The following is a 57,671-nucleotide window of genomic DNA, read 5'->3' on the forward strand; positions in this document are numbered from 1 at the left end:
CGCTTACCGCTTACCGCTTACCGCTTACCGCTTACCGCTTAGGCCTGTGGCTGCCCGTATATTTGCTCTGCGCGGTTAAATAGCACCCACGACGTTAAAATATATTTATCATTCGATACTGGCTTATTACCGCGATGAGTATGAGTAAAGTAGCCTGGGGCAATCACCATAGTGCCTTTTTTCGGAGCTATCTTACGATTTTGATAATAAAACTCGGTTTCACCGCCTTCTTCAACATCGTTTAAATAAAACATAAATAACAATACTCGATGCAGTGCTTCGTTATGGTGTAACTGTGGGTACACTTCACTATGCCAATACGGGTAGCCGCCTTTGTTAACTTCGTATTTTTGCGCTTGGATATTACCGAGTCGAAAAATTTGCTGTACCAATAAAGGTAATTGCGGTTTACCTACCTCGTCAAAATTAGCTTGCGTTAAATCAACAGGTTGTCCTGTTTGGGGGTGGTACACTTTTAAACCAAACGCCCCAATCATTATAAAAATATGTTCTTCAATGTAGTTAAAAACATATTGTGCAGTAGTTTGTTGAATATGTTTTAATTGCTCAGCGTATTCAGGATGATTGTTTAAGTGTAAGTCGTGGCTATCTTTTTTATTAAGATCTATGCCGCCTGATGTCATCCCTTGTTTTATATGCGGGCTTTGCGAAAAGGTGGTGATAAAGTTATCGCAAAAGTCATTACTGAGCGCGTTGTCATACACGCGGATAAAGTCCGTCATGAGTTACCTGTTTAATTATTATTGGATTATTATGTTTACTGAAAAAGTGATGCCGCGCTTTAGCGAAACGGATGCACTCGGACACATCAACAATACCGTACTCCCTGTTTGGTTTGAAGCCGCACGTGCACCTATTTTTAAATTTTTTACCCCCGATTTAAATCCTCACGATTGGAAGCTTATTATTGCTAAAATTGAGGTGTCGTTTGTAGGTGAGTTGTTTTACTCGCATGAAGTAAGTATTAAAACATCGGTAGAGCATATTGGCAGCAGCTCATTTGTGCTTCGCCAAGAGGCATGGCAGCAAGATAAATGCTGCGCAATCGGTAAAACAGTGCTGGTACGTTACGACTTTGCCGCTAAAGCTAAGCAAGCTTTATCTAGTATTGAAAAAGCAGCCTTAAATGAGCATTTTATTGCAGCTTCTTAATGTGTAGTTAGTAATTTAAGGTGCGCAAGTAGTTATCTAAAGCGGTGACTTGCGCTTTACTAAAGCGTAGCCCGAGCTTTGTTCTACGCCACAATATGTCATCGCTGGTTTTTGCCCACTCGTTGTTAATTAGGTAATCGACTTCTTGAGCGTATAGACCATGGCCAAAATGACAACCTAAGTCAGCCAATGCACTGCAATTACCTAGCAGTGCATTAGTTAGCGTGCCATAGGAGCGTACCAGCCTATTTAATAATAACTCAGGCAACCAATTATATTTTACTTGTAGTTGCGTTATTAACGTCGCTTTTTCACTAAAATCTCCGCCTGGTAACGGCGCGCTTTTTGTCCACGCTTCAGTCATATGAGGATAAAATAGCGCGAGTTTGTCCACAGCATTTTCTGCCAGTTTTCGATAAGTAGTTATTTTTCCGCCAAACACACTTAACAAAGCAGCCTGATTATCATCATTATTTAATATCAGCTTATAATCGCGGGTTACAGCTTGAGCATCTGCTGAGTGGTCATCGAGTAATGGCCGTACGCCACTGAATGTATGTACTATATCAGTCGCTTCAATCGGAGTTTTAAAGTAATGATTAGTAATATTGATTAAGTAACTAATTTCTTGTTTGCTAATTTTTACATCTTTAATATTGCCGGTATATTCTTCATCAGTAGTGCCAATGAGAGAATAGTCATCTTCAAAGGGAATGACAAAAACAATACGTTGATCTTCATTTTGGAGAATATAGGCACATGGCTCGTCATGAATACGTGGCACCACGATATGGCTGCCTTTGACTAAGCGAATATGCTGTGGTGATGGCTGAATAAATACATTATCAAACAATGAAGCAACCCAAGGGCCTGCGGCATTAACAATGCATTTGGCTTTGATTTGTAGTTGCTGCTGGGTCGTTTGTTGCGCTAGAGTTACATCCCAATGTTCAATATTGCGCTGTGCCTTTATACAACGAGTACGTGTTGCTATGGTTGCTCCGTGTTGTTCGGCGGCAAGGGCGTTTAAGATCACTAAACGCGCGTCATCTACCCAGCCATCAGCATATTCAAACCCTTGTGTAATTGATGCATTTAGCACACTGTCTTTTGTGAAAATAATCGACTTGGAAGCGGGTAGCGTGTCTCGTTTTTCTAGATGGTCGTAAATAAATAATCCTAGGCGGATCATCCATGGCGGCCGCAAATGTGACTGATGAGGAAGCCTAAACGAGAGCGGCCAAATAATATGCGGTGCTTTTTTTAATAACACTTCACGCTCTAGCAATGCTTCTTTTACTAACCTAAATTGATAGTGCTCTAAATAGCGCAGCCCGCCATGAATAAGCTTACTGCTGTTTGATGAGGTGGCTGAGGCTAAATCGTCTTGCTCACACAATAATACTTTCAAGCCTCTACCACTTGCATCTGCTGCAATACCAGCACCATTAATGCCACCGCCAATGACAAGTAAATCATATTCGTTATCGAGTAACTGCACGGGTGAACCTTAAAGTTAGTTGTTAATGCCAGATTATATTAACGCGATTAGCCGTCATTCTGCGGATTATTAGCAAGCGTCACTTGCGCAATACAATGTAGCCATTTTGCATATAAATCGTTACGCTCAAAGCTACTCATAGTTGGCTCAAAGCGGCGGTCACATCGCCACATAGTTGCTAGTTGCGCTGTTGATTCATAAACACCACTTTGCATGCCTGCTAAATAGGCGACGCCAAGCGAGGTGGTTTCGGTTAAGGTGGGGCGCTCAACACTCGCACCTAAAATATTAGCTAAAAACTCCATAGCCCAATTATTATTAGCCATACCGCCGTCAACGCGCAAGATGCTGGGGCGCAAGCCATCCCCTTCCATCGCTTTTTGTAAATCTTTAGTTTGATAACCCACTGATTGCAAAGCTGCAGCGACAATCGTACTAATACCTGAATCTCGAGTAAGCCCTAAAATAGCACCTCGGGCATTGGCATCCCAATAGGGAGCGCCTAAACCTGTAAAAGAGGGCACTAAAAATACCCCATGATCTAAGGGAACACCTTTGACGAGGGCTTCACTTTCTCCCGCGCTTTCTAATAATTTCAAGCCCTCTACAATCCACTGCATGGTGGCACCTGCCATAAAAATACTGCCTTCAATGGCATACGTAGGTTTGCCGTTAAGTCTATATGCGATGGTGGTTAATAAGCGATTGTTTGACTTTAGTGCTTTATCGCCGGTGTTAAGCATTAAAAAACAGCCTGTTCCGTAGGTGCTTTTTGCCATACCTTCTTCAAAACAAGCTTGGCCAATTAAAGCGGCTTGCTGATCACCCGCTATGCCGCTAATTGGAATTTCACCACCAAATAACTCGCTGCTAGTAACACCAAAGTCAGCCGCTGAGTCCATTACTTCAGGTAGCATCGAGGCTGGAATATCAAATAAGGCGAGTAAGTCTTCATCCCAGCATTGCTGGTGAATGTTAAACAGTAATGTGCGAGAGGCATTGGTTGCATCGGTTTTGTGTACTTTACCATCGGTTAATTGCCATAGTAAGTAGGTGTCTACCGTACCAAACGCCAGCTGACCTGCTTGTGCTTGCTCTTTAGCGCCAGTGACGTTATCTAAGATCCAACGAATTTTGGTGGCAGAAAAGTACGGATCGAGTAATAAGCCGGTTTTATCATTGACGATTTTACTGTGCCCAGCATCGCGCAAACTATCACAGTACTGGCTAGTGCGTCGGTCTTGCCACACAATCGCGTTGTAAATAGGTTGCCCGGTTTTTTTACTCCACACTAAGGTGGTTTCTCGTTGATTAGCAATGCCTATGGCAATAATGTCGGCAGCCGTTACCCGTTGCTGCGCCAATACGTTTTTAACGCTCGCGAATACGGTTTGCCAAATATCTACAGGATCGTGTTCAACCCAACCATTTTGCACAAAGTGCTGCGGGAAGGTTTGTTGGGCTGTGCCAAAAACCTCGGCATCTTTGGTGTATAAGATGGCGCGAGAGCTCGTCGTTCCTTGGTCAATCGAGAGTATGTATTTGCACATAAAATATAATGTTATTTAACTTAGATAAAGATAGCTTGTCTCTAAGCTAAACGAATAGCAATGCTTTTGCACCATAATGGATGTAATTTTAGGCAAATAGGATGAGTGAAAGGGAGTTAAGGCTCAGTGCTGGCGCTTAGTTTTAAATAAGCGCCAGATATATATAATATAATTATTAGTTGGCAGCATCAGCTAATTGCTGATGGAGCCAATCTTTTAATGCCATTCTATCGTGTTTTAATTGATGCATTGCTTCATCATCAATAGGGGCATCTTGTAACTCCAGGACACGGATTTCTTTATCAATTGCATTGTATTGCTTTGCCCTTGCCGCGAACTCTTCATTATCAGTGTTGAGCTTAGTGATAGTGCTTTGGTATTCAGGGAAATCTTTAGTTAATGAATGATCTTCGCCTAACATAGGTCGCTCCTTATTAAAGCGTGTTACATATTAATCTCGATAGATAAACACGCATGGGTTTTAGTCAAATTAAATGCTCTGAGGCGTTTTGCCAATACAATAGAGCTTGGGCTGATTTAAAATAAATCAACATCAAGCTCAGTATTATCGTTATTAAAGTAATTTCCCTTTGCCTGAATACAAAACACTGACACTCGTGCGGGCTTAAGTTAGAATATGAACGCAGGCAGTTGCCTGCAAACAATTTCTATTTTGAGTGCTTTATTACATGCTTTTAATGATCGATAACTACGACTCGTTTACCTACAATTTGGTACAGTATTTTCAACGTTTAGATCAAGAGGTGCTAGTAAAGCGCAATGATGAGATCTCGGTTAGTCAAATTGCCCAGTTAAACCCTAAGCATATCGTGATATCTCCCGGCCCATGTTCACCAAATGAAGCGGGTATATCTTTGGAGCTTGTTGAGCAATTAAAAGGTCAATTTCCAATTTTAGGTATTTGTTTAGGTCATCAAACAATAGCACAAGCACTAGGTGCGAACATTGTTAGGGCAAAGCAAGTGATGCATGGTAAAACCTCGCCAATTTATCATGCTAATCAAGGTGTATTTGCCGGCTTACCAAATCCATTAACAGTTTGCCGTTATCATTCGTTGGTTGTTGAACAAGATAGCATTCCTGATGAGTTGCAGATCACCGCTTGGACCGAAACTGAAAGTGGCCAGTTAGATGAAATAATGGGCTTAGTTCATAATAGCTTAGCGTTAGAGGGGGTACAATTTCACCCAGAGGCAATTTTAACGCAGCGAGGACTTGAATTACTTGCTAACTTTTTAACTCGGTTCTAGGCTTATGCTAACAAACGTAGTAGCTTCCCTTAATTTATTTATAAAAGATAACTATTAATGACAGATGAAATACGCCAACAAAGGACAGCTAAGGCATTAGAGCAACGAGCCCATGATTTGTTGCTTGGACATAGCTTTGCGCAACGTCAAATTGGCTATATTCATACTCTAGATATAAATTATGGTGAGGCGATGAAGCAGCGCACCTTACTTGAGGTTGAAGTTGCTGCGCAAAAAATACGTAAACTCTCCAGTACTTCGCATCATAAGTACCGCGCTCAAGCCAGCCAGCAGTTACATCAAGTTATTGATACCGCCATGAACAAGCAGTTAGCCGATATTGATACGGTACTACATGAAACCATTGGTATTGAAGATAATGTCCCCGCGATTTTAGACATACTTGCGGTAAAATCAGCATCGGTAGGGCGCCTTGAGCCATTAGTTAAAGATTTAACTTGGTTAGGACGTGAGTTAGTTGCTTTTGTGAATTTGCCTTATTATCGCGCGCAGCGCAATAAACATACTTCGGTAAAAGTTGATAATCCCTCTTTAGCTCTGCGTTATATTGGTTTAGACAACTTACAGTTTGTAGTGCCAACCTTTGCGGTACGTCATTGGATGCCACACAGCACCGAACCATTTCCATTATTAAAGCGTCGCCTACGCGATAACTCAATGGCTTGCGCGATTGCGGCGCAAGAGTTGGCTAAGCTCAATGGTATTAATGAAGTACATGCATTTACTTTGGGTATGTTACTCGATGTTGGCAAGATAGCTTTGATTCGACTCTATTTACGTACATTCGAACGAGTGTGGCAGCGCAAAGTAACCCTTGCCCGAGAAGACCAACATAAAGATCTTCACACCGCATTGTTAGAGTTAAAACCTGATCCGTTATTTTTAAGTACTTTACTTAATCAGCATGCGCTAAAAGTCACGGCGACGGTGATTGATAAAATGGCGTTTCGGTATTTACCTTTTAATGCTGTGTTATCGCAGTTGATTAATGGTGTGTCCAAAGGGGATTCACTATTGCCATTAGCGATGTTAATGCAAAAGGCACGTTGTTATAGTCAATGTGTTACTTTGAGCGAACATCAGCTGGTGGAAAGTGATGAAAAATCACTCTGGTTTGATTACGTTGGGTTATCAAAACAGGAACTAGAACAGCTTGAAAAAACCAATTTGCAGCACTTTCATATTAAAATTGATTAGTTTCATAAATTTTTTGTTAATTTTTTTACGACTATTCATTCATCATTAATATCTACTCTTACCCATATTTTATCTTGCAAAGCTCTGCCTGGTGGGTGGTGGGGCAGCGATATAGAATAAACAACCCCATAATTCGTTATTCAGATAGTTATTCACTATCTCTGAAATTATATCTCAAAGCCTTTAATAACAAGGGCTACATGAAAGTTTTATAAGAGACAATAACGAAAAACTCTGAAATAATGATTATCTGAAAATTGAACCAGAGAGTATTTTTTGGCGATGTGAGCTATGCTGATTTACGCCAAAGGAGATGGTACAACAGTCTATCATCAAGCCTATTTTTTAAACTTTCTGTAGGATCACAATTAAGAGGATATAAAATGACAGTCAATCGCGAATTATTTGATCAAGTAATGGTTCCTAACTACGCACCTTCAAGCGTTATTCCTGTTCGTGGCGAAGGCTCACGTGTATGGGATCAGCAAGGTCGTGAATATATCGATTTTGCCGGTGGTATCGCTGTTAACTGTCTAGGTCATTGTCATCCAGCATTGGTTAAAGCATTAAAAGAGCAAGGCGAAAAAATCTGGCACCTATCAAATGTAATGACTAATGAGCCAGCACTTCGTTTAGCTAAAAAATTGGTAGATGCTACATTTGCTGAAAAAGTATATTTCGCCAACTCAGGCGCAGAAGCAAATGAAGGCGCACTAAAATTAGCGCGTCGTGTTGCGCTTGAAAATTTTGGTGAGCAAAAATCGCAAATCATCGCTTTCAATAAAGGTTTCCATGGCCGTACATTCTTTACTGTAACCGTGGGCGGTCAAGCTGCTTACTCTGATGGTTTTGGTCCTAAGCCGGGAGATATCGTACATTGTGACTATAACGATTTAGCCGCATTTGAAGCATTAATCTCTGATAACACATGTGCGGTAATGATGGAGCCATTACAAGGTGAAGGCGGCATTATCTCTGCTACTGACGAGTTTGCTCAAGGTGTACGCCAGTTATGTACTAAACATAACGCATTGCTTATTTTTGATGAAGTACAAACTGGTGTCGGTCGTACTGGCGATCTTTATGCATACCAAGGGTTAAATGTAGTACCTGATATTTTAACTACTGCAAAAGCACTTGGCGGCGGTTTTCCAATTGGTGCAATGATCACCACGACAGAGATTGCTAAGCACCTTAAAGTCGGTACTCATGGTTCTACTTATGGCGGCAATCCGTTGGCATGTGCTGTTGGTGAAGCAGCCTTTGATACTGTGAATACACCAGAAGTATTAGCTGGTGTAAAAGCAAAGTCAGCATTGTTTAATGAATTACTAACTGCAATTAACGATAAGTACAACGTTTTCTCGGAAATTCGTGGCCAAGGTTTATTAATTGGTGCTGTGGTTAATGAGCAGTTTAAAGGTCGTGCTAAAGAGTTTTTAGTAGCAGGAACCGCTGAGGGTGTGATGTCGTTAGTCGCGGGTGCCGATGTGGTGCGTTTTACTCCATCTTTAGTGATCCCTGAAGCGGATATCCGTGAAGGGATGGCGCGCTTTGAAAAAGCCGTAGCCAACGTTGTGAACGGTTAATCAACACCTCTAATCATAATAAGGGCAAGTAGCAAGCTTGCCCTAATATTCTTAATTTACCGTTATTTATAAGGGAGCAAGCGGACTCATGATGATCCTTCGCCCAATCCAGCAATGTGATTACCCAGCTTTATTGAAAATTGCCCACGAATCAGGACATGGTTTTACCTCTTTACCTAATAACGAAGAGTTATTACAAAAGAAGATAGCTCATTCAATAAGCTCATTCGCAAAAAGTGCATCTCATCCGGGTGATGAAGGTTACTTGTTTGTTCTTGAAGATAGCGAAACAGGTGAAGTAGTCGGTACCTCAGCAATTGAAGCTGCGGTTGGTTTAGATGATGCGTTTTATCACTATCATTTAAGTAAAGCTATTCATTCATCTCGTACATTGAATGTTTATAAAGCGGTTGATATTTTAACCTTGTGTAATGATTACACTGGAGCAACTGAGCTTTGTACGCTGTTTTTAAAAGATGGTTACCGTAAAAATAATAACGGTAAGCTGCTTTCAAAAGCACGTTTTATGTTTATCAAGCAGCACCAAGAACGCTTTGCTGAAACCGTAATTGCAGAAATGCGCGGTGTTTCTAACGAACAGGGCAGTAGTCCATTTTGGCAATGGTTAGAAGAACACTTTTTCTCGATGGATTTTCCAACAGCTGATTACTTAACCGGTATTGGCCAAAAAGTGTTTATTGCTGAACTAATGCCAAAGTACCCAATTTACGTCAACTTATTAAGTAAAGAGGCGCAAGCCGTGATCGGCAAGGTGCACAATAATACGCGCCCTGCGATTGAACTACTGAAAAAAGAAGGCTTCACCTTTAATGGCTACGTTGACATTTTTGATGCTGGCCCAACGGTAGAAGCAAAAGTAGATAATATTGCAACTATTCGTAATGCCAAAAACTTTACCGTAAAAATCGGTGAAAACAGCGGCGAGACGGCTATCATGCTAGCGAATGACAAACTCAATGATTTTAGAGCAACCGTTGCACAACTAAACCTTGATGAAACAAGCTCTGAGTTGACTTTGCCACAGGCAATGGCCGATGCACTGCACTTACAAGCTGGCGATATAGTTACCGCAACACGTATATAATTTAGGAGAAAGTACATGACTCATCCTGCACAATTTATTAATGGTCAATGGTCGCAAGGCCTAGGCGATGCATTTAATTCAGTAAACCCAGCCAATAACGAAATTATTTGGCAAGCAAACTCAGCCACCAGTGAGCAAGTAGACACCGCTGTTAACTCTGCGCGTGCAGCATTTTATAGCTGGGCTGATAAATCATTTGCAGAACGTTTAGCGATTGTAAAAACTTTTGCCGAAACCCTAAAAGAGCACAGCGAAGAGCTTGCTGTTGTAATAGCCCAAGAAACGGGTAAGCCGTTATGGGAAACTCGCACTGAAGCGGGTGCTATGGTCGGTAAAATAGCTATCTCTGAAAAAGCATTTTTAGAGCGCACTGGCGACGTAGAAAACCCAATGCCGCAAGGTCGTGCAATGATCCGCCACAAACCACATGGTGTAGTGGCGGTATTTGGCCCTTATAACTTCCCTGGTCATTTACCTAATGGCCATATTGTGCCTGCACTTTTGGCGGGCAATACCGTGGTGTTTAAACCATCGGAGCTAACTCCAGCTGTTGCTGAGCTAACGCTTAAGTTATGGGAAAAAGCAGGTTTACCAGCAGGGGTTATTAACCTAGTACAAGGCGAAGTAGCCACAGGTAAGGCTCTTGCTGCTCACAAAGGTATTGATGGCTTATTCTTTACCGGTTCATCACGCACAGGTCATATTCTGCATGAGCAGTTTGCCGGTCAACCAGGTAAAATCTTAGCATTAGAAATGGGTGGTAACAATCCACTGATTATTACTGATGTTGCTGATACCAAAGCCGTTATTCACGATATTATTCAATCAGCATTTATCTCAAGTGGCCAACGTTGTACCTGTGCACGCAAGCTGTTTTTACCAGCAGGTGAGCAAGGCGATGCAATTTTAGCCGGTTTAATTACCGCGACTAAAGCCATCAAAGTGGGCAATTACGATGATGTAGAGCAACCGTTTATGGGCTCGATGATCTCATCAGCTGCGGCTTCTGGTATGGTAAAAGCACAGCAACAACTCGTTGAGCTTGGTGCTGAAGTATTGGTTGAGCTTAAGCATACTGAAAATACAGGTTTTGTAACGCCTGGTATTATTGAGTGCACAGATGTTGCTAACTTCCCAGATGAAGAGCACTTTGGTCCACTATTAAAAGTATTCCGCTTTACAGATTTTGATAGTGCGATTGATAAAGCCAACGATACCAGCTTTGGTTTGTCTGCGGGTTTACTCAGTGATAATGCGGCAGATTACGACCATTTTTTACGTCGTATCCGTGCTGGTATTGTTAACTGGAACCGCCCAATCACCGGTGCCTCAAGTGCAGCTCCTTTTGGTGGTATTGGTGCATCAGGTAATCATCGTGCAAGTGCTTACTATGCAGCTGATTATTGCGCATACCCAGTTGCCTCTGTTGAACTTGAAAAAGTAGCAATGCCAGCAACATTAAGCCCAGGCTTAAAAATCGATTAATCGATTTTGGTCAAATAGTAATAAATAACTAAAAAAGCAGCCAAGGCTGCTTTTTTTGTATTGGTTAATGCTCAAAGGTAGCAATTAAAAGCGCTTTCTGCTTAAATCAATACAGTCGTTTTAATTAGGTGTGGATAATTATGGTTTTAGATAGGCAAGGATATGATGACCTCATCATGTATCTTACTCAAAATTTAGCATTATTTGAGAAGTCCGGCGAAATAAAACCAGGCGCTCCTACTATTATGGAGCTAATAGAAGATGATATTGCTGAAAATGTTATGTTGTTATGCCAGCAACACACAGAGCTTTCTACTGAACAACGTAGTCAAATCGTGCGTGAAGTAGATGGCATTGTATACGACTTACAAGAAGTCCTCAGCAGCGTCACCAGTAATCAAGTGACAATAGAGCAACATGCATTTATCGATGAATTTGCCGCATTGGTAAAAAACCTCTTTGATAGCGCAGTTGTCGAAAGTGCCTGATCATTCCAATTATCGTTTTTAATTTGCAACTGCGTGTGACTTCCTTACAATCAAGGAAATAACTTCTTTGAGAGTAATAAAATGCAAGCGAATGTGAAATGGGTTGAAGGCGATACTTTTTTAGGGCGTTCTAATTCTGGTCACAATGTTGTGTTTGATGCTGGTAGCGATAGCGCCGCACCAAGCCCAATGGAAATGGTATTAATGTCAGTTGGCTGCTGTTCATCGGTTGATGTAGTCAGTATTCTAAAAAAAGCTAAACAACAGTTTTCAGATGTGCAAGTGCAATTGAGTGCTGAACGCGCAGAGTCCGCTCCGCGAGTATTCACTAAGATTAACTTACACTTTGTTGTGACTGGCGATAACGTTTCAGAAAAGCACCTTGCGCGTGCCGTTCAACTATCTGCAGAGAAGTATTGTTCAGTAGCATTAATGCTTGATAAAACAGTAGAAATTACCCACACACACGAAGTTATACAAGAACAGGGAAAATAACGCTTTTTCCTGAGGTGAAATTCGTATAAAATCCGCGAACTTTTCATTCTGCTCTGGCAGATTTCACTTGTTTATAGGTTGGTTTATCATGAACAAACCCTTCGATAAAATTAAACTTCATGGCTTTAATAACTTAACCAAAAGTTTAAGCTTTAGTATTTACGATATTTGCTATGCAAAGACTGAGCAACAACGTAAAGAATATATTGAATATATCGACGAACAGTACAGTGCTGATCGACTAACCGATATTTTAGGTGAAGTAGTAGACATTATCGGTGCGAATATTTTAAATGTTTCGCGTCAAGATTACGATCCTCAAGGTGCTAGTGTAACAATTCTGATCTCAGAAGAGCCAATTGAGCAGCAGCAAACTTATGAAGTTGATGAAGCACCAGGACCATTACCTGAAACAGTTGTTGCTCATTTAGATAAAAGCCACATCTGCGTTCATACCTATCCTGAAGCTCACCCTGATGATGGTATTTGTACTTTCCGTGCCGATATCGAAGTATCAACCTGTGGCATTATTTCGCCATTAAAAGCGTTAAACTTCCTAATTCATAGCTTAGAGTCAGATGTTGTAACAATTGACTACCGAGTGCGTGGTTTTACCCGTGACGTAGATGGTGTTAAGCACTATATCGATCACGCGATCAACTCAATTCAAAACTACATGACCGAAGATACCAAAGAAGCGTACCAAATGATGGACGTGAATGTGTATCAAGAAAATTTGTTCCACACTAAGATGATGCTAAAAGAAACAGACCTAAATACTTATTTATTTGGTGTTACTACGAGTGATTTATCTGAAGACGAAGAAGAAGCAATTCGTTCAAAATTAACACGTGAAATGCAAGAAATCTTTTACGGCCGTAACCTGCCGGAAGCAGAATAAACTCACTTAATTAGTAAGTTTTAAAAAACGGCGCGCAATGTAAATTGCGCGCCGTTTTTTATTAAAGTTGCTAAATGCAGCAACAAAAGCAAACGAAAAGACCATCCTTCCTAAGTATACCTCCTAAATTAGCCTGAAAATGTTGGTGACGACATTCCTTGACGCTAGCAGCTGTGGCTAATAGTCTAAGTAAACAGCCCGTCTTCTATTATGGATCAATATGCAGAATCAAGGCCTAGCACAGCAACTATTTTTGGCAAAGCAGGTGAGGGAGCACGAAGCAAAAGCAGCGACCTTGGCAGGCGTTAGCATGTTCACTTTGATGGAGCGCGCAGGGCATGCGGTATTCTCGCAATGTATCGAGCATTTTCCGAATGCTCAGCGCTACTTTATTCTGGTCGGTTATGGTAATAATGCGGGCGATGGCTATATCGTGGCAAGCCTTGCCAAGCAAGCCGGTAAAGAAGTCATTGTACTTGCAGCCGATACCAGTAGACATCTCACCGGGGATGCGCTTACAGCTCAGCAACGTTGGCAAGCATTGGGGGGCGAAGTTGAAAGTTACACGCAAGGTCGCCTCAATAATGCCGATATTATTATTGATGGTTTGTTAGGTACCGGAATTAATAGTCAAGTTCGTCCGCCATTTTTAACGATGATTGAAGATGCCAACGCGCAACCTAGCGCAATAGTGGCAATTGATTTACCTTCAGGCATAGACGCCGACACCGGGCAGCCACTTGGCATCGCTATCCACGCTACTATTACCGTTACTTTTGTGGGGATTAAACAAGGCTTAGTAACCGGTGCCGGGCGAAGTGCTGCAGGAAAAATCATTTTTAATGATTTAGGGATCGCAGAATCATTTACCAAGTTAGTGGATGCTAGCGCAACACTTATCAATATTACTAGTTTTAAGCCACTTGCTGCACGAAGTCGCAATAGCCATAAAGGGAACCACGGCAAGTTGTTATGCGTCGGTGGGAATCAAGGTACTAGCGGGGCCATTCGTTTATCAAGTGAAGCAGCGCTTCGTACAGGCGCTGCAATGGTGCGTGTTTATACTCATCAAAGCAGTGTACAAGTAGTCAGTAGTGGTCGCCCTGAATTAATGGTCAGTTGCGACAGTTTATCCGCAGCCCTTGAATGGGCAAATTGTGTCATTATTGGCCCAGGTCTTGGTCAGGATAGTTGGGCGCAAACGACATTTGAGCAGGTTATACAATATTGCTTAGCAAATAATTTACCATTAGTTATTGATGCTGATGGCTTAAATTTGTTGGCTAAGCATGCTTTAGAGTATCGCCTTAAAAATTGCATAATAACCCCGCATGCTGGTGAAGCCTCACGGCTAATGAAAGTTTCAATTGCTGAGATTGAAGCAAATCGCTTTCAATCTGCTACGGATTTAGCTAAACGTTATACCAGTACCAGTGTGCTGAAAGGCGCGGGTAGCCTGATCGCCAACGGGCAGCAAACTTGGTTGTGCGAAAATGGTAATCCAGCGCTTGCCGTTGGTGGCAGTGGTGATGTGCTTACCGGCATCATAGGTGCGTTACTTGCTCAAGGTTTCGCTGTTGATCAAGCCGCATGTTACGGTGTGACATTGCACGCTAAAGCAGCCGATATTTTGGCAGAACGCGAAGGGGAGCGCGGTATGTTGCCAAGTGATTTATTTGCGATTGTCAGGCAGCTCATTAATGGTAAATAGCGGTTAAATATACTTTTTGGTCACTATTTTTAGGAACTCGTTTTGCTAAATACAGCACAGTCCCTATACTCTATTTTGCGCGGCTATTATTTACTACTGAGGTAAAAAGAAGATGTTGATACAAAAAAAAATGTACCTAGGGAGTTTTCTGCTGCTGTTGTTTGCTTTAATTATTCTGTCAGGAATAATGCAGCTAGTTGTTACGCCAATCATTAAAAATGACGCTATATCCAGCGCAAAATTACAAGCAAAGGTGATCGGCGAATCGTTAGCAAAAGATTTAGCTAAAAGTGCCACCTTAACGCAAAGCTTAGCCGTGGTAGCCGAGACTTTGCCATTACAGCAAGCGGCCTTTATTGAAAATATTGCTCCTTTGATTGCAAGTGGCAAAGGTATTGCGGGTGGTGGTATTTGGCCTGAGCCGAATAAAATGCTGCCTTCAGCAGCAAAGGCATCTCTTTTCTGGGCGAAAACAGGTAATGGCCAATATAAACTTTTAGATGATTATAATCAGCCCGACAGCAGCGCGTATCAACAAGAAACCTGGTATAAAAATGCCATTAACGCTAATCGGGGTGAGTGCGTTTGGTCCGAAGCTTATGTAGACACGGTATCGAATGTACCGATGGTTACCTGTTCCGTGAAAATAATCCGTGATAACCAATTTTGGGGGGTTGCCACCTTAGACGTTGAACTGGCATCTATCGAAAGCTCATTGATCGCAGAGAACAATGCTACGGGCACCTATAACTTTATTTTAGATAGCGCCGAGCAATTAGTATCGATTCCATCGATACGCAATACTAACTTAGCAATGATGAGCCTTACTCAGGTTGCCAGTAAAGACAGTAGCTTAAAGCCGTTGGTCAGCGCCTTGCAAAACAGCAATACAACTGTTGCTGAATTTGCCAGTGGTGTGGTTAATAATGACGAATCTATTTTAGTAACTTACTCATTGGCAGAGCAAAATTGGCGCTCTGGGGTTATTATTCCTGCCGCAATTGCCAAGAAAACCGTTAACACCCTCACTTATTATTTATACAGTTCATTTATCGCCCTTATTCTCGCTTTTGTATCAGTATTACTGATTTTTGGTAATCGCCTGGTGCAGCAAATTAACACCACCACAGAGCAAGTTAGAATGTTGGTGCAAGGTCGCACGAATTCAAAACTGGCCGTGCGTGGAAGTGATGAAATGAGCCACTTATGCGAAGCGATTAATGATTATGGCGATCATCTGATTAAGATTTTAGAACAGATCCAAGCAGAAGCCGCTGCGGTTAAAAACAACGCTGAAGCGATGGATAACTTAAGTAATAACAGCCAAATTCGTACGCAAGAGTTAATGGAAGAAAACAACATGTTGGCTGAGGCAATTCATGAAATGTCGATAGCAGCCTCATCAGCCTCACAAGATGTTTTGAGCGTTGCAGATATTACTACGCAATCAGCTGATTTAGTGAATTCTGGTTTTGATGTTATTGAGAAGAATGCCGAATCAATCCAGTTATTATTTGATAAATTAACGGAATCATCAGATGCCATTTCACGGATTGCACAAGACTCAAAACAAGTGGGCTCGGTGCTTGATGTGATCATGAATATTTCAGAACAAACTAATCTACTTGCGCTTAATGCCGCCATTGAAGCTGCTCGAGCAGGTGAATCAGGGCGTGGTTTCGCGGTAGTGGCTGATGAAGTTAGAACTTTGGCACATCGTACTCAGCAATCGGCTGGCGAGATTGAAACCATGATCAGCCAATTGCAAGAAGCCGCTAGTCGAGGGGTTAACGTTATTGGAGAATGCCGTGAATACTCTGAAGTAGTGAACGAGCGCTCAGCAACAACACGTGCACAGTATGAAAGTATTGTTACCGCGTTTAATGATATTAAAGAGCGTTCATCAAGCATTGCCGTAGCGACTGAAGAGCAATCACAGGTAACCGAAAATGTGAAAAACTTGGCAGAGCGAATTCGTGAGATCTCTGTGCAAAATGCCAGTGATGCTGAAGAATTTCGTAGCGTCAGCAAAGATTCAAATAGCCAAGCACAGCGTTTATATCAAATTAGTCAGCAATAATGTGATTCATTGATAGTGTTTTTCAAGCATCGTGAGCTGAGAATGTCAGCGCGATGCTTCACCTTCGTCCTCTTCTGGTGGATCGCCGGAGTCTTCTTTGCGTTTACGCTGCTCTTGTTTGGCTTTTTGTACATTCTCAAATTGCGGGGGTGGAATAGGGAATAACGAAATAAGCGGAAAGAACGACAAAAATAAAAAAGCCCCTCGTGACATGGTTTTACCCCACACAACTATTTTTACCATTGACCACAATATCACCAGTAACAATAACGTCACTACACCAAGGTGAACTAATAATGTTTCAATGCTAACTTTGTTTAATAAATCCATTTGTTTTTAATATGGTTACTAATAGTTAGTTAATGAGGGTTAATTGAACAATATCAAGTTAACCAGAGGTTCCATATTAAGCGCCAGTAGGTTGTGATTTATCGCGATTAGTGACCTCTCACAGACTGCTTTTAATTTAATTGTAGTAAGTCCCATTTATTACCATACAAATCTTCAAATACCACAACGGTGCCGTATTCTTCTACGCGGGGCTGTTCATTAAAGTTAACGCCATTTTTTTGCATTAATTCATAATCTCGCCAAAAGTCATTGGTATGTAAAAATAAAAACACTCGGCCCCCAGTTTGGTTGCCCACAGCCTCTAACTGCTGTTGAGTACTTGCTTGTGCGAGTAATAAATTAGTGCCATTAGAGTTAGGTGGTGATACTAATACCCAGCGTTTGCCATTACCCTGATCAGTATCTTCGATTAAATCAAACCCCAGTTTTTGAGTGTAAAATGCAATCGCATCATCATAATTCCCTACAACTAATGCCATGCTACCTATATGCTGTTTTATGTTTGTCATTGTCCTACCTTGAAATAATGCAGTGCTTAAAGATGCTTTTTAGCATATAAGAAAATATAACCCGAGGACAAAAGGCTGGTACGTTAAGTGCGGTGCTAGATTTATCAGTAGGTCTGACTTCAGCCAGAAAGCTTTTCCCGATAAATCTGGACTTACGTGTGGCTGGCGCTAGGTTTTAAACTTATTATCTTTAAAAACAAAACCCAGCTTTCACTGGGTTTTTAATAACATAAATATTATCGATGTAACTCACCGGCTCGTTCTGGCTGATAAGTGATTGCTTTTATTTTTACTTTTATGAGACCGCCACTTGGTTTTGGCCATTCAATTTCATCACCTTGCGATAGACCAAGTAGGGCGCTGCCAACAGGGGCTAAAATTGATATTTTATCAGCACTTGCATCAGCATTTTTCGGATACACTAAGGTCTTAGTGAATTCTTCTTTAGTTGATTCAACAATAAAGTTTACCGTTGAGTTCATAGTAACCACTGTCGAAGGCACATCTTTTGGCTCAACGATTGTTGCGCGGCCAAGTTCAGCTTCAAGTTCTTTTTCGCCAGCAAAGCTTCCTGCTGGTAATGATTCCATTAAATCATACAATCTATCAGCATCGAGTGACGAGATGATTAGTTCAGGCTTTTTATTCATCTTACTATCCTTAATTATGTCTTATAAATAAAATTAACTCTGAGTATGGTTTGCTACGCAGTTTAGACACTGCAATACGCTGGAGTCATTTTATTTGCTACTTTATCGTTGCTCTTAAAGCTAAAAACCCAGCCGAAGCTGGGTTTTTATTTTAGCTAGATGGTTAGGAGATGAATTACATCATGCCGCCCATACCACCCATGCCGCCCATGCCTCCCATGTCAGCGCCGCCAGCTTCATCCTTTGGGATTTCAGCTACCATTGCTTCAGTGGTGATCATAAGGCCAGCAATCGAGCCTGCAAATTGTAGTGCAGAGCGCGTTACTTTTGTTGGATCTAGGATACCCATTTCAATCATGTCGTTGTATTCGCCAGTTGCTGCGTTGTAACCGAAGTTACCCGTGCCGCCTTTAACTGCGTTAATAACAACAGACGCTTCGTCACCTGCGTTGGTAACGATTTGACGAAGTGGTGCTTCCATAGCACGTAGTGCTACTTTGATACCGTGGCTTTGATCTTCGTTGTCACCAACTAAATCAACAAGTTTGCTTGCTGCACGTACTAGTGCAACACCACCACCAGGCACTACGCCTTCTTCAACCGCAGCGCGAGTTGCATGAAGTGCATCTTCAACGCGGTCTTTTTTCTCTTTCATTTCTATTTCAGTAGCAGCACCTACTTTGATTACCGCAACACCGCCGGCAAGTTTAGCCATGCGCTCTTGTAGTTTCTCTTTATCGTAGTCTGATGTTGCTTCTTCGATTTGTGCTTTGATTTGCGCAACGCGACCGTTGATGCCAGCTTCTTCGCCTGCACCATCGATGATAGTTGTATCATCTTTAGTGATAACTACGCGCTTTGCAGTACCTAAATCTTCAACTGTCGCTTTTTCAAGTTCAAGGCCGATTTCTTCAGAGATAACCGTACCGCCAGTTAATACTGCGATATCTTGTAGCATTGCTTTACGACGGTCGCCAAAACCAGGTGCTTTAACTGCTGATACTTTAACGATACCGCGCATGTTGTTAACAACTAGAGTAGCTAGTGCTTCGCCTTCAAGGTCTTCAGCAATGATAAGTAATGGTTTGCTTGCTTTAGCAACGGCTTCTAATGTAGGTAGCAACTCACGAATATTAGAGATTTTTTTATCTACAAGTAGAATAAATGGGTTATCTAATTCAACAGCGCCTTTTTCTGCGTTGTTGATGAAATACGGAGATAAGTAACCACGGTCAAACTGCATGCCTTCAACAACATCTAGTTCGTTTTCAAGTGATTGACCTTCTTCAACAGTGATTACACCTGAATTACGGCCTACTTTTTCCATTGCTTCTGCAATGATGTCGCCAATTTCTTTATCAGAGTTAGCTGAAATAGTACCCACTTGAGCGATTGCTTTTGCATCTGCACATGGTACTGAAAGTTCTTTTAGCTCAGCAACAGCTGCGATGATTGCTTTATCAATACCGCGCTTAAGGTCCATTGGGTTCATGCCCGCAGCAACCGCTTTTAAGCCTTCGTTTACAATTGACTGTGCTAATACTGTTGCAGTAGTTGTACCGTCACCGGCTGCATCGTTTGCTTTAGATGCAACTTCTTTAACCATTTGTGCGCCCATATTTTCAAACTTGTCTTCAAGTTCGATTTCTTTTGCCACTGATACACCATCTTTAGTGATCACTGGAGAGCCAAATGATTTGTCTAGGATTACGTTACGGCCTTTAGGACCTAAAGTTACACGAACTGCGTTTGCTAAGATGTTTACGCCAGCTAGCATTTTAGCGCGTGCGTCACCTGCAAAAAGTACTTCTTTTGCTGCCATGATTAATTTCCTTTGAATTCTGAATGTTTGTTAAACGAAAAGTAGCTTTAGCCTACAATGCCTAAAATATTGTCTTCACGCATGATCAGGTACTCTTGACCTTCGATCTTTTCAGCTTTTTCAACATATGAGCCGAATAACACAGTGTCACCGACTTTAACTTCTAATGCTCTCACATCACCGTTATCTAGAGTACGGCCATTACCCACTGCAACAACTTTACCGCGGGTTGATTTCTCAGCCGCAGAACCAGTTAATACAATACCGCCAGCAGATTTGGTTTCTTCTTCTAGGCGCTCAACGATCACGCGATCATGTAAAGGACGAATGTTCATTTTATTTAGTTCTCCTAACAGTTTCTGAACAGGACAGAAAAAAGCTTTATATGTACCAGTTTGCATTAAACCCTGTGGTTCAAGGCAATTGATTTAGTTGTACTCAGTAATGGGGGTATTGCTTCAAAACCCAAGTGATAAAAATTAAAATTTTTAATCTTTTCTCTCGTACTCACCATCAATAGTGGTCGGCTCGCTCATTTTGCGAGGTTCTGGCTCTGAATGGGTGTGCTGATTAAATGCTGTTGGACCTTGTTGCATGCCTGCACTCATACGCACCGTTGCTTGACTAGCAAGGCCTGCAGCTAGTTTATTGCGAATGGCCGGGGTCAATAATAAAAAACCGAATACGTCGGTCATAATGCCTGGAGTTAGCAATAATATGCCAGCAATAATCACACATAAACCGGTAAATAATTCTTTGGCTGGCATTTGCCCTTGCGCCATTTGTGTTTGCACATTTTGCAGTGCGCCCATACCTTGTGTTCTAACTAATTTTGCGCCGAATATTGCGGTTACAATAACCAGTGCAATAGTGGCGAATCCACCAATTACATCAGCTACTTGAATTAACAACGCAATTTCAATAATTGGCACGAGAATAAATAATAAAAACAAAAATCTAAACATAAGGCTCTCTAAATAGTGATCACTCAGTTGAGTTGATGAAATATAAATATGGGTTATCAGGTCTTTTTTCAAGGCTAGTGGTAAAGCAGTGTTGGCTAAATCGCCTGAACTCTGATTAAGCGATTTATTATCCGCAGTTTAGGTTAACTACACTTTGCCTTAGCTATCAGCTACTATGGCATTGGGCAGAGCAATCAATCAAAGGTTCAATATGACGACTCATTTTCGACTTATTTTTACCACTTGCGCAGATGTAAGTGAGGCACGCTCCATAGCTGAGCAATTAGTTAAGCTTAAATTAGCTGCGTGTGTGAACATTCTTCCAAATGTGGAATCTGTTTATATGTGGCAAGGAGAGGTTGCTTATGCAACCGAGTGTAAATTATTAATTAAAACGAAGTCAGAAAAAATGAATGAATTGATTCAAACTATCAAGCAATTACATAGTTATGAAATTCCTGAAATACAGGTTATTGATGTGGCCACTGGCAATTTAGCCTATTTTAATTGGATGGATGAGGTGCTTAATTAATGCGTTGTTTTCTTTTATTGCTTTGTGCGCTGTCGTTAATGCCAGCACAGGCTGCAACTAATAATTTATTAAGTGATTTGCTGCAGCCCAAAGAGCAAACATTTTTACCTGTTGATCAGGCATTTTCATTTGATTTTGATCAGCAAGGCAGCACACTTTTTGTTGGTTGGGATATTGCGCCGGGTTATTACCTATATAAAAAGAAGCTAGAAATTATTGGTAAAGGTGCTGATATTGAAGTGCCCGATCTTGGTAAAGGCGTGATCATTGAAGATGAGTTCTTTGGCAAAACAGCAGTGTTTTTTGATTCACTGAGTGTGATCAGTAAGCTAAGTAATATAGCTGAAGATGGCGTAATTAAAGTTCGCTATCAGGGCTGTGCTGAAGCAGGGCTATGTTACCCGCCAGAGATCATTACTATTCCATTGAGTACGATTGCCGGTGAAACCCCTACAACAGATAACGCGACAGCAGGCAATGCATTAGCTGCGCTTAACGCTGAATCAGCGGCTGCTGCAGAGAATGTTGTAACGCAAGATGATGACTCAGAAAAAGAATTAAACTTTACTGAAAAACTGGCCTCGCAAGGTTTGTTAGCGAACTTAGCGATTTTCTTTTTGGTCGGTATTGGTCTGGCATTTACGCCATGTGTATTTCCGATGTTTCCTATTTTGTCGAGCCTAATTGCAGGACAAAAAAATCTTTCCACTAGAAAAGCTTTTGCGCTTTCTTTTGTTTATGTGCAGGGTATGGCCGTTACGTATGCGGCGCTGGGCCTTGTGGTTGCATCACTTGGTGGTCAAGTGCAAGGTTATTTGCAGCACCCATATGTATTGATTAGTTTCAGTTTATTATTCGTTTTACTCGCTATGTCGATGTTTGGTTGGTACGAAATAAAGCTCCCTAGCGGCATGATGAATAAGCTCACACAAGTAAGTAATAATCAAAAAGGCGGCAACTACATTGGCGTGTTTTTAATGGGGGTTTTATCGGGTTTAATTGCGTCACCTTGTACCACTGCACCGTTATCAGCTGCGCTATTGTTTGTTGCGCAAAGCGGCGATTATTTAGTTGGCGGCTTAACTTTGTATGTGCTGAGTTTAGGGATGGGTATTCCGCTGCTGTTATTAGGCACCTCCGGCGGTAAATTATTGCCAAAAGCAGGCGGCTGGATGGAACAAGTTAAAACCCTGTTTGGTTTTATCATGCTGGTAGTGCCATTGATCTTGCTTGAACGTATTGTCGATGCAGACATCATATTACTTATGGCGGGCTTATTAGCATTAGCAACGGCCTTGTATTTACATCATTGGCAGAGCGCTCAAACACAAGGTAAGTTAAAAACTGCATTGTGGTTTGTTGCAACGTTATTAGTTGTTAGCGGTGTGAGCTTAACTAAAAACTATATATGGCCAACAGCGCAAGTTGTTAGTGCCGCAAATGGCGAGCAACAAGAGCGCGGCTTTAAATTAGTTGCTGACTTAGCTGAGCTCAAACAAGCAATAAATGATGCAAACAGTGATGGTCGTTTAGTGATGGTCGATTTATATGCAGATTGGTGTGTTGCGTGTAAAGAGTTCGAGAAATACACTTTTCCTGACGCTAAAGTACAAGGTGAGTTTGCAAACTTTGAGTTGTTAAAAATTGATTTGACCGAAAGTGATGATAAAACAATTGCTGTAATGGAAGAGTTTTCGGTATTTGGTTTACCCAGTATTTTGTTTTTTGATACACAAGGTGAAGAGCTTGCAGCACAGCGTGTGACGGGCTTTTTAAATGCCAAGGACTTTGCTGAGCATTTAGCAAAAGTGAAAAATAGCGCTAAATAAACATTTTTCGCACCGCTATTTTAAACGCCACTTTATATGAGTGGCGTTTTTGTTTTTGTGGTGGTTACTAGTGATTAGACCAGTATTTTGCTGCTATTTACATCGAACTGGCTATAATAGGTGGTTAACGTGAGAAATACTTGCTATTTTAGTTTTCCCCCTCTACATTTTGCGGGGATTTCTAATCAAAATGGCTTAACTCATTATTTATAGGATTATCGCGTATTATGGCTGCAAAATTTAAACTTTTAGTTATAAATGGCCCTAACTTAAACATGCTGGGTAAGCGTGAACCAGAAAAATACGGTTTACAAACACTGAGTGAGATTATGAGCGAACTAACTGAGTTTGCGCATGGTCTAGATGTTGAGCTAACGCATTTTCAAAGTAATAGTGAGCAAGCTTTAATTGAGCACATACATAGTGCATGGCAGGTCATTGATTACATTATTATCAACCCAGCGGCATTTACGCATACAAGCGTGGCTTTACGTGATGCGTTACTGGCTGTTGATATCCCGTTTTTTGAAGTGCACTTAACTAATGTGCACACGCGGGAAGCGTTTCGTCATCATTCATATTTTTCTGATGTGGCGCAGGGCGTGATATGTGGATTAGGCGCAATGGGTTATCGCGCAGCACTTGAAGCTGCGGTCAATCGGTTGCAAAACTCGAATTAATTTTAAACTAACAAACTAACAGGCGGGTCGTTCATGGATATTCGCAAGATCAAAAAACTAATTGAACTAGTAGAAGAATCAGGTATTGCTGAATTAGAAATCACCGAAGGTGAAGAATCAGTACGTATCAATCGTAATAATATGAGTGCAGGTCCTGCTTACGCTCCGCATTATGCACCACAGTACGCACCAGCACCGGCTCCAGCCCCTGCAGCTGCACCTGTTGCAAGCGCAGAAGCGGCAGCACCTGCCGGTCCTACTGGCCATCAAGTATTATCGCCAATGGTTGGTTCTTTCTATACAGCAGCTTCTCCTGAAGCGCCTTCATATGTAGAAGTGGGTTCACAAGTCAAAGTAGGTGATACGCTTTGTATCATCGAAGCGATGAAAATGATGAACCAAATTGAGTCAGATAAAGCGGGCACCGTGAAAGCGATTTTAGTTGAAAATGGCGAGCCAGTAGAATTTGATCAACCTTTATTCATCATTGAATAATAGCGCAACCTAAAAGGCCAACTCTAATGTTAGATAAAGTAGTCATTGCAAACCGAGGTGAAATTGCACTTCGTATATTGCGCGCCTGCAAAGAGCTTGGGATCAAAACGGTTGCTGTGCATTCAACGGCGGATCGCGATCTTAAGCATGTATTGCTTGCAGATGAAACAATATGTATTGGTAGACCTTCTGCCACTGAAAGTTACTTAGACATTCCGCGCATTATTGCGGCAGCTGAAGTAACCGATGCAGTTGCTATCCACCCGGGTTATGGTTTCCTTGCAGAAAACGCTGATTTTGCTGATCAAGTTGAACAAAGTGGTTTTGTGTTTATTGGTCCGCGCGGCGACACGATTCGTCTAATGGGCGATAAAGTATCTGCAATCGAAGCAATGCGTAAAGCTGGCGTACCATGTGTACCAGGTTCAGATGGTCCGGTATCGGATGATAAAGACCGCAACATGCAAATCGCTAAACGTATCGGTTACCCAGTGATCATTAAAGCCGCTGGTGGCGGTGGTGGTCGTGGTATGCGGGTTGTTCGCAGTGAAGCTGAGTTAATTGACTCAATCGCTTTAACGCAACAAGAAGCAAAACAGTTCTTTGGTAATAGCATGGTTTACATGGAAAAATTCCTTGAAAACCCACGTCATATCGAAGTTCAAGTATTGGCTGACGGGCAAGGTAATGCTGTTCACTTAGGTGAACGTGATTGTTCTATGCAACGTCGTCATCAAAAAGTAGTCGAAGAAGCGCCAGCACCAGGTATTACTGCTGAAGTGCGTAAGTTTATCGGTGAGCGTTGTACGCGTGCATGTATCGAAATCGGTTATCGTGGTGCGGGTACATTTGAGTTCTTATACGAAAATGGTGAGTTCTATTTCATTGAAATGAACACTCGTATTCAGGTTGAGCATCCAGTGACAGAAATGGTTACCGGTGTTGATTTGATCAAAGAGCAGTTAAAAATTGCAGCGGGCCAACCACTATCATTCACGCAAGACGATGTCGTTATTCGTGGTCATGCAATTGAGTGTCGTATTAATGCTGAAGATCCTGAAACGTTTATCCCGTCACCGGGTAAAATTACGCGTTTCCACCCAGCAGGTGGTTTAGGTATTCGTTGGGACAGCCATATTTATGCTGACTACACAGTGCCACCACACTATGATTCAATGATCGGTAAATTAATTACTTACGGTGAAAACCGTAATGTAGCAATTGCCCGTGCACGTAACGCATTGAATGAGCTTGTGATTGACGGTATTAAAACTAATACTTCATTACATAAGCGCATCTTAGCGGATGAAAACTTCCAAAATGGTGGTACTAATATCCACTATCTTGAGAAAAAATTAGGTCTATAGTCCTAATTACAAAAAAAACCGGCAACTTTGCCGGTTTTTTTGTGTCTATAAGTGTCGATTCTCGCCTTAGTAAAATAATCTGGTATGATTAACAAGTTATCGTTTTTAATACTATCCATGAGGTTAGAATGACGCACTGTGTTGGTTTTCAACTCGCTGATGAAGCTGCAACGGTTAAAATGGGCAATCAACTTGCTATGCTAATGGAGCAAGGTGCAGTTATTTACTTACACGGTGATTTGGGAGCAGGTAAAACCACTTTAACACGTGGTGTGATCCAAGGCTTTGGTCATCAAGGTAAAGTTAAGAGTCCAACTTATACGCTGGTGGAGCCTTATGAGTTGGCAACGGCCAATGTTTATCATTTTGATTTATATCGTTTAGGCGATCCAGAAGAATTAGAATACATGGGTATTCGAGATTATTTTTCGCCAACAGCTATTTGTGTGGTGGAATGGCCTGAAAAAGGCGGCGAGTTTATCCCAACACCAGACTTAGATATTACTTTACGTTATGTCGGCGATGCACGAGCAATTGAGATCCAAAGCATTAGCCCGCGTGGTCACAGTATCGTGGATAAACTCAAAAACCATAGTGAATAACAACAAATAATAAGGGTGTGAAGATACCGATGAGTCGAGTTGTCATAAAGTGGATGGGTGCTTTTTTGCTGTTAGCAATCAGTGCTAATCTCTATGCACAAAATACTATCAATAGTGTACGGGTGTGGCCATCGCCAGATAGTACGCGGGTAGTATTCGACTTAACGGATAAGCCCGACTTCAGTTATTTTATGCTAAAAAATCCACTGCGCTTAGTGGTCGATTTAGAAAATACAGATAAAATAAAAGACCTACCAACTATTCCCAGTAAGCATCAAATCGTCAGTAAACTACGTTACTCGAAAGCGAAAAGCAGCCAGGGGGTACGATTTGTTTTTGAGCTTACAGGGGCCGTTAAACCGGTGATTTTTGCACTGGCGCCAACGGGACCTTATAAAAATCGTTTAGTGGTCGACTTATATGACAAAAATCAAGCAGAGCCAGTAGCTGCAACGAGTAATACTGCGGTTAAAAAGCGTGAGCTTAATCAACAACGCGATATTATTATTGCTATTGATGCAGGCCATGGCGGCGAAGACCCTGGGTCAATTGGCCCCTCTGGTACTTATGAAAAAGATATCACACTACAAATTGCCAAACGCTTAGAGCGGATGATTGATGCTGAACGCGGGATGATTTCGCGAATGGTGCGAAGTGGAGATTACTTTGTCAAACTTAATACTCGCACTAGCCGTGCAAGGCAGAAAAAGGCTGACTTTTTAGTTTCAATTCATGCGGATGCATTTACTAGCCCGCAACCAAATGGCGCCTCTGTTTGGGTGTTATCACTTCGTCGTGCTAATTCAGAAATTGGTAAATGGATAGAAGATAAAGAAAAACATTCAGAGCTACTCGGTGGTGCTGCTGGAGTGATTAAAGACACGGCCAGTGAAAAGTACTTGGCGCAGGCGCTGTTGGATATGTCGATGGATCATTCGATGAAAACCGGTTTCAGCGTTGCTGAAGGCATGGTTCATGAGCTTAAAAAGGTCGCTAAGTTACATAAAAAAGAGCCGCAAGCGGCTAGCCTAGCGGTATTAAAGTCACCAGATATTCCATCTATTTTGGTCGAAACTGGGTTTATTTCAAACCCGCGAGAAGAAAAACTATTAAAAAGTGCTAATCACCAAGAGCGCTTAGCGAAAGCAATATTTACTTCTATCAAAAGTTATTATCTTAAAAATCCTCCGGATGATTCGCTGTTTGCGTCGTTAAAATCGCAATATCCTACTAAACATAAAGTTCGCCCTGGTGAGTCGTTAAGTTTGTTAGCTAGTCGCTATGGGGTATCTGTAGGTAAACTTAAACAAGTCAATCAATTAAAATCTAATACCTTGTTTATTGGTCAAGAGTTAGACATTCCGCAAAGTTAAAATCGTTAGGATCAGTATGAGCATTGAAATATTACCCGCGCGATTAGCTAACCAAATTGCTGCGGGCGAAGTGGTTGAGAGACCCGCATCTGTGGTTAAAGAACTCGTTGAAAATAGCCTAGATGCAGGCGCAACACGTATTCAAATTGATATTGAGCGCGGCGGTCATAAGCTTATTCGCATTCGTGATAACGGCTCAGGCATTGATAAAGACGAGCTCACGTTGGCGCTTTCTCGTCATGCTACTAGTAAATTAAAGTCCCTTGATGATTTAGAAAATATTTGTTCTTTGGGCTTTCGCGGCGAAGCATTGGCGTCTATTAGTTCGGTATCGCGTTTGACACTTAGCTCAAAAACCAAACAGCAAGAGGCGGCTTGGCAAGCATTTGCGCAGGGGCGAGATATGGCGGTGCAGATTAAACCCACTGCCCACCCTGACGGCACCACCATTGAAGTTAAAGACTTATTTTTTAATACGCCCGCTAGACGTAAATTTTTACGCACCGAAAAAACCGAATTCACTCACATTGATGAGTTAATAAAGCGTATTGCCCTGAGCCGTTTTGATGTGTCAATTACCCTCACCCATAACGATAAAGTAGTGCGTCAATATCGTGCTAAAACCGACCCTGCACAGGCTATTGCTCGGGTCGCTCAGGTTGCAGGTAAAGCCTTTGCTGAGCAGGGGTTATATATTGAGTCAGGCGATACAGGCTTGCAGCTACATGGTTGGGTGCTACCAGTTGGCTCGAGTAATACTACGCAATATACCTATGTAAATAATCGTATGATGCGCGATAAGCTTATTTCTCATGCCATTCGTCAAGCGTTCGAAGAAGTCGCAGGCCAAGAAGAGCTACCGGGCTTTGTTATTTATATCGACATTGATCCGCGTCAAGTGGATGTAAACGTGCATCCTGCGAAACACGAAGTGCGTTTTCATCAAGGTCGCTTAGTGCATGATTTTATTCTGCAGGCAATTAAACAAGTCGTGGTGCCGCTTCAAGATGAGTTTGCTGGTGTTACTCAGCATGTTGATTCGCAACACAGCGATGCTAAAGCAGCGCATACAGCAACACCCGCTCACTCCAGCAATACAGCAGGCAGTTTGTTTGATTATCCTAAGTCGCACTTACAACCAGCGGAGCAAGCTCGCTACGGTGCTAATTTAGCACCTAGTGGTGGTGGATATACAGGTTCAAGCGAGCGAAGTAAGCAAGCGAGCCGGACAAATCATCAAGATGTGAATGCGTTTTATCAAGGGGTCAATGAGCAACACGCCAGCCATTTTGATCAACCTATTGGCGTTACTCAAGAAGTAGCACCATTGTTACAGACGCAAAGTGCGCAGCCGTTGCTGGTACAAAGTGATGGCGGTTGTGTATTTAGCCTGCAACAGCAATTATATTGCTCACACTTTAAATATTTATTAGTCAATGATTGGCTTGAGCTTATTGCTGAGCAAGGCAGCTTAGAAGGAAAAGCCTTACTATTGCCTGTGCGAGTTAATATCAGTAAAGAAGACAGCCAAAGCTTAACACAGCAACAATCATGGTTTACCTTGCTGGGCTTTGAGTTATTGATTGAAAAGCAATTTGTGATGGTTAAAAAGTTGCCACAGAGTTTGTATCTGCTTGATGTGAGCCAAGCCGTAGATGCGCTATTAAAAGCCACTAAGGCTGAGCTTAATAGTGTGGAGCAATGGCTAAACTGGCAGCTTAGCCAAGTGCCCGAGCGCTTTTTTGCCAGCCAAGCTTTTGCCTTGGCGGTTACGCGAATGCAAAATAATCCGCAAACAATCCAGCGTTTATCTGCAAAAGCAGTTAAAATAGATTTAAGTTATTTTTTAGCACAGTTAGATTAAGGTTATTGAGTTGAGTAATTTACCGGTCATTTTTTTAATGGGCCCAACCGCTGCAGGCAAAACTGCATTAGCAATCGCCTTATGCCAACATTTAAAAACTGAAATAATCAGCGTCGATTCAGCCTTAGTGTATAAAGATATGAACATAGGTACGGCAAAACCTGATCAACATGAGTTAGCGCTTGCGCCACATCATTTAATTGATCTAATCGACCCTAGTGAAAGTTACTCAGTAGCTGATTTTCGTCGTGATGCAATTGAAAAGATTGACCAATTTCACCAACAAGGTAAAGTGCCTGTATTAGTTGGTGGTACAATGATGTACTTTAAAGCATTAATTGATGGATTATCGCCATTACCTGAAGCATGCTCGGTAGTACGAGCAGAGCTTGAGCAACAAGCTAAGCAACATGGCTGGCCGGCACTTTATAAAGAGCTTGAGATAATTGATCCGCAAGCGGCACAAAAAATGAGCGAGAATGACTCGCAACGCATTAACCGCGCCCTTGAAGTTTACCGATTAACGGGTAAAACAATGACTGAATTACAAAAAAGTAAGCAGCCGAGTTTACCGTATACTTTTCATCAATTTGCTATTGCGCCTGATGATCGCGCCGATTTACACCAGCGAATTGAACAAAGGTTTAAAATAATGCTTGAGCAGGGGTTTGAAAATGAAGTTTCATCCCTATATCAACGTAAGGATTTACACCCTAACTTACCTTCCATTCGTTGCGTGGGTTATAGACAAATGTGGGATTACATTGCTGGCGAGATTGATTACGATGAAATGGTCTTTCGCGGTATTGCAGCAACACGACAGCTTGCTAAGCGTCAATTGACGTGGTTAAGAGGTTGGCCCGATGTAACGTGGTTAACAACGGGTGATGAAGAAAACTTGCAACGTGTTGTAAGTTCGCTAAGCTAGTAGTAGTTGAAATTTTTTAGCTTTGTTAAATGAGTTCAGCCACTTAATTATAATAACACCTAGAACGAAGGAAAATAACATGGCAAAAGGCCAATCGTTACAAGACCCATTTTTGAATGCGCTACGTCGTGAGCGTATTCCAGTATCAATCTTTTTGGTTAATGGCATCAAACTACAAGGTAAGATCCAGTCATTTGATCAATTTGTTATTTTACTAGAAAACACCGTGAATCAAATGGTGTATAAACATGCGATTTCTACCGTAGTTCCTGCTCGTGCTGTTAACTTCCAAGGTATTCAAGGAAGCGAAGACGGTGAAGAGCCTGAAGCTGGAAATTTTTAAATTAGGAGCATAATGTTTGTTTGACCGTTATGAAGCCGGCGAACAGGCAGTCTTAGTTCATATCGACTTTCCAAAAGAAGGGGATCGTGAAGATCTTCATGAATTGGAAATGTTGGTATCTTCTGCTGGTGTTAGCAGTTTGGCGGTTGTGCAAGGCAGCCGTCAAGCACCACATCCGAAACTATTCGTCGGTACCGGAAAGGCTGAAGAAATCGCTGAGATTGTCAAAATCCACAACGCAGATGTCGTCATTTTTAATCATCAACTCAGACCGTCACAGGAACGCAATTTAGAACGCGTTTGCCAATGTCGTGTGCTTGATAGAACGACGCTTATTCTTGATATTTTTGCGCAACGTGCACGTACCCATGAAGGTAAGTTGCAGGTTGAGCTAGCACAATTGCGTCATATGTCGACGCGTTTGATCCGAGGCTGGACGCATCTTGAACGCCAAAAAGGCGGGATCGGTTTGCGCGGGCCTGGTGAAACTCAGCTAGAAACAGATCGACGTTTATTGCGAGTTCGTATTCAAAGTATTCGCGCGCGTTTAGAGAAAGTGGCAGTGCAGCGTGAGCAAGGTAGACGTGCTCGTAACCGCAATGAAATTCCTACGGTGTCGTTGGTAGGGTATACCAATGCGGGTAAGTCGACGCTATTTAATCGCATTACTAACTCTAATGTGTATGCTGCTGATCAACTGTTCGCGACGCTTGATCCAACTTTACGCAAACTCGAAATAGAAGATGTTGGTTCGATAATTTTAGCCGATACCGTTGGCTTTATTCGCCATTTACCCCATGACTTAGTTGCCGCATTTAAAGCGACGCTAACCGAAACTCGTGAAGCTGATTTACAACTTCATGTGGTCGATGTTGCGGATCATCGTCGTAAAGAGAATATTGAACAGGTACAATCGGTTCTTAAAGAAATAGAAGCTGATGAAGTGCCGCAATTGTTGGTTTACAACAAAATTGATGCGCTTGAAGATATTGAACCACGTATTGACCGTGACGATGAAGGCATGCCTATTAGAGTATGGTTGTCGGCACACAGTGGCGCAGGGTGTGAACTATTGTCTGAAGCTATCAGCGAGCTGTTAGCAAAGAAAATGTTTGTTCATACGCTTAAATTAGCTCCGCAATATGGTCGTTTACGTGCTGCGTTGTTCAATTTAAATGCCGTGCATCAAGAAGACTTTGATGAACAGGGTCATTGGTTACTTGCTACTCGACTGCCTATGGTAGAATGGAATCGTTTAAGAAAAGAGTTTGGTCCTGAAATCGACGCTTTTATTTCGTAATTCGAAAAAACTACTGCACAATGTCATTTTTAGTATGAGAACTGCGGTATTTTTGTTAGATTTAACGTAATTACCTAAATTATTTAGATAACAATGGAGTATAGCTATGGCCTGGAATGAACCGGGTAATAATGGCAATGACAAAGATCCGTGGAACAAAAAAGGCGGACGTGATCAAGGCCCACCTGACTTAGACGAGGTGTTTCGTAAATTCAGCAGCAAGTTTGGTGGCTTATTTGGCGGTAATAAATCCGGCAATGGCGGCGGCGGACTTGGTGGAGCTGGTCTTTCATTTGTACTGATCATTGCTGCAATTGTATGGGCATTGAGTGGTATTTATACCGTGAAAGAAGCAGAGCGCGGCATCGTTTTACATTTTGGTCAATTTGACCGCATTGCAGATCCAGGTCTGCGTTGGAAAATGACGTTTATTGAAACGGTAATTCCGGTAGATATTGAAGCCGTTCGCTCATTATCGACGTCTGGTTTTATGCTCACTGAAGATGAAAACGTGGTAAGCGTTGAGTTTCAGGTGCAATACCGTGTAATTGACCCTTTCCTATACAAATTTAGTGTAACTAATGCTGATTCTAGCTTAGAAGAAGCGCTAGAGAGTGCACTGCGTTATGTTGTTGGTCATTCAAAAATGGACCAAGTATTAACAAATGGCCGTGAGGTTGTGCGTCAAAATACCTGGGATGAACTGAATAAAATCATCGAACCGTATAACTTAGGCTTGATCGTAACTGACGTTAACTTTAAAGACTCACGCCCACCGGCTGAAGTTAAAGACGCGTTTGATGATGCCATTGCCGCACAAGAAGATGAACAACGTTTTATTCGTGAAGCTGAAGCATACGCGCGTGAAATTGAGCCACGTGCTCGTGGTCAAGTTACCCGTATGACGCAAGAAGCTGAAGGTTACGGCGAGCGCATTATTTTAGAAGCACAAGGTGAAGTCGCGCGTTTTGAAAAGCTATTACCTGAATATCAGGCTGCTAAGCGTGTAACCCGTGAGCGTTTATATATTGATGCCATGGAAGAAGTGCTAGGTAACAGTTCAAAAGTGTTAGTTGATGTTAAGGGCGGCAATAATATGATGTATTTACCGCTTGATAAAATCATGGATAAGCAAGGGAACGCAACCCGTGTTGCATTACCTAGCTCAAGTGATATTAACGACTTACGCAATAAAGTTAATACATCGCGCAATAGCACTGTGAACTCAAGTTCAGACCGCTTTGGTGCTGATCGCTTTAACGACGGGAGATAAGCGCAATGAAAAACTTTAGTTTAGTTATATTACTAGCGGCCGTTGTGTTGTCTTTTTCGTCAGTGTTCGTAGTACCTGAAGGGCAAAAAGCAATTGTTATGCTATTCAGCAAAGTGCAAAAAGACAGTGATGATAAAGCAATTGTTTATGGTCCTGGCTTACAATTCAAAGTACCTTTCTTTAGTCAAGTACGTCGTATTGATGCGCGTATTCAGACATTAGATGGTGCACCGGATCGTTTTGTTACTAGTGAGAAAAAAGACTTAATAGTTGATTCGTTTGTAAAATGGCGTGTTAGTGATTTTAGTGCTTTTTACTTACGTGCCCGTGGTGATAAGCAATACGCTGAAGCACTACTTAAGCAAAAAGTAAATAATGGTCTACGTACTAACTTTGGTTCACGTACTATCCGTGAGATTGTTTCCGGTGAACGTAGCGAGTTAATGGAAGAAGCATTAGTTCAAGCTTCTGAAAGTGCTCAAGAGCTAGGTATTGAAGTACTTGATGTACGTGTTAAGCAAATCAATTTACCGTCAGAAGTGAGTAATTCGATTTACCAACGTATGCGTGCAGAGCGTACTGCTGTTGCTAAAGAGCATCGCTCTGAAGGTCAAGAAAAAGCCGAAACGATTCGTGCTGACATTGACCGTCGTGTCACAGTAATGCTGGCTGATGCTGAGCGTAATGCCCGTACCGTTCGCGGTGAAGGCGATGCAAAAGCTGCGGCTATTTATGCCAATGCGTACAATAAAGATGCTGAATTCTTTGGTTTTGTACGTTCATTAGAGGCCTATAAAAAGACCTTTAAAGATAAGCAAGACGTAATGGTATTATCACCAGACAGTGACTTCTTTAGATATATGAAAGGTGCTGCAGCGCAGTAATCTTTTCTAAATCTAGCACAAATCCAAACCCTGTGTATGCAGGGTTTTTCTTTTAGTAAGATGAATTTTTATGAGTAACTTAATGTTATTCAACCAGTTAATTTTTATTGCAAAGGTCGTTGTACGACTGCGCAGAAAAAATAACCTAAACGGGGGTGATCTTTCCCCTCATTATCTGGTAAAATCTCGTCCTAATTTTTTCTAAGTGAATTTACAATGGGTAAAAACGTTGTTGTATTAGGCACCCAATGGGGTGACGAAGGTAAGGGTAAGGTAGTTGACCTCCTTACAGACAAAGCATCTTTAGTAGTTCGTTACCAAGGTGGCCATAACGCTGGTCATACACTGGTAATCGAAGGTGAAAAGACAGTTTTACACCTTATTCCATCGGGTGTATTACGTGACAATGTTAAGTGTGTGATTGGTAATGGTGTTGTTGTTTCACCAGAAGCGCTAATGAAAGAGATTGGCATGCTTGAAGAACGTGGCGTACCAGTACGTGAACGTTTATTGATCAGTGAAGCATGTCCGCTTATTTTGCCTTTCCACATCGCATTAGATGTAGCTCGTGAAAAAGCACGTGGTAATAAAGCGATTGGTACAACAGGTCGCGGCATAGGTCCTGCTTATGAAGATAAAGTAGCCCGTCGTGGTTTGCGTATCGGTGACTTATTCAACCCTGAATTATTCGCTGCGAAGCTTAAAGAAGTATTGGAATACCATAACTTTACTTTAGTAAATTATTACAAAGTAGATGCGGTAGATTTCCAACAGACGTTTGATGATGCAATGGCTGTTGCAGATATCCTTAAAGCAATGGTTGTTGACGTAACTGAGTTACTTGATCAAACGCGTCTAGCGGGCGACAACATCTTGTTTGAAGGCGCGCAAGGTACATTACTTGATATCGATCACGGTACTTACCCATATGTAACGTCTTCAAATACTACTGCTGGTGGCGTTGCTACAGGTGCTGGTTTTGGTCCGTTAAATCTTGATTATGTACTAGGTATTATCAAAGCTTACACCACGCGTGTTGGTTCTGGTCCTTTCCCTACCGAGCTTTACGACGGTTTAGAAAAACAAGACCCAGTTGGTAAGCACTTAGGTACCGTAGGTCATGAGTTTGGTGCAACGACTGGTCGCTTACGTCGTACTGGTTGGTTAGATGCTGTGGCTATGCGCCGTGCAGTACAAATTAACTCTATCTCAGGTTTTTGTTTAACTAAACTAGACGTGTTAGATGGTCTAGAAACACTAAAAATCTGTACTGGTTATCAGTTAGAAGATGGCACTATCACTAATGTGACGCCACTTGCTGCTGAAGGTTATGATAAAGTAACGCCAGTTTATGAAGAGATGCCTGGTTGGACTGAAAATACAGTGGGTGCTACTACTGTTGAGCAGCTACCAAAAGCGGCACTTGATTACATCAAACGCATTGAAGAAATCACCGGTGTACCTGTTGATATTATTTCTACAGGTCCTGACCGTGTAGAAACTATGGTATTACGCAGTCCGTTTGCATAATTACTAATAGTACTAAAAAAGCTGCCTTGTGCAGCTTTTTTTGTGTCTGGGGATAGTGTTTATAATAAATAAGCTATTTATAAATTTCATTATGGAACGATCTTTGTATAAACTTTAGCAAGATGGTTTTTAATTTAAAGTGACCTAAATGCGTTTGTTAACTTGTTTATCATTAGTGCCGTTATCGTTTTTGCTGGCAAGCCACGCCAAGTCTGAAGAGACCATAGCTGCCGTGCCACTATATACAGAAACTGAGCTGCTTGCTTTGATCAATAGTAATACACATCTTGCGCGTGTAAAGGCAGATGACTGCCAGTTAGTACAAGATATCGAAGCACGAGCCAATAAAATGGCACTGCCTTCTTATCAATTTTTATATGGCGATATGCTGGCGTATGCGGTGTGTGTTGATCGTAATGTAGAGCTTGGTGTGTATTATATGCGTCAAGCAGCGCAGCAAGGCTTAGCGGCGGCATTAGAGCAACTCGGGCGATACTATGACACGGGTCGATTAGTGCAAAAGGATAAAGCGCTTGCTGTGACTTACCTACGTGAAGCTTCATCACAAGGTAATTTAAAAGCACAATTGCGGTTAGTTAATTTATTTAATCAAGGCTATGGCAGTCCACGTGATTACGAAGACGCATATCGTTGGTTATTTCATAGTATGGTTGCAGATAAAGCAACCCATAAAAAGATTGAACGCTCGCTAGCCCAATTGGCGCAAAAAATGCCCGATAGTGTTGTCGCGCGAGCACGCTTGCCGATGTAGGTATGAGCTGATCAGTTAGCAAGTTGAAAGTAAAAGGGCTAGGTGTGATACCTAGCCCTTTTCGTTTTACTCTTTTATTTCTTTCGGTTCTTTGTTTTTGCCATTATTAGGATCTTTCAATACCGACATTTTTGGTGGCAGCATCGCGACGACACGTTCACCTTCTTGCGGCGGTTTTTCCATATTAATAGTAAACGGACGCAGTTTGATAGGGCTATCATCATCACTGTCTTTGTCACCATTGAGGATGAATAACGGAATTGCATCGCTGTTCATCTCTTGGTATTTGCCCCAGTTAAACTCTTCAGAAATTCGCGTTACACTGACCTTGCCGCCTTTGGCAATTAAGCTACTTAAACGTGCATAAGAGCCGCTGTCACCAAACAAAATTTGCCGAGATAGAAACGTCGCGCTGTCTTTGTTTGCTTTGGCGTGAGAGGTAGAAGAACGCAATGAAAAGACGTTCTTTTCATTCAATAAATGTGAAAAATACTGCACGCCTAGCGCGTTATGATGGCGGTTTGGCGAAAGCGCCATTACGCTGCGTAGAGTTGTCAGGGGTAAGTAACGTTCAGCATGTTCTGATTGCGGGTTACCATAATAACAAGGCAGCCCATCCATACGTGCCATGCGGCAGTTTTCCCAAGCTGGATCTGATAAGTGTACTTGAATATTTTGCTCTTTTAGCCCACAAGCAATGGCACGAGCGACATGGTTTGCACCAATGATCAAAATAGTATTAGGTGAAGGCTGACGAACACCTAATAGCTTCGCAATCGGAATCGCAGTTAAGCTTTGCAGAACTACTGTGATAATAATAACGGTAAAAATCAGTGGCACCATTTTCTCGGCGTCAGCAACACCAGCTTCCATCATACTAATAGCAAAAACAGAGCCTACCGCTGCTGCGACAATACCGCGCGGAGCAATCCACGCGAGTACTAAGCGAGATTTAATTGGTAGCTCAGTGCCGAAAGTGGAGATCGCAATACACAATGGGCGAGCGATAAATAATACGATAGCCAAAAAGATAAACACATCGGCATCAAGCATCATTAAATCAGCTAATTCTAAACGCGCAGCAAGCAAAATGAATAAGGTTGAAATTAAGATCATAGACAGATCTTCTTTAAACTCTAAAACAGAATCAATTTCTAAATCGTCTTGGTTCGCTAACCAAATACCAAATACAGTAACCGCTAATAGACCTGACTCATGGCTCAAATGATTTGAGACTGTAAAGCTAATAAGTACCAGAGCTAAGATGCCGAATTTATGTAATTCAAATGGTAGCCATTCGCGGCGGATCAGTAACGTTGTAAGCCAACCTGCGACCACGCCAATAGATAAACCGACTCCTAAGGTTTTAAACAAGGCGATTACGGTATGGATAAACACTTCACCTTGACCAACTAGCATTACCGCTTCAAATACTAAAACCGCAAATAAAGCACCAATTGGGTCAATAACAATGCCCTCCCAGCGTAGTATGCGATCAATGTCTTGGGTTGGCCGCATTGAGTTTAATAGCGGTGCAATAACTGTTGGGCCAGTAACAACCAATACCGCACCGAGCACCGCTGCTACACGCCAGTTGAGTTCTAAAATCCAATAGGCACTTAGGCTTATCACTATACAAGTCGTAATCATGCCAATAGAGCACAAGTTACGGACTACCTTGCCAATACCTTTGAGTTCTCGAAAGTGTAGAGTTAAAGAACCTTCAAATAAGATCACCGCAACACTGAGCGAGACCACAGGAAAGAGTAAATCACCAAGCAGTGCATCTGGATCAAGTAAACCCGTAGCAGGGCCAAGCAATAGGCCTGTAAGTAACAAAAATAAAATAGCTGGGACACGAAAACCCCATGCTATCCATTGGGCGAGAACCGAACATAGAGCGATCCCTGCGATATAAATAGCTGACATAGATGAAGTATTCCTTATTTATTACAACAGTTAGGAGTAAACCTTTCGATACTTATAATACAGGGGTATACACGTGTATGTTAATTTTTCCTAATAGAATTTTAGCTGTTTACGAACTTATTTGTAGAAGAAATGATAATTTATTGGTTTTGAAATATTTGAAACAAATTAAACTCTGTTTAACTAACTGAATCTTATAGACTTTAAAATTTATTAGCTGCAATAGTAAGCCGAGTGAATAAAATATAGTCTTGATCTTTAGGCTAAAAGTAGCGTAATATAGTTAGTGTTCAAACAATTAGTCATCTAATTAGTTACTTGTTAGGTCTAAGCGAATACATATAGTTATTTTTAAGTTGCTTTAAATTACAACAACTTAGATTGAGGTCACTATATTTATATGCTTAAAAATCAATTTGTTAATTGTTTTGAATGCAGTTTGTACAATTTTACTCATTTTTAGTAATTAGTTAATTTGAACATAAATTACATTTTATTGTGATTCATATTGTTTGAGTTGAACTGTTACTTACTCAATATTTGACACCCATCGTGGTGAGCAAATCTCGGTCCTTGAGTCATCACCCTATCTGTTGGTGTACCAGACTTTAGAGGCTCTATGTATGTTGTTAATAAAAAAGCTTCACACAGCTTTTTACAGCGATGCATAAACAACACTTTTTATTTACTTTATAACTGTTCAGTCTTAATGATTGAGCCAAAGTTATGCTATATCTAACGCACTTTGTTAATTAACTAAGTGAGCGTTTCCGGCTGAGTATTAAAAAGTGATGGCTAAAGAAAGTGAGCAAAAGCAAGTGCAAATTGTTAACTCGTAACCTAGGTAAACACTAGGTGGTTGTTTTCAGATTTATCCAAACTAGGGTAAGTCACAGTTAAAATGGAAAGTTGAACATTTATGCAAAAGTTAAATTGGCGACGTATCGTATTAAAAGTAGGTAGCGCATTGATTGCACCTGATCAAGATGGTTGTCGCTCACGCTATTTATTAACCATCGCTCAGTTTATTGTTCGTTGTCGTAGTCAAGGAATTGAAGTTATTTTAGTTTCGTCAGGCTCAGTTGCCGCTGGCGCGCATTTATTTCCGAAGACACAAGAGCGCACTGTGGCAATGAAAAAAGCCATGGCAGCAGCAGGGCAAACCGAAATGATGGCTATGTGGGACCGCTTTTTTGATTTCCCATCGGCGCAGATTTTATTAACTCATGGTGACTTACGTGACCGTGAGCGTTATGAGAGTATTAGAGAAACTGTTTTCACTTTGTTGGATCATGGTGTGCTGCCAATCATGAATGAAAATGATACGGTGACAACTGATGATTTAAAAGTCGGTGATAATGATAACTTATCGGCAATGGTCGCTGCTGCAGCAGATGCTGATGCATTGATGATTTTTTCAGATGTGGATGGGCTTTATGATAAAAACCCTAATCTGCACGATGATGCAATATTACTGCCTGAAATTAAATCAATTGATGAATCAATCTATGCTATGGCAGGATCTGCTACCAGTGCGGTTGGTACAGGTGGTATGAAAACTAAAATTGAAGCAGCTGAAAAAGCGACTTCACATGGTATTACTACTTATATAATTAATGGTTTTAAAGAGCAGACATTTACAAAACTGCTGGAAGGTGAGAACCCAGGTACTATTTTCTTACCATACGAAAAACCGATGCAAGAAGCTGTTCACTGGATGACTCATACTGCAAGTGAGCAAGGTGAAGTCGTTGTCGCAGGTTCATACGATGAATCTTTAGAAGGTGAAACTGGCTGTATCCGTGGCGATGAAATTGTCGCAGTGCATGGTGAGTTTGCAATAGGCGATACCATTTTGGTACGTAGCAGCGACGGCACTCGATTAGCCAAAGCAACTGCAAATTACAGTAGTTGTTTATTGAATTTTATAGCTGATAACGAACAAAGCGAATTTAGCGACAAGATGCAAGATTCGATTGGTCCCGTTATTTCAGAGAAAGATATCGCATTATTGGAGAAGTCATGAGTTTAATTACAGATATTTCACGTCAGGCAGCAAAAGCGGCACATCAGTTAGCCTTACTCGATACCGAGACTAAAAATCAGGTGCTACTGGATATGGCTGCAGCATTACGCCAACAAAAAGCATTTATTATTAAAGAAAACGAAAGTGATTTAGCCGCAGCCCGTGATAACAATCTAGCAGCCGCTATGATTGACCGTTTAACGCTTAATGACGAACGTATTGAAGCGATGGCTGAAGGCATTGAAGTGATTGTAAGCCTTGATGATCCGGTGGGTCAATTACGCGATATTACTGAACGTCCTAACGGGATTAAAATTCGTAAAATGCGTGTACCACTTGGTGTGGTATGTATGATTTATGAAGCGCGTCCAAATGTAACCGCTGATGCTGGAGCGTTATGCTTCAAATCAGGTAATGGGGTTATTTTACGTGGTGGTAAAGAGGCGCTTAAAAGCTCGCAAGCAATTGCTAGTGTTATGCATCAAGTATTAGAGCAGCATAATTTACCGGCAGCGTTAATCTCCGTTATTCCAGATCCAGACCGCGGATTATTAATGGAATTGATGCAGCAACGTGACAGCATTGACTTAATTATTCCACGCGGCGGCGAAGGGCTAATTAACTTTGTAACAGATAACAGTACAATTCCTGTGATCCAGCATTTTAAAGGTGTGTGTCATTTATACGTAGATAAAGACGCTGACTTAGAAGTGGCGATTAACTTGCTACTGAACGGTAAAACTCAGCGTACTGGCGTATGTAATGCATTAGAAGGACTTGTCGTTCATCAGGATGTTGCAGATGAGTTTTTAAATTTATGTGCTGTTGTATTACGCCAAGAAGGTGTAAAAATAAATGCAGATAGCCAAGCCGCACAATATTTTGATGATGCAACAGTGCTTGCGCCAGAGGAATTTGGCGAAGAATATTTAGATTTAGAAATCGCTATTCGTGTAGTACCAGATTTTGCTGGTGCAATTGAGCATATTGCGCAATTTGGTTCAAACCATACGGAAGTTATTTGCACTAAAAACCAAGCCGCGGCTGAATTGTTCCAGCGCAGTGTTGATGCCTCAGTTGTGATGGTTAATACCTCATCACGCTTCTCTGATGGCTCACAGTTAGGTTTAGGTGCAGAGATTGGTATCGCAACGTCAAAACTACACGCTTACGGTCCAATGGGCTTAGAATCATTAACGACGGAGAAATACCTCGTCAATGGTGTAGGTCAAATTCGCGAATAATTGGTAGTCGAATAACCAAATTAAAATGCCGAGTTTATGCTCGGCATTTTTGATCGTAAATACCATGCAGCGCACAACTGATAGCTAAAAAATAACTAACATAAAATAAACAGTTTTTTGATTAAAATGAGAAAGATTTAAAAATTGAATTTGGCATGAGAGCCATAGTGACAAAAATTGAAGAGTAGGAAAGTGGTGGAGCTAAGCAGGATCGAACTGCTGACCTCCTGCGTGCAAGGCAGGCGCTCTCCCAGCTGAGCTATAGCCCCACATTCCTAAAGTTACGAATTTCGTAACCTACTTGAGGTTCCGTTTCAAGCGGGACGAACTTTAATGAGATTTCTAAATTTGGTCAAGTATTATTTATATATTTTTTGAATTTTTACGCAAACAATGAATTTTTGGTAGACTAACGGTCACTGGATAACAGGAATGATACTAATAATGAAAAAATACGCGTTGATGTTACTCGTTTTACTCTGTGGTTGTGCTAGCCAAAGTGATGAGCCGCCTTTTGAAATTAATAATAAACAGTTACACACTAAATTAGATGAGCAAGGTAATAAGATTTTTGCTTATGTGGTATCGGTTAAAGCCAATAGTCGCGCAAATTTAAACTTAGATCGACCACTGACACGCCAGCAATTTAAAAACTTTGCAGAGCAAGAATATTTTGAAGAATCAAATAGCTTAAAATTAGAATTAGAAGATCAAGCCGTGCACTTATTAAAACAAGAGTTGCATGACAAAAAATATTGTCGCAACGATAAATATGAGATAAATGAAGTATTGTGGCGAGATTTAAGTGTACGCTTGATGGGGCGTTGTTTATAAATGTTAGCGGATAAAAGTAAATTAGCGGCGCTGTTAGCGCATTTAAATATCAATTATGACGTTATCGAACACCCTGCATTACATAGTAGTCTTGCTGCAGATGAATTAATGGTGGAACGGCCCGGAACGCGATTAAAAAACTTATTTTTGCGTGATAACGAAGGTAAAAAGCATTTTTTGGTGATCACCGCACATGACAAGCAGTTAGACTTAAAATCACTGGCTAAATATCAAGGCTTGTCACGCTTAGGGTTTGCCTCTGATGAGCGCTTAGCACGCTTTTTAAAAGTCGCACCTGGATGTGTATCTATGCTTGCTCTGATGAATGATAAGCAAAATGATGTCACTTTATGGCTTGACCAAGACATATGGTTTGGTGATCTATTTCATTGTCATCCATTTGAGAACACCCAAACATGGTTATTAAAAAAAGCCGATTTAGACGCTTTTTTTGCTACCACAGGGCATCAGCCTAAAGTGGTTTTTTTACCCGCTAGATAAGCCGAACTTACTAAAATTAATCCGCATATACAGACTAATAATAACGAGGCCATAAATGCGATATGGCCAAGTTGTTGATATACCAAGCCTGGTACAAAAGAGCCTAAAGCCCCGCCACTATAATAAAACGACACATAAGCACCATTAGTGACACTCGGTGGTGCACTGCTTATTTTATTAACCAGTGGCGCTGCGGTTGAATGAATAATAAACATCGCGCCGCAAAAACCAGTGAATGCCAGTAAAAAAATCACTAATTGTGAGCTCATCAAAAATACTAGTGTAGTGCTGTAAAAAGCAAATATAGCAGACAATAAATGCCACGGTGAAATACTCTTTTTTAATAACCAAGGAGTCGCAATAGAGGCGAGGGCGCCAATCAAGTAACCGCTATAAACTAAGCCAATATCACGGATATTAGTAATTAAAAAAGTGTCTTGTAAAATGAACGGTAAATAATTTAATAACGCAGCAAACCAAAAAAACATACAAAACACCGCACCATATAATTTTAATACCGCAGCATTCGCGAGCTGTTTTAAATAATTTAATGGGGAAAGAGTGCTGTTAACAATGGCTGTTTGATTACGTGGAATACTCAGTGCAAAGCTAATTAAACCTGCGGCAATAACAAAATAGAAGCTTTGCCAAGTCCATAAATCAGCAAAAATAGCCGCTAACACTCGGCCAAAGTAACCCCCAGCAATTGTACTGCCAATATAGAAGGTCATATTCTTTTGCAAACTATCAGCTTGATAAGTGCTGCCTATGTAAGTGGTCATTGCGGTGAGTGCGGCAGGCAAGGTTAAACCTTGTAAAAATCGTAGTAACAGTAATAACTCAAAACTGGGGGCATAGGCAAAAGCAACACAGGTAACAGCTAGTACTAGCATCGCGTAGCGAAGAATTGTTAAAGGGTTACGTTTAGCTAGTAATAAGCCGTATACCAAAGGAGCAATCGCCAAAGGGAGCATAGTTGCCGTCATCAAGCTACCTGCGGTTGCAGGACTAACTGAAAATTGCTCTGCAAATAAGCTTAATAATGGCTGCGGTGCATAGAGCACGAAAAAGATAAACAGCGAGCAAACTAATAAATGACCGAAACGCATTTTATTGGCCCTACTACAAAAAACACAGCTTAACCTGATTGATATTAAATTCAACCTCAACGCGTTCTTTAAGTGGTTACTTTTATTCTAGAAATAAGTATTTATTGCGCTAAATCAGGTTTTCAATCACAACACTTTGCTAGATTAATGGCCACAGCACTATGATTTGTTTTAATTGGTGATTAAAATAAAGCTAATATCAGTTTTTAATGGAACAAAGCTATGGGTTCATTACAAGACCAATTGCTACAAGCAGGATTAACCACATCACATAAAGCTAAAGTTGCTAAAAGTGAAAAGCGTAAGCAACAAAAAAAGCCAAAAAAAGGGGCGACCAGTAACCCTAGTGATCTGCAAAAGCATATTCAGCAAACAAAGTTAGAACAGCAGAAAAAAGCAGAAGAATTAAATCAAGCTCGCCAAGGTGAGTTAAAGCAACGTGAGCAAGTTGCCCGCGTAAAGCAGATATTAGAACATCATAATCAAGATTCGATTCGTGGTGAGCGGACTTTCAATTTTACTTACGAAAATAAAGTCAAAGAGCTCGACGTAAATGAACAAACGCAAAAAGCCTTGTCAGGTGGCCGACTGGCAATTTGTGTATTGGAAGGGCAGTTTTTTGTACTTGAAGATGAGCCAGCCCGTAAAGTGGCAGAAGTTGATGAAAAGTACATCGTGTTTCATGTAGAACCTGAAGACAAAGGCAAAGATGCTGATGACCCATACGCTGATTTTGAAGTACCAGATGATTTAGTATGGTAGCCTAAGAGATGACTTGAACAGCGTGTTTGGTGATCTACTTGGTGTATAAATTACGTACATATGTGATGTACAAAGATCCTTTATTATGGTCTACAATTAAGCTAATAATTTTTATAAACCGTCAAAAAGAAGAGAAAATACAATGAGCAAGATAACAAAATTACTCTTAGGTGCAAGCCTCTCTATGGTTGCTAGTATGTCATTTAACAGCATGGCTGCCGATGGTGCTGCGCTTTATACAGCAAAAATGTGTCAAACATGTCATGGCCCTGAAGGTAAGGCACCGATCATGGCAATGTATCCTAAACTAAATGGTCAGAATAAAGACTACTTAGTGGCACAAATGAAAGACATTAAATCAGGTGCGCGCAACAATGGCATGACTGCAGCGATGAAAGCGATGGTTGCGACTGTTACTGAAGAAGAAATGGTCGCTATTGCCGATTACTTAGCAAACGTAAAATAATTTTTGCTGAGTGTGAGTTATCAATGGGCTCACCGAAAACAGCCACACCAATTTGGTGTGGCTGTTTTGTTTTAAATATTGATCATCCACGCACACTACTTTAGACTTCTATCCATCTATTTCGTGTTTTGTTTTTAACGCGTTTAAATAAGGCCCCATAATGTTTGAATTACCACAACTTGATTTAAAAAATAAAGTCTCTGCACAAGAATGGCAGTTACGAGTTGATCTTGCCGCCTGTTATCGGTTGGTTGAGCATTTTCGTTGGGGTGATTTGATTTACACACATTTATCGGCGCGTTTGCCGGGGACTGACCATTATTTAGTGAATGCGTTTGGCCTCACATTTGATGAAGTAACAGCTTCTAACCTAGTCAAAGTGGACTTGGCCGGAAATATTTTAGATGACACGCCATTTGCAATCAACCCTGCTGGTTTTACGATTCACAGCGCGATTCACGAAGTGCGTGATGACGCTCATTGTGTTATTCACTTACATACTAAAGAAACGATTGCCGTTGCCACGCAGCAAAATGGTCTGCTGCCACTTAGCCAGTATTCAATGTTTTCACTGCCGTCATTGTCTTATCACGGCTATGAAGGCTTAGCAGTTAATAGCGATGAGAAAAAACGTTTACAAGATGATCTCGCTAATACTAATCATATGTTGTTAGTAAACCATGGTGGTTTAACTGTGGGGCCAACGGTTGGTGATGCATTTATGCGTTTTTATGATTTACAGCGTGCTTGTGAAATACAGCTGGCTTTACAAGCCAGTGGCCAAGCTGTTACACCAGTACCTCAAGCCATAATCGATAATATTTATAATCAAGCGAATGTAGTGCACAGCGGAAGTACCGGTGGGCAATTAGCTTGGCCTGCGATGTTACGTAAGGCCCATCGTCTTGATCCTAGTTTTGCAAAATAACCTAAGCCTTGGTTAATAAGGAATTGTCATGAAAGTTAATCGCGTTGAAGTTTTTGATATCCACTGTCCAGACAGACCTGCTTGGACTCCTGTATTTGTCCGTATTCATACTGACGAAGGTATTAGCGGGGTTGGCGAAGCTGGCCTTGCTTATGATTTAGGACACAGTGCTGCCGCTGCTATGATCAAAGAAATGGCTGATGCTTTCTTAATTGGTCATGATCCATTTCAAACCGAAAAGTTATGGTCGCGTATGCTGCGTGAAAGCTTTTGGGGTTTAGGTGGGGGCCCAGTAGTCTATGCAGCAATGAGCGCGATAGACACCGCTTTATGGGACATTAAGGGTAAAGCACTAGGTTTGCCTGTGTATCAGTTGCTAGGCGGTAAAGTTAACGACAAGCTGCGTACTTATGCTTCGCAATTACAGTTTGACTGGGACACTGAGTTTAAAGCTCTGGTACATCCACAAGAATACGCAGAAGCGGCGTTAAAAGCAGTGGCTGAAGGCTACGATGCCGTTAAAGTTGATCCGATCCAATATGATAAAGACGGCAATACCTATTACGACCGCACTAACATTATTTCACGTGCTGAAATGAAGCTATATCGCGCCCGTATGCAGGCAATTCGTGAAGCTGTTGGTGATGAAGTCGATATCATTTTTGAATGCCACAGTTTACCGGGTGTTACCTCTGCTATTCAAATCGGTGAAATCGCTAAAGAATTTGACTGTATGTTTTATGAAGAACCAGTTAACTACTTAAATCATTCGTTACATGCCAAAGTGGCAGATAAAGTATCAGTGCCAATTGCCGGTGGCGAGCGTTTATATAATCGTTGGGGTGTGCGCCCTTACTTAGAAGATCAAAGTATTAATGTATTACAGCCAGATATCGGTTTATGTGGTGGTTTTACTGAAACTAAAAAAGTGTGTGATTACGCTGATATTTTTGATGTGCGTATTCAGGCTCACGTCTGTGGCGGCCCCGTTGCAACCGCAGCATCATTACATTTAGAAACGGCTATTCCAAATTTCTTAATTCATGAGCATCACACTTATGCAATTAAAAAGTGGAACCGTGAGTTATGCTTGCAAGATCCACAGCCTAAAAATGGTTTCTTTGAAGTGTCTGAAGAGCCGGGTATTGGTATTGAACTTAACGACGAAATAGTGATGCGCTCTCAGCGTGTTGAGATCAAATAAAATCATAGGCTACGAGCTATGAATAGCGAGCTAATTCCTGCTCGCTATTCATTAAGTTTATCTACTTTGACCTTTGCAAATTTAAAACTATTTCTTACTAATTCAAAGCGTTAAAATTTTCCTAGCACCTAGCACCTAGCACCTAGCACCTAGATATCATTCACCTTACATTGTACATCCGGTAGCGGCTCGGTGGCTTTGCTATCGAGATGACGTACAAAGCATAGGTTGTTTTTTATCAGTAATTCAAAACGGTCTGGCATGTTTAGCTGTTTACCCATAATAGGGTTGCCAAGCTCGTCGGTTTTAGTGACGTTATCAACGACCATCAAGCTGCGCTTCATAAACACATCATTAGCTACTGCAATCTTCTCTGAGCGCATTAGGCGAGCAATTCCTTGAGCAATCAGTTCACCTTGTGGCTCTATTAGTAATGCATGCTGTAATTTTGGTGTTGGTTTTTCATTTTGTACAGAGCAGCCGCAGATCAAGAGCGCGGCTAGTATTGATGATGAACATTCTTTTAGCATAACAATTCTGCCTTGAGTTTAATGCTAACGCTTAATGCGAAGGCAGTATTTTATTTTGCTCAGCAAGAGATCCAGCCCGCGTATCTAATACTGCTGGGGTGTCACCAAAGCGTGCAGGTGCAAAACCTTGCTTACTGGCTATTGAACTGGCTGCTGGACAACTACCATTATCACGATAACCCAACGCGGCTTTTAGTACCGCTTCTTCAGGATCGCCTAACTGGTGGCTAAAGTCATCAGCAACGGCGCAACCGGCTATGCGTACTGGTAAGCGGGCATTGTCAGTGGTGTTTTGCGGCGCAAAACCATCTGAATATTCACCAAAACCTTTATTGTTTTCGCCAGTAAATTGAATGCTAAAGTAAGTCGTATCGCAGTTATCGGTGGGATAAAAACCGTATGGTTTACCGCAGGTACCAGAGCCAATTTGAATTACCTCAATATCTGCACCGCGTAAACCATTTATTATCGCTTCGCTGGCAGAGCAAGTGCTGGCGGTAGTTAACAAGTACACGCGTTCTAAATTTAAGGTTGGTAATGGCGTGCCAACAACTAGAGCAGGATTATCAGCAAAACCAACAAACTCATTGGTAAACATGACGGGTTTTAAGCGTTGTCCTGTTACTGGATTAAATGTTGGGTGTTGATCGTTAAAAATGGTTTTTTCGAAAATTTTACCGTTGGTATTCGCGGGGCCTGCGATCATATAAGCAACTTGACTAGCCATTTGTAAAAAACCACCGCCATTGTAACGAATATCAATAATTAGGTCAGTGACATTACTTGCTTTGAGATTATTAAAGGCATCATAAAGCGGTTTTTCAGCAATTGCATTGTGGCTATTAAATTGAAAGTAACCAACAGTGCCATCAGCTAAGGTCTTCACGTTTGTGACTGGCCTAGAAGTAATCGTTTGCGAGTTTAAAATAACTTCGCGGGTTTCATCGGTATTTATATCTTTGAATACAAAGCTGGTGCTTTTACCAACTTTAGTTGGATATAAACCTGCGTTGAGGGTATCTACTTCAGCTTGCGTATTGGCATTGATAAAATCAACACCATCGATTTCTAAAATCTCAAAGCCGCGGGCAAGATTTTGCGCACTTGCAGGTGAGTTAGGTTCTGTATAGCTGATCACACCTTGGCGTGGTGCTGTAGGGCTTATTAATTTAACGTTAAAACCATAGCCGAAGGTTACCCCTGATTGGCTTTGGGCTCTCCATTGTGCGGTCGGCAGACTGGAGTGAAAGTTATCTTTGTTTGCGCCTGACTCGGTAATTTGCTCGGTTTTTAGTAATTTAAAATATTCACTTACAGCAGGGGTCAGCGCTGGATCACGATCGATAATTTCGTCATACCAAAGATAGGTTTCGTTACTCCATGATCGCAGCCAGTGCTTTTCGTTTAATACTTGGCATTGTTGATAAAAGTTACTAGAGGGCTGAAATACACCTTGCGTCCAATTGATACTGCTACCAGTGTCGCCACCACCATTGCTGTTGTTGTCGGTCATTGTACTACCGCCACCACAGCCAGAAAGAAACGCTAGAAAAGAAACATTGAAAAACCCAATAGTGAGCTTTTGAATAGAAGAGATAGCCATGATGATGCTCTGTTTTTATACAATATAACTCAATATAGCGGTTTTTTATTAAACTTGGTAGCAGTGCTGAGCATTTTTGTAGCTGAGTTTTTGCCATAAATTATGAGTGTTACAAAGCTTAAAATGGTTTGACCAACGCTGTTGATAACTCGCGTTGATTTGACATACAGGGAAATTACTAGCAAACATAACGCGGTGCTGGCCAAAGTGCTGCAGGATAAAGTTAAAACACTGCTGTTGCTGAGCTTGCATCTGCGCGGTGAGTAGCTCAAAGCCTGAAAATTTAATCCAGCAGTTAGGTAGTTGCGCTAATTGGCTGATCCCATGCTGCCAAATTGACAGATTATTGGGTAAACCCGCATGGTTTATTATTAATTGTAAATGCGGAAGTTGTTGGCAGTAGTTGATTAGCTGTTGGGTAATCGTAAGCTTTTCAACTTCAAATTGAGCTTCAAATATCAGCTGCTTACTGGCTAATAGCGCTAAGTTATCATGGCATGTAGCATCGCTTAAGCGCATGGCATCAGCGCCTTCGGTGATATCTCTAATGCCCACTAAGCTTGGGTGTGATAAAGCGGTAATTGCATTATTAAAATCGTCGGGATGACTGTTAATATTGGCAAAGCTGATAGCTTTATAATTGTGGCCACTTAAGTGCTCAGCTAGCCAGTGCAGTTCATTGATGGGGTGCTGGTTATCAAAGCCTGCTTCAATGTGTACTAGGCCAGCAATTTCAAACTGACTTATATGCTGTAATTGGTTAACACTTATGGGCGCTTTAATCGTATCTAAATTTGGCCAAGGCACAGGATTGTTACCTTGTAGCCAATCATATTGCCCTTGGACTAAATTAAAAAAGTGTACGTGGGGGTCAATAATACGTTCACTCATTGCGCGGTGTAACCACCGTCAATGGTTTGCAAACTGCCGGTAATAAAGCTGGCATCATCACTGGCTAAAAACGTAACCAATGCTGCGACTTCATCAGCTTGGCCTAATCGTCCGAGTGGCTGTAATGCGCCTTCTTCGGCAACTATAGTGGCTTTGTCGGCGCCACTACGAGCACAATATGCGTCGATAGCATTATGAAAAAGCGGTGTTTCTATGGTGCCTGGGCACACTGCATTGGTGCGAATATTAAACTGGGCATAATCCAATGCGGTGGTTTTTGCCATTGAGGCTAACGCATGTTTGGTCAGGTTATACGCAAACGAGTTGTTTTTAGCTATGATGGCTTGATCTGAGGCAATTAAAATAATTGCCCCATTTTGTTGCGCTTTCATGCTTGGTAACACGCTTTGAATTGCCGCGTAGGCACCTTTTACATTAAGTGCAAACAAGCTATCGAAGGTTGCTTCGTCAGTGTCTTCAATTGTCGCGCTTAGATGACGGCCGGCATTCGATACCAACACATCTATACATTTGCCATTACTGGCAATTTTTGCAATAACCGTTTTTACTGCGCTAACATCACTCACATCGCAGTGGTGCCAAGTGCCTAAATTTGCAGGTTCTAGATCAAGGTTATGTACTTGGTAACCATTATTTAGAAAACGCTTAACAACAGCACGACCTATACCCTTACTGCCGCCTGTAACGATAGCAACCTTTGACATGTAATTTCCTTAGTGGTTGTGACCACAACCGCCTTCGCTATGGACATGGCCGTGTGATACTTCTTCGCTGGTTGCTTCACGTACGCTAAGTACTTGCACATCAAACGTTAGAGTTTTGCCTGCAAATGGGTGGTTTAAATCACAATCAGCATTGAAACGACCTACTTTCACGATCGTTACTTGATGACGGCCTTGATTAGAGCTAACCATTGCTGTCATACCTGGCTTCCATACTTTAGTGTCACCTTGAAGGTGTTTAAGAGGAATGCGTTGAATAAGATCATCAACACGTTCACCGTAAGATTCACTCGGTGTAAGTGTCACGCTGAAGCTATCGCCAGCAGCCTTGCCTTCAAGAGCCGTTTCAAGACCTGGAAGCATACCTTCCAAACCATGAATATAGGTTAGCGGCTCACTGCCAGTACTTGTTTCTAGTTGCTCGCCCGCTTCACTTAATGTGTAGTGAAATTCAACTGCCGAGTTTTTGCTAATTTGCATGCCGATCTCTTTAATTTAACTGTAATGAAAAGCTAATTTTACGCTAAATAAGCCGGATTATAAACTACTGGTTCGGTTAGTGTGGTTGCTTTAAGGTTCTTGCAAGCTCTGAAAGTAAACCTTCGTCATGCAATTGTGACACGGCCTTTGTTGCTTGCGGCAAATGTAGCACCAGCTGCGTGCCAGGCGTTAAAATACTCGAGGCACTAAGTTTATTCCACCGGGCTAAATCACTATGCGGCACATCATAAAGTTGGCTAATTCCCCAGATAGTATCACCAGGCTTTACCTGATATTGAATAGCGATAGTGGGGATCGCTATTTCAGTTTGTTCAAGGTAAGGACTGATTTTATAATTGATAGTTAACGAGTCTGGCATGGTGCGAGGTTGGCCAACCATCAATGCTTCACCAATACCAATTAAATTAGAGGTTTTGTTATTCATCGCTTTTAGTTTGTTAACTGATAATCCAAAACGACGAGCAATCGAGTACAAAGTATCATTTTTTTTCACTGTATATTCGCCAGTGAAATTATTTTTAAAGAACTGGCTGCTTAATAAGCTTTGCTGTTGCAGTGGTAGTAATAAAGTATGGGGACCATTAGGTGAGCTTTGGTTTTTTAAATAGCCAGGGTTGAGTTTGTGTAGTTGGCTGCGACCAATACCAGATAAATTGGCAATCACCGAAAAATCAAATTGCTGGCCAACGTTAAGCTCAGTTGTAAGGGCTTTGTTGGCAAGTTTAGGGCGGTATAGTCCGTGCTGAGGGTTTTGTATTAAGTAGCTTAATGCCATTAGCTTTGGCACGTATTCAGAGGTTTCTTTGGGTAATTTCAACGACCAGTAATCAGTGCTTTTGCCGCGCTTTTTATTTTCTGCGATGGCGCGCTTTACACGTCCTTCGCCACTATTATAAGCCGCTAATGCATGTAGCCAGTCGCCATCAAAGCGCTTATGTAAATACTCTAAATAGGCCAAAGCTGCATCTGTTGAAGCGAGAACATCTTTGCGCCCGTCATACCATTGATCTGATTTTATACCGAAATGATGAGCCGTCGCACCGACTAATTGCCATACCCCAACAGCTTGTTCTGATGAGCTAACAGTCGGACGAAAGTCACTTTCTACAAAAGGCAATAAGGCTAATTCCATGGGTAACTTACGTTGTTCTATTTTACTAACAATATGATAAAGATAAGGCGCAGCCCGGGCACTGACAATCTGTAAGTATTTGGGTTGCTTGGTATACCAGAGAATCCGTTTATTTAGTGCTTTGTTTAAGTATATGTTAATGGTTAGATTGTTGGCTATATGTTGCCATAAATCGTCATTACGAGTGTGCGCTTGAGGTGATGTAGCGGCTTGTTGCGCTGGAGCTGTTAATGTTATTTTTTGTTTTTTATGCTTGGTATCTGTGGGCTGTGCTGAGCTATTTGATGACGGTTTAAGGTGATTAAAAATAACCGGAGCTTGCACAGTATCACTTGGCGCTGAATGTGGTTCAGTTGTTTGGCAACCAGATAGTAAGATTAAAGTCACAAACAGGGCAAAGAGGTAACAGCGCATAAAAATCACTAAATTAATATCCTTTTAAAAGTCTAGCACATCCGTGTGCGAGCGCTATTTTGACTGTTTAACTCGTTTAAGTCCAGCCTCTAGAAACAACGGGTAAGCTTTTCGTGCTATCTCATCAACTTGGTAGTCTTTCGCAAACTGCTGATTAAAGCTTTGCTGTAATTGCACTAAATCTTGCTCTGGATAGTTTGTTACATGCTGTTGTATCGCGTGCAAAAAGTTTAATGGTTGCTGTAAATCGTCTCGTTTAAGTACGCTTCCGTGGCCAGGAAGGATTATCTTGATGCGCTGATCTGAGTGAAGTTGCGTGAGTATTGGCAACCAGTTATTAAAATTACCATGGCCGGGATAAGGTAGCCAATCAACCACATCAGCACCGACTAAAATGCGATGATTTTCGGCGCTGAGAGTTAAATCACCATTAGTATGGGCTTGGTGTGCGTTAATAGTGACCGGGTAGTTGCCAAGTTCAATGGTTAAGCTATCAACAACGTAAGTTTGTGGTGGTTGTAGTTGATATTGGCGCCATCGTAATAATCGCTGCTTAGCTAAGTTGAGTTTGTTTTGCCAGTGCTGTTGTTGCGCTTCGGGCTGCTGGGCTAAACGCTGTAAACTCAATTCTATACTTTTTTCATAACTATCAAGTTTATTAGTATAGGTTTGTTGGAGTTGACTAAATTCAGTAGCAAGTTGTTGATGGACAATTAATTGAGCATCAGGGAAATGATGCTGCAAAATAGCCATGCCCAGTAAATGGTCGTCGTGGAAGTGACTAGCAACTAAGTAACACAAAGGGGTTTTTAAGGTGCTTTTTAGTTGCTTAACGGTTGCTTCAACAGCGGCAAAGTCGCCACTGGCATCAAACATTAGCGCGCATTTATCACCTTCAATGAGCACTTGGTTTGAGTCATAAAAGCGTAGGGCTCGTTGCTGCTCTAAAAATTGTACGTTAGGGGAGATTGTTTGCCACTGTGTTGCTGCAACAGCAGAGCGGGGTGCAACAAGACTAAAGCTTAGCAATAAAAGTGCAGTTAACTGAGTGGGGATATAAAAAGGGTGAGTCATAACCGTATTGCCAAAATAGAGAAAATAAAATAGGCAAGTTAGCTGATTTTGTTTTTAATTGATACTGGAATCCACGAGATAATAAAAAAAGCGCGAGTGCGCTTTTTTTATTCGGCTGACGATTGCCCTAAGTAAGCACTGAGCTTATCGATGAGTTGATCCTGCTGCTGTTGGGTAACGCTTTGCTGTGTTTTTGCTTCGAGTAACTCATGGCTAATATTCAAGGCCGCCATTAATAAGGCTTTTTGATCATTGCGCACTGTTGAGCGCTGCTTCATTTTATCAACCAAATCATTTAAGTATTTGGCTGATGCAATGAGTGCATCCTCTTGCCCAGCTGGGCAAGCAAATTGCTGCTCTTTACCAAGCAACTCAACTGTGACTCGCTGGTTTTGCAGCTCAGACATTAGTTAGCCTGTTGGGCGCTTTGTAGCTTCTCAAGTAAACCCGTTAAAGTTGTGCTGGTGTCTTTTTGTTTTTCTTCACTTTCAAGTACTTCAAGTTGAAGAATTTCATTTTCATCGATTAGCTTACTATTTTTATCTTTAAGCTCGCTAACCTGAGTTTGTAGCTGTGAATTTTGGCTAATTAATTGGTCGATCAATTGTTCTAGTTGAGAAAGGGTATCGTTATTCATAAAGGCGCTCATAAAACTGTGATTATTGTCATGCAAATGTAAAGCAAAGTTGCTTTATATGCCAGCATTTACGTGTGTTTTGGCTGATTTTTATTTAATGTTAATAAGCTGTTCAGGCTAGCGACTAATTTGTTCATAAGTGGTTCACTTAATGGCCAGCAATTTATGACCCTTGGCGTTTTATGTTGTAGAATATAACTAACTTCAATGAGTTTATTTAAGCGAAATTATATTATGCTCAGTTACAGACACTCATTTCATGCTGGAAACCCAGCCGATGTCGTTAAACATTTGGTATTAGCTCAGGTATTAAGTTACCAGACGCTCAAAGATAAGCCATTGGACTATATCGATACTCACTCAGGAGCTGGCTTTTTTGAATTAGCCAGTGCTGATGCACAAAAAACGCAAGAATACCTTAATGGCATTGCTAAGCTTTATCAACATCGCAGTGAGCATCAGGAACTAAATGATTATATTGATTTAATTAAATCATTTAATGACACAGAACAATTAGCTTTTTATCCGGGCTCGCCGAAAATTGCTGAGCATTTCTTGCGTCGCCAAGACAAAGGTTGGTTTTTTGAACTACATCCGCGAGATTTGGCATTACTACAAGAAAACATGAGCGGTAAGCGCTCAATTCGTGTCCGCGGCGAGGATGGCTTTACGGGCCTAGTGGGGTTATTACCCCCCGCTTCGCGTAGAGCATGTGTACTCATTGATCCACCTTATGAAATTAAAGACGATTACGACACTGTGGTAACAACATTAACGAAGGCTTATCAACGCTTTGCTACTGGCACTTACATGATTTGGTATCCGGTGGTCGACAGAGAAAGAATTGAGCGTATGGAAGAGGGATTGATTGCTTCAGGTATGCGTAATATTCAGTTATTTGAATTGGCGACTGAAGCAGATACTGACGTGCATGGCATGACTGCATCGGGGATGATAGTGATTAATCCACCGTGGAAGTTAAAACAAACTATGGATAAGGTATTACCTGAACTAGTTAACTTATTAAGCGATTCATCAGGCTTTTATCGCAGCGAACAATTAGTTGCCGAATAAACATCGAAACGCCCAGTTTACTGGGCGTTTAATTACAGAGAGTGATTAGAGTTAATTAAAATACACGGCTTTAAATGTTGCCAGTACTTTACCTTGCTTATCTTTTAAGGTGAGTGATTCACCATTAATATTCCACGTCGCAGTATTTTCTAGTACGCCAGACATTGCAGTTTCTTGTTCCATACCTTGAGAGCACATTTTTCTAGTACTAGCTTGCGGGCTGAATGTCAGTGCTTGTTGATCTACTTGATAACTACCAGCAAAATTATTGCAGCCTAAAAAGCCATGGCTTTTGTTATCTTTACTAAATTGAATAAAGGGTTCTTTTGTTTCAACAGTGACTTGCACGCCATTTATAGTAACAGCTTTAAAATACGTATTTACTAAATCGACATTGGGCTTTTGCGGCGCAACTTTAGACACGACGACTTCAAAAGGTGCTTGTTGTGATTGCTCAAATGGATTGTTATGTGTAGTGCTTACATATAATAGTTGGTCTTGATTGGTGATCCGTGCCATCAAACTATAGCGATGACGTTGAGCAATTTTTCTTGTGTCATAACTAAGCTCTACCGTGTAAGGTGGTGCGCCATTGATATCAATAGTTTGTTGACTAATTATTTCTGCTTCAGTATCCATCTTTGACACATCAGCTAAAGTCACTGTGAGTTGTGATCCCGGACGTAGCATACTACGATCAAGGTAGCTAACTTGAGTTGTTAAAGTGGCCATAGCTGCATCATCAGTCATTTGTTTAGTTGGCTCAGATTGATTTTGGCATCCTGAAAGCACAACAGCACTACTGGCTAATAGACTAATACCAACAATCGATTTTAAAATTGCATTTGGTTTGTGTAATAGCATGGCTTATTCCTTGATGTAATTAAATCGGTGAATTCTTAATTACTATAAGTGTACGGGGTAGTTACTTAATCATAGCTTAATTATTCTAAGTTGTTATTTAATAACAAAAAAGGCGCATAAATGCACCTTTTTGTAGGCCGAGATATATTTACTTCTTCACAAACTTGGTCAAAATAACAATGCGCTGACCGTCAACACGTCCTTCAATATGTTCAGGGTTGCTGGTTAAGCCGATATTACGCACAGCAGTACCACGTTTAGCCGTTAAGCTACTGCCCTTAACATCTAAATCTTTAATAAGTGTGACTGTATCGCCGGCTTGCAGTACCACGCCGTTGCTATCAACATGTTTAATATCATCATTTTCAGCAAGTACTTTTTTAGCCCATGCTAACGTACCTTCTTCAAGATAGATCATGTCTAGCGCATCTTGTGCCCAGCCATTATCAGCAGCTAAACGGGTTAGCATACGGTACGCCACCACTTGTACCGCAGGTGTTTGGCTCCACATGCTATCGTTTAAACAATGCCAATGAGTAGGGGTAATATCAGTGGTGCCTTCAACTTGG

Annotated in this window: 58 protein-coding genes and 1 tRNA gene (1 of these 59 running past the window's edge); 35 read left to right on the top strand and 24 right to left on the bottom strand. The window is 41.4% G+C overall.

Annotated elements, in window-relative coordinates; translation table 11 throughout:
• Positions 1-38: 38 nt before the first annotated feature.
• Positions 39-743: a 2OG-Fe(II) oxygenase gene (locus H5182_RS16260; RefSeq protein WP_145238009.1), complete on the bottom strand. Its 705-nt coding sequence runs from the start codon at positions 741-743 to the stop codon at positions 39-41.
• 31 nt (positions 744-774) lie between these two features.
• Here H5182_RS16260 and H5182_RS16265 point away from each other — a divergent pair, with 31 nt between their 5' ends.
• The gene (locus H5182_RS16265) at positions 775-1,173 is read left to right on the top strand and encodes a thioesterase family protein (RefSeq protein WP_182718911.1); all 399 of its coding nucleotides are present in this window, start codon (positions 775-777) and stop codon (positions 1,171-1,173) included.
• A gap of 7 nt (positions 1,174-1,180) precedes the next feature.
• On the opposite strand, the gene glpD is transcribed toward H5182_RS16265, so the two are convergent.
• From glpD to H5182_RS16280, 3 genes are all read right to left on the bottom strand, one after another.
• Positions 1,181-2,674, bottom strand: a complete 1,494-nt coding sequence (glpD, locus tag H5182_RS16270) for a glycerol-3-phosphate dehydrogenase (RefSeq protein WP_182760329.1) — start codon at positions 2,672-2,674, stop codon at positions 1,181-1,183.
• A 47-nt stretch (positions 2,675-2,721) separates the two neighbouring features.
• Entirely contained in the window at positions 2,722-4,224 is a 1,503-nt protein-coding gene (gene glpK / locus H5182_RS16275) for a glycerol kinase GlpK (protein ID WP_182760330.1), read from the bottom strand.
• Between the two features lie 175 nt (positions 4,225-4,399).
• Positions 4,400-4,645, bottom strand: coding sequence for a YdcH family protein (locus H5182_RS16280; protein ID WP_145238021.1), 246 nt, complete (start codon positions 4,643-4,645; stop codon positions 4,400-4,402).
• Positions 4,646-4,913: 268 nt separating this feature from the next.
• Here H5182_RS16280 and H5182_RS16285 point away from each other — a divergent pair, with 268 nt between their 5' ends.
• From H5182_RS16285 to H5182_RS16330, 10 genes are all read left to right on the top strand, one after another.
• Complete coding sequence (locus tag H5182_RS16285; RefSeq protein ID WP_145238024.1) at positions 4,914-5,495, top strand: aminodeoxychorismate/anthranilate synthase component II; 582 nt, start codon at positions 4,914-4,916, stop codon at positions 5,493-5,495.
• A 57-nt stretch (positions 5,496-5,552) separates the two neighbouring features.
• A complete protein-coding gene (locus H5182_RS16290) occupies positions 5,553-6,713 on the top strand; it encodes an HDOD domain-containing protein (RefSeq protein ID WP_145238027.1) in 1,161 nt (386 codons plus the stop codon).
• Positions 6,714-7,096: 383 nt separating this feature from the next.
• Entirely contained in the window at positions 7,097-8,302 is a 1,206-nt protein-coding gene (locus H5182_RS16295) for an aspartate aminotransferase family protein (protein ID WP_149980483.1), read from the top strand.
• Between the two features lie 88 nt (positions 8,303-8,390).
• The gene (gene astA / locus H5182_RS16300; RefSeq protein WP_182760331.1) at positions 8,391-9,407 is read left to right on the top strand and encodes an arginine N-succinyltransferase; all 1,017 of its coding nucleotides are present in this window, start codon (positions 8,391-8,393) and stop codon (positions 9,405-9,407) included.
• A gap of 15 nt (positions 9,408-9,422) precedes the next feature.
• Positions 9,423-10,892, top strand: a complete 1,470-nt coding sequence (astD, locus tag H5182_RS16305; protein ID WP_182740846.1) for a succinylglutamate-semialdehyde dehydrogenase — start codon at positions 9,423-9,425, stop codon at positions 10,890-10,892.
• 140 nt (positions 10,893-11,032) lie between these two features.
• Positions 11,033-11,380, top strand: coding sequence for a DUF3802 family protein (locus H5182_RS16310; RefSeq protein WP_149980484.1), 348 nt, complete (start codon positions 11,033-11,035; stop codon positions 11,378-11,380).
• Between the two features lie 81 nt (positions 11,381-11,461).
• On the top strand, positions 11,462-11,875 hold the full coding sequence (locus H5182_RS16315; protein ID WP_145238042.1) for an OsmC family protein: 414 nt from the start codon (positions 11,462-11,464) through the stop codon (positions 11,873-11,875).
• An 88-nt stretch (positions 11,876-11,963) separates the two neighbouring features.
• A complete protein-coding gene (speD, locus tag H5182_RS16320) occupies positions 11,964-12,776 on the top strand; it encodes an adenosylmethionine decarboxylase (RefSeq protein ID WP_145238045.1) in 813 nt (270 codons plus the stop codon).
• 220 nt (positions 12,777-12,996) lie between these two features.
• A complete protein-coding gene (locus tag H5182_RS16325; RefSeq protein WP_182760332.1) occupies positions 12,997-14,487 on the top strand; it encodes an NAD(P)H-hydrate dehydratase in 1,491 nt (496 codons plus the stop codon).
• 112 nt (positions 14,488-14,599) lie between these two features.
• Complete coding sequence (locus H5182_RS16330) at positions 14,600-16,567, top strand: methyl-accepting chemotaxis protein (protein ID WP_182735546.1); 1,968 nt, start codon at positions 14,600-14,602, stop codon at positions 16,565-16,567.
• Between the two features lie 45 nt (positions 16,568-16,612).
• Here the strand turns inward: H5182_RS16330 and H5182_RS16335 are convergent, their stop codons facing one another.
• The 6 genes from H5182_RS16335 to H5182_RS16360 all read right to left on the bottom strand — a co-directional run bounded on the left by H5182_RS16335 (position 16,613) and on the right by H5182_RS16360 (position 20,864).
• Positions 16,613-16,897, bottom strand: coding sequence for a hypothetical protein (locus tag H5182_RS16335; protein WP_149980487.1), 285 nt, complete (start codon positions 16,895-16,897; stop codon positions 16,613-16,615).
• Between the two features lie 131 nt (positions 16,898-17,028).
• Positions 17,029-17,427 carry a VOC family protein gene (locus tag H5182_RS16340; RefSeq protein WP_149980488.1) on the bottom strand — a complete coding sequence of 133 codons (399 nt, stop codon included), beginning with the start codon at positions 17,425-17,427 and terminating at the stop codon, positions 17,029-17,031.
• 236 nt (positions 17,428-17,663) lie between these two features.
• Positions 17,664-18,077, bottom strand: a complete 414-nt coding sequence (rnk, locus tag H5182_RS16345) for a nucleoside diphosphate kinase regulator (RefSeq protein ID WP_182718918.1) — start codon at positions 18,075-18,077, stop codon at positions 17,664-17,666.
• Between the two features lie 175 nt (positions 18,078-18,252).
• Entirely contained in the window at positions 18,253-19,899 is a 1,647-nt protein-coding gene (groL, locus tag H5182_RS16350; protein ID WP_145238063.1) for a chaperonin GroEL, read from the bottom strand.
• Between the two features lie 47 nt (positions 19,900-19,946).
• A complete protein-coding gene (locus H5182_RS16355; RefSeq protein WP_054204533.1) occupies positions 19,947-20,234 on the bottom strand; it encodes a co-chaperone GroES in 288 nt (95 codons plus the stop codon).
• 153 nt (positions 20,235-20,387) lie between these two features.
• Positions 20,388-20,864 carry an FxsA family protein gene (locus tag H5182_RS16360; protein ID WP_182735547.1) on the bottom strand — a complete coding sequence of 159 codons (477 nt, stop codon included), beginning with the start codon at positions 20,862-20,864 and terminating at the stop codon, positions 20,388-20,390.
• Between the two features lie 211 nt (positions 20,865-21,075).
• Between H5182_RS16360 and cutA the strand changes: the two genes are divergently transcribed.
• From cutA to H5182_RS16435, 15 genes are all read left to right on the top strand, one after another.
• Positions 21,076-21,396, top strand: coding sequence for a divalent-cation tolerance protein CutA (cutA, locus tag H5182_RS16365; protein WP_182732161.1), 321 nt, complete (start codon positions 21,076-21,078; stop codon positions 21,394-21,396).
• The gene (locus H5182_RS16370) at positions 21,396-23,225 is read left to right on the top strand and encodes a protein-disulfide reductase DsbD (RefSeq protein ID WP_182760333.1); all 1,830 of its coding nucleotides are present in this window, start codon (positions 21,396-21,398) and stop codon (positions 23,223-23,225) included. The genes cutA and H5182_RS16370 overlap by 1 nt, the downstream gene beginning before the upstream one ends.
• A 227-nt stretch (positions 23,226-23,452) precedes the next feature.
• Positions 23,453-23,905, top strand: a complete 453-nt coding sequence (gene aroQ / locus H5182_RS16375; protein WP_145238079.1) for a type II 3-dehydroquinate dehydratase — start codon at positions 23,453-23,455, stop codon at positions 23,903-23,905.
• 33 nt (positions 23,906-23,938) lie between these two features.
• Complete coding sequence (accB, locus tag H5182_RS16380; RefSeq protein WP_182735549.1) at positions 23,939-24,400, top strand: acetyl-CoA carboxylase biotin carboxyl carrier protein; 462 nt, start codon at positions 23,939-23,941, stop codon at positions 24,398-24,400.
• Between the two features lie 26 nt (positions 24,401-24,426).
• Positions 24,427-25,767 carry an acetyl-CoA carboxylase biotin carboxylase subunit gene (accC, locus tag H5182_RS16385; RefSeq protein ID WP_145238085.1) on the top strand — a complete coding sequence of 447 codons (1,341 nt, stop codon included), beginning with the start codon at positions 24,427-24,429 and terminating at the stop codon, positions 25,765-25,767.
• 128 nt (positions 25,768-25,895) lie between these two features.
• Complete coding sequence (tsaE, locus tag H5182_RS16390) at positions 25,896-26,369, top strand: tRNA (adenosine(37)-N6)-threonylcarbamoyltransferase complex ATPase subunit type 1 TsaE (protein ID WP_145238089.1); 474 nt, start codon at positions 25,896-25,898, stop codon at positions 26,367-26,369.
• A 29-nt stretch (positions 26,370-26,398) separates the two neighbouring features.
• The gene (locus H5182_RS16395; protein ID WP_145238092.1) at positions 26,399-27,742 is read left to right on the top strand and encodes an N-acetylmuramoyl-L-alanine amidase; all 1,344 of its coding nucleotides are present in this window, start codon (positions 26,399-26,401) and stop codon (positions 27,740-27,742) included.
• Positions 27,743-27,758: 16 nt separating this feature from the next.
• Entirely contained in the window at positions 27,759-29,606 is a 1,848-nt protein-coding gene (mutL, locus tag H5182_RS16400) for a DNA mismatch repair endonuclease MutL (protein WP_182760334.1), read from the top strand.
• Positions 29,607-29,616: 10 nt separating this feature from the next.
• Complete coding sequence (gene miaA / locus H5182_RS16405) at positions 29,617-30,534, top strand: tRNA (adenosine(37)-N6)-dimethylallyltransferase MiaA (protein WP_182760335.1); 918 nt, start codon at positions 29,617-29,619, stop codon at positions 30,532-30,534.
• A gap of 79 nt (positions 30,535-30,613) precedes the next feature.
• Positions 30,614-30,877 (top strand): RNA chaperone Hfq, encoded by a 264-nt coding sequence (gene hfq / locus H5182_RS16410; RefSeq protein ID WP_064668197.1) that lies wholly within the window; start codon positions 30,614-30,616, stop codon positions 30,875-30,877.
• Between the two features lie 16 nt (positions 30,878-30,893).
• Positions 30,894-32,177 carry a ribosome rescue GTPase HflX gene (gene hflX / locus H5182_RS16415; RefSeq protein ID WP_149980498.1) on the top strand — a complete coding sequence of 428 codons (1,284 nt, stop codon included), beginning with the start codon at positions 30,894-30,896 and terminating at the stop codon, positions 32,175-32,177.
• 106 nt (positions 32,178-32,283) lie between these two features.
• A complete protein-coding gene (gene hflK / locus H5182_RS16420; protein WP_145238104.1) occupies positions 32,284-33,450 on the top strand; it encodes an FtsH protease activity modulator HflK in 1,167 nt (388 codons plus the stop codon).
• Positions 33,451-33,455: 5 nt separating this feature from the next.
• A complete protein-coding gene (hflC, locus tag H5182_RS16425; protein WP_145238107.1) occupies positions 33,456-34,334 on the top strand; it encodes a protease modulator HflC in 879 nt (292 codons plus the stop codon).
• 216 nt (positions 34,335-34,550) lie between these two features.
• Positions 34,551-35,864, top strand: a complete 1,314-nt coding sequence (locus H5182_RS16430; RefSeq protein WP_145238109.1) for an adenylosuccinate synthase — start codon at positions 34,551-34,553, stop codon at positions 35,862-35,864.
• A 148-nt stretch (positions 35,865-36,012) separates the two neighbouring features.
• Positions 36,013-36,636 carry a tetratricopeptide repeat protein gene (locus H5182_RS16435; protein ID WP_145238110.1) on the top strand — a complete coding sequence of 208 codons (624 nt, stop codon included), beginning with the start codon at positions 36,013-36,015 and terminating at the stop codon, positions 36,634-36,636.
• A gap of 66 nt (positions 36,637-36,702) precedes the next feature.
• On the opposite strand, the gene H5182_RS16440 is transcribed toward H5182_RS16435, so the two are convergent.
• Positions 36,703-38,565, bottom strand: coding sequence for a sodium:proton antiporter (locus H5182_RS16440; RefSeq protein ID WP_145238113.1), 1,863 nt, complete (start codon positions 38,563-38,565; stop codon positions 36,703-36,705).
• Between the two features lie 919 nt (positions 38,566-39,484).
• Here H5182_RS16440 and proB point away from each other — a divergent pair.
• Both proB and H5182_RS16450 read left to right on the top strand, forming a co-directional pair.
• The gene (proB, locus tag H5182_RS16445) at positions 39,485-40,591 is read left to right on the top strand and encodes a glutamate 5-kinase (RefSeq protein ID WP_145238116.1); all 1,107 of its coding nucleotides are present in this window, start codon (positions 39,485-39,487) and stop codon (positions 40,589-40,591) included.
• Complete coding sequence (locus H5182_RS16450; protein WP_145238119.1) at positions 40,588-41,835, top strand: glutamate-5-semialdehyde dehydrogenase; 1,248 nt, start codon at positions 40,588-40,590, stop codon at positions 41,833-41,835. Before proB ends, H5182_RS16450 begins: the two co-directional genes overlap by 4 nt.
• A gap of 193 nt (positions 41,836-42,028) precedes the next feature.
• Here the strand turns inward: H5182_RS16450 and H5182_RS16455 are convergent.
• Positions 42,029-42,104 (bottom strand) — tRNA-Ala (locus H5182_RS16455).
• Between the two features lie 175 nt (positions 42,105-42,279).
• Between H5182_RS16455 and H5182_RS16460 the strand changes: the two genes are divergently transcribed.
• On the top strand, positions 42,280-42,669 hold the full coding sequence (locus H5182_RS16460) for a hypothetical protein (RefSeq protein WP_145238122.1): 390 nt from the start codon (positions 42,280-42,282) through the stop codon (positions 42,667-42,669).
• Positions 42,670-43,170: a prolyl-tRNA synthetase associated domain-containing protein gene (locus H5182_RS16465; RefSeq protein ID WP_145238125.1), complete on the top strand. Its 501-nt coding sequence runs from the start codon at positions 42,670-42,672 to the stop codon at positions 43,168-43,170.
• Here the strand turns inward: H5182_RS16465 and H5182_RS16470 are convergent.
• Positions 43,137-44,279 (bottom strand): MFS transporter, encoded by a 1,143-nt coding sequence (locus H5182_RS16470; RefSeq protein WP_182760336.1) that lies wholly within the window; start codon positions 44,277-44,279, stop codon positions 43,137-43,139. The two genes, H5182_RS16465 and H5182_RS16470, sit on opposite strands and share 34 nt — an antisense overlap.
• A gap of 222 nt (positions 44,280-44,501) precedes the next feature.
• On the opposite strand from H5182_RS16470, the gene H5182_RS16475 reads away from it, so the two are divergent.
• From H5182_RS16475 to H5182_RS16490, 4 genes are all read left to right on the top strand, one after another.
• Positions 44,502-45,041 carry a DUF2058 domain-containing protein gene (locus H5182_RS16475; RefSeq protein WP_149980503.1) on the top strand — a complete coding sequence of 180 codons (540 nt, stop codon included), beginning with the start codon at positions 44,502-44,504 and terminating at the stop codon, positions 45,039-45,041.
• Between the two features lie 142 nt (positions 45,042-45,183).
• Positions 45,184-45,507 carry a c-type cytochrome gene (locus tag H5182_RS16480; RefSeq protein WP_145238134.1) on the top strand — a complete coding sequence of 108 codons (324 nt, stop codon included), beginning with the start codon at positions 45,184-45,186 and terminating at the stop codon, positions 45,505-45,507.
• Positions 45,508-45,667: 160 nt separating this feature from the next.
• Positions 45,668-46,435: a class II aldolase/adducin family protein gene (locus tag H5182_RS16485; RefSeq protein WP_182735552.1), complete on the top strand. Its 768-nt coding sequence runs from the start codon at positions 45,668-45,670 to the stop codon at positions 46,433-46,435.
• Between the two features lie 28 nt (positions 46,436-46,463).
• Entirely contained in the window at positions 46,464-47,639 is a 1,176-nt protein-coding gene (locus H5182_RS16490) for a mandelate racemase/muconate lactonizing enzyme family protein (RefSeq protein ID WP_064668182.1), read from the top strand.
• 149 nt (positions 47,640-47,788) lie between these two features.
• Here the strand turns inward: H5182_RS16490 and H5182_RS16495 are convergent, their stop codons facing one another.
• The 9 genes from H5182_RS16495 to zapB all read right to left on the bottom strand — a co-directional run bounded on the left by H5182_RS16495 (position 47,789) and on the right by zapB (position 55,164).
• Positions 47,789-48,169, bottom strand: a complete 381-nt coding sequence (locus tag H5182_RS16495) for a hypothetical protein (protein WP_182732169.1) — start codon at positions 48,167-48,169, stop codon at positions 47,789-47,791.
• Positions 48,170-48,200: 31 nt separating this feature from the next.
• On the bottom strand, positions 48,201-49,772 hold the full coding sequence (locus tag H5182_RS16500) for a S41 family peptidase (protein WP_145238144.1): 1,572 nt from the start codon (positions 49,770-49,772) through the stop codon (positions 48,201-48,203).
• A 48-nt stretch (positions 49,773-49,820) separates the two neighbouring features.
• Positions 49,821-50,663 (bottom strand): amidohydrolase, encoded by an 843-nt coding sequence (locus H5182_RS16505; protein WP_182760337.1) that lies wholly within the window; start codon positions 50,661-50,663, stop codon positions 49,821-49,823.
• Positions 50,660-51,388, bottom strand: coding sequence for an SDR family NAD(P)-dependent oxidoreductase (locus H5182_RS16510; RefSeq protein ID WP_182760338.1), 729 nt, complete (start codon positions 51,386-51,388; stop codon positions 50,660-50,662). The genes H5182_RS16505 and H5182_RS16510 overlap by 4 nt, the downstream gene beginning before the upstream one ends.
• 9 nt (positions 51,389-51,397) lie before the next feature.
• Positions 51,398-51,886 (bottom strand): peptidylprolyl isomerase, encoded by a 489-nt coding sequence (locus H5182_RS16515; RefSeq protein WP_182732172.1) that lies wholly within the window; start codon positions 51,884-51,886, stop codon positions 51,398-51,400.
• Positions 51,887-51,962: 76 nt separating this feature from the next.
• Positions 51,963-53,453 (bottom strand): LysM peptidoglycan-binding domain-containing protein, encoded by a 1,491-nt coding sequence (locus H5182_RS16520; RefSeq protein ID WP_182760339.1) that lies wholly within the window; start codon positions 53,451-53,453, stop codon positions 51,963-51,965.
• A gap of 54 nt (positions 53,454-53,507) precedes the next feature.
• Complete coding sequence (locus H5182_RS16525) at positions 53,508-54,527, bottom strand: MBL fold metallo-hydrolase (RefSeq protein ID WP_182760340.1); 1,020 nt, start codon at positions 54,525-54,527, stop codon at positions 53,508-53,510.
• A gap of 107 nt (positions 54,528-54,634) precedes the next feature.
• Entirely contained in the window at positions 54,635-54,934 is a 300-nt protein-coding gene (locus H5182_RS16530) for a cell division protein ZapA (protein ID WP_145238162.1), read from the bottom strand.
• Positions 54,934-55,164, bottom strand: a complete 231-nt coding sequence (gene zapB / locus H5182_RS16535; RefSeq protein ID WP_145238165.1) for a cell division protein ZapB — start codon at positions 55,162-55,164, stop codon at positions 54,934-54,936. Before zapB ends, H5182_RS16530 begins: the two co-directional genes overlap by 1 nt.
• 234 nt (positions 55,165-55,398) lie before the next feature.
• Between zapB and H5182_RS16540 the strand changes: the two genes are divergently transcribed.
• Positions 55,399-56,238, top strand: coding sequence for a 23S rRNA (adenine(2030)-N(6))-methyltransferase RlmJ (locus H5182_RS16540; RefSeq protein ID WP_182732175.1), 840 nt, complete (start codon positions 55,399-55,401; stop codon positions 56,236-56,238).
• Positions 56,239-56,289: 51 nt separating this feature from the next.
• Here H5182_RS16540 and H5182_RS16545 read toward each other — a convergent pair whose 3' ends face one another.
• Both H5182_RS16545 and H5182_RS16550 read right to left on the bottom strand, forming a co-directional pair.
• Positions 56,290-57,102: an META domain-containing protein gene (locus H5182_RS16545; RefSeq protein ID WP_182732176.1), complete on the bottom strand. Its 813-nt coding sequence runs from the start codon at positions 57,100-57,102 to the stop codon at positions 56,290-56,292.
• 148 nt (positions 57,103-57,250) lie between these two features.
• Positions 57,251-57,671, bottom strand: partial view of an alkylphosphonate utilization protein gene (locus H5182_RS16550; protein ID WP_182760341.1) — the 3' portion only. 146 nt of this gene lie beyond the right edge of the window; only the last 421 of its 567 coding nucleotides appear in the window; its start codon lies off the right edge, out of view — the gene reads right to left on this strand; its stop codon occupies positions 57,251-57,253.

Source organism: Pseudoalteromonas sp. SG44-17 (assembly GCF_014164235.1).
Classification (GTDB): domain Bacteria; phylum Pseudomonadota; class Gammaproteobacteria; order Enterobacterales; family Alteromonadaceae; genus Pseudoalteromonas; species Pseudoalteromonas rhizosphaerae.

Excerpts from the sequence above, each read along its gene's own strand:
- H5182_RS16260 (WP_145238009.1), bottom strand. The coding sequence starts at position 743 with ATGACGGACTTTATCCGCGTGTATGACAACGCGCTCAGTAATGACTTT.
- H5182_RS16265 (WP_182718911.1), top strand. The coding sequence starts at position 775 with ATGTTTACTGAAAAAGTGATGCCGCGCTTTAGCGAAACGGATGCACTC.
- glpK (WP_182760330.1), bottom strand. The coding sequence starts at position 4,224 with ATGTGCAAATACATACTCTCGATTGACCAAGGAACGACGAGCTCTCGC.
- H5182_RS16280 (WP_145238021.1), bottom strand. The coding sequence starts at position 4,645 with ATGTTAGGCGAAGATCATTCATTAACTAAAGATTTCCCTGAATACCAA.
- H5182_RS16285 (WP_145238024.1), top strand. The coding sequence starts at position 4,914 with ATGCTTTTAATGATCGATAACTACGACTCGTTTACCTACAATTTGGTA.
- H5182_RS16290 (WP_145238027.1), top strand. The coding sequence starts at position 5,553 with ATGACAGATGAAATACGCCAACAAAGGACAGCTAAGGCATTAGAGCAA.
- H5182_RS16295 (WP_149980483.1), top strand. The coding sequence starts at position 7,097 with ATGACAGTCAATCGCGAATTATTTGATCAAGTAATGGTTCCTAACTAC.
- astA (WP_182760331.1), top strand. The coding sequence starts at position 8,391 with ATGATGATCCTTCGCCCAATCCAGCAATGTGATTACCCAGCTTTATTG.
- astD (WP_182740846.1), top strand. The coding sequence starts at position 9,423 with ATGACTCATCCTGCACAATTTATTAATGGTCAATGGTCGCAAGGCCTA.
- H5182_RS16310 (WP_149980484.1), top strand. The coding sequence starts at position 11,033 with ATGGTTTTAGATAGGCAAGGATATGATGACCTCATCATGTATCTTACT.
- H5182_RS16315 (WP_145238042.1), top strand. The coding sequence starts at position 11,462 with ATGCAAGCGAATGTGAAATGGGTTGAAGGCGATACTTTTTTAGGGCGT.
- speD (WP_145238045.1), top strand. The coding sequence starts at position 11,964 with ATGAACAAACCCTTCGATAAAATTAAACTTCATGGCTTTAATAACTTA.
- H5182_RS16325 (WP_182760332.1), top strand. The coding sequence starts at position 12,997 with ATGCAGAATCAAGGCCTAGCACAGCAACTATTTTTGGCAAAGCAGGTG.
- H5182_RS16330 (WP_182735546.1), top strand. The coding sequence starts at position 14,600 with ATGTTGATACAAAAAAAAATGTACCTAGGGAGTTTTCTGCTGCTGTTG.
- H5182_RS16335 (WP_149980487.1), bottom strand. The coding sequence starts at position 16,897 with ATGGATTTATTAAACAAAGTTAGCATTGAAACATTATTAGTTCACCTT.
- H5182_RS16340 (WP_149980488.1), bottom strand. The coding sequence starts at position 17,427 with ATGACAAACATAAAACAGCATATAGGTAGCATGGCATTAGTTGTAGGG.
- rnk (WP_182718918.1), bottom strand. The coding sequence starts at position 18,077 with ATGAATAAAAAGCCTGAACTAATCATCTCGTCACTCGATGCTGATAGA.
- groL (WP_145238063.1), bottom strand. The coding sequence starts at position 19,899 with ATGGCAGCAAAAGAAGTACTTTTTGCAGGTGACGCACGCGCTAAAATG.
- H5182_RS16355 (WP_054204533.1), bottom strand. The coding sequence starts at position 20,234 with ATGAACATTCGTCCTTTACATGATCGCGTGATCGTTGAGCGCCTAGAA.
- H5182_RS16360 (WP_182735547.1), bottom strand. The coding sequence starts at position 20,864 with ATGTTTAGATTTTTGTTTTTATTATTTATTCTCGTGCCAATTATTGAA.
- cutA (WP_182732161.1), top strand. The coding sequence starts at position 21,076 with ATGACGACTCATTTTCGACTTATTTTTACCACTTGCGCAGATGTAAGT.
- H5182_RS16370 (WP_182760333.1), top strand. The coding sequence starts at position 21,396 with ATGCGTTGTTTTCTTTTATTGCTTTGTGCGCTGTCGTTAATGCCAGCA.
- aroQ (WP_145238079.1), top strand. The coding sequence starts at position 23,453 with ATGGCTGCAAAATTTAAACTTTTAGTTATAAATGGCCCTAACTTAAAC.
- accB (WP_182735549.1), top strand. The coding sequence starts at position 23,939 with ATGGATATTCGCAAGATCAAAAAACTAATTGAACTAGTAGAAGAATCA.
- accC (WP_145238085.1), top strand. The coding sequence starts at position 24,427 with ATGTTAGATAAAGTAGTCATTGCAAACCGAGGTGAAATTGCACTTCGT.
- tsaE (WP_145238089.1), top strand. The coding sequence starts at position 25,896 with ATGACGCACTGTGTTGGTTTTCAACTCGCTGATGAAGCTGCAACGGTT.
- H5182_RS16395 (WP_145238092.1), top strand. The coding sequence starts at position 26,399 with ATGAGTCGAGTTGTCATAAAGTGGATGGGTGCTTTTTTGCTGTTAGCA.
- mutL (WP_182760334.1), top strand. The coding sequence starts at position 27,759 with ATGAGCATTGAAATATTACCCGCGCGATTAGCTAACCAAATTGCTGCG.
- hfq (WP_064668197.1), top strand. The coding sequence starts at position 30,614 with ATGGCAAAAGGCCAATCGTTACAAGACCCATTTTTGAATGCGCTACGT.
- hflK (WP_145238104.1), top strand. The coding sequence starts at position 32,284 with ATGGCCTGGAATGAACCGGGTAATAATGGCAATGACAAAGATCCGTGG.
- hflC (WP_145238107.1), top strand. The coding sequence starts at position 33,456 with ATGAAAAACTTTAGTTTAGTTATATTACTAGCGGCCGTTGTGTTGTCT.
- H5182_RS16430 (WP_145238109.1), top strand. The coding sequence starts at position 34,551 with ATGGGTAAAAACGTTGTTGTATTAGGCACCCAATGGGGTGACGAAGGT.
- H5182_RS16435 (WP_145238110.1), top strand. The coding sequence starts at position 36,013 with ATGCGTTTGTTAACTTGTTTATCATTAGTGCCGTTATCGTTTTTGCTG.
- H5182_RS16440 (WP_145238113.1), bottom strand. The coding sequence starts at position 38,565 with ATGTCAGCTATTTATATCGCAGGGATCGCTCTATGTTCGGTTCTCGCC.
- proB (WP_145238116.1), top strand. The coding sequence starts at position 39,485 with ATGCAAAAGTTAAATTGGCGACGTATCGTATTAAAAGTAGGTAGCGCA.
- H5182_RS16450 (WP_145238119.1), top strand. The coding sequence starts at position 40,588 with ATGAGTTTAATTACAGATATTTCACGTCAGGCAGCAAAAGCGGCACAT.
- H5182_RS16460 (WP_145238122.1), top strand. The coding sequence starts at position 42,280 with ATGAAAAAATACGCGTTGATGTTACTCGTTTTACTCTGTGGTTGTGCT.
- H5182_RS16465 (WP_145238125.1), top strand. The coding sequence starts at position 42,670 with ATGTTAGCGGATAAAAGTAAATTAGCGGCGCTGTTAGCGCATTTAAAT.
- H5182_RS16470 (WP_182760336.1), bottom strand. The coding sequence starts at position 44,279 with ATGCGTTTCGGTCATTTATTAGTTTGCTCGCTGTTTATCTTTTTCGTG.
- H5182_RS16475 (WP_149980503.1), top strand. The coding sequence starts at position 44,502 with ATGGGTTCATTACAAGACCAATTGCTACAAGCAGGATTAACCACATCA.
- H5182_RS16480 (WP_145238134.1), top strand. The coding sequence starts at position 45,184 with ATGAGCAAGATAACAAAATTACTCTTAGGTGCAAGCCTCTCTATGGTT.
- H5182_RS16485 (WP_182735552.1), top strand. The coding sequence starts at position 45,668 with ATGTTTGAATTACCACAACTTGATTTAAAAAATAAAGTCTCTGCACAA.
- H5182_RS16490 (WP_064668182.1), top strand. The coding sequence starts at position 46,464 with ATGAAAGTTAATCGCGTTGAAGTTTTTGATATCCACTGTCCAGACAGA.
- H5182_RS16495 (WP_182732169.1), bottom strand. The coding sequence starts at position 48,169 with ATGCTAAAAGAATGTTCATCATCAATACTAGCCGCGCTCTTGATCTGC.
- H5182_RS16500 (WP_145238144.1), bottom strand. The coding sequence starts at position 49,772 with ATGGCTATCTCTTCTATTCAAAAGCTCACTATTGGGTTTTTCAATGTT.
- H5182_RS16505 (WP_182760337.1), bottom strand. The coding sequence starts at position 50,663 with ATGAGTGAACGTATTATTGACCCCCACGTACACTTTTTTAATTTAGTC.
- H5182_RS16510 (WP_182760338.1), bottom strand. The coding sequence starts at position 51,388 with ATGTCAAAGGTTGCTATCGTTACAGGCGGCAGTAAGGGTATAGGTCGT.
- H5182_RS16515 (WP_182732172.1), bottom strand. The coding sequence starts at position 51,886 with ATGCAAATTAGCAAAAACTCGGCAGTTGAATTTCACTACACATTAAGT.
- H5182_RS16520 (WP_182760339.1), bottom strand. The coding sequence starts at position 53,453 with ATGCGCTGTTACCTCTTTGCCCTGTTTGTGACTTTAATCTTACTATCT.
- H5182_RS16525 (WP_182760340.1), bottom strand. The coding sequence starts at position 54,527 with ATGACTCACCCTTTTTATATCCCCACTCAGTTAACTGCACTTTTATTG.
- H5182_RS16530 (WP_145238162.1), bottom strand. The coding sequence starts at position 54,934 with ATGTCTGAGCTGCAAAACCAGCGAGTCACAGTTGAGTTGCTTGGTAAA.
- zapB (WP_145238165.1), bottom strand. The coding sequence starts at position 55,164 with ATGAATAACGATACCCTTTCTCAACTAGAACAATTGATCGACCAATTA.
- H5182_RS16540 (WP_182732175.1), top strand. The coding sequence starts at position 55,399 with ATGCTCAGTTACAGACACTCATTTCATGCTGGAAACCCAGCCGATGTC.
- H5182_RS16545 (WP_182732176.1), bottom strand. The coding sequence starts at position 57,102 with ATGCTATTACACAAACCAAATGCAATTTTAAAATCGATTGTTGGTATT.